The organism is Amycolatopsis sp. NPDC004169 (assembly GCF_040610315.1).
Taxonomy (GTDB): Bacteria; Actinomycetota; Actinomycetes; order Mycobacteriales; family Pseudonocardiaceae; genus Amycolatopsis.
The window spans coordinates 111,085-168,248 of the sequence record NZ_JBEXMD010000011.1 but is presented as its reverse complement, the minus strand read 5'-3'; the positions used below and the strand labels follow the sequence as shown (position 1 = coordinate 168,248).

At 71.1% G+C, this 57,164-nt stretch carries 52 protein-coding genes and 1 pseudogene (2 of these 53 only partly in view); 38 read left to right on the top strand and 15 right to left on the bottom strand.

The window, feature by feature from the left end:
• Both ABZX11_RS17685 and ABZX11_RS17680 read left to right on the top strand, forming a co-directional pair.
• A protein-coding gene (locus ABZX11_RS17685; protein WP_176175920.1) for a YdcF family protein crosses the window boundary here: on the top strand, positions 1–535 show its 3' portion. The gene continues 131 nt to the left of window position 1, outside the view; the window shows 535 of its 666 coding nt (coding positions 132–666); the start codon falls outside the window, past its left edge; the stop codon is at positions 533–535.
• Positions 536–598: 63 nt separating this feature from the next.
• A complete protein-coding gene (locus ABZX11_RS17680; protein WP_354914021.1) occupies positions 599–1,996 on the top strand; it encodes an FAD-binding oxidoreductase in 1,398 nt (465 codons plus the stop codon).
• A 4-nt stretch (positions 1,997–2,000) separates the two neighbouring features.
• On the opposite strand, the gene ABZX11_RS17675 is transcribed toward ABZX11_RS17680, so the two are convergent.
• Together ABZX11_RS17675 and ABZX11_RS17670 are read right to left on the bottom strand one after the other, a co-directional pair.
• The gene (locus ABZX11_RS17675) at positions 2,001–2,642 is read right to left on the bottom strand and encodes a response regulator transcription factor (RefSeq protein ID WP_176178266.1); all 642 of its coding nucleotides are present in this window, start codon (positions 2,640–2,642) and stop codon (positions 2,001–2,003) included.
• The gene (locus ABZX11_RS17670) at positions 2,639–3,751 is read right to left on the bottom strand and encodes a histidine kinase (protein ID WP_354914019.1); all 1,113 of its coding nucleotides are present in this window, start codon (positions 3,749–3,751) and stop codon (positions 2,639–2,641) included. Before ABZX11_RS17670 ends, ABZX11_RS17675 begins: the two co-directional genes overlap by 4 nt.
• Before the next feature lie 95 nt (positions 3,752–3,846).
• Here ABZX11_RS17670 and ABZX11_RS17665 point away from each other — a divergent pair, with 95 nt between their 5' ends.
• Both ABZX11_RS17665 and ABZX11_RS17660 read left to right on the top strand, forming a co-directional pair.
• Positions 3,847–4,701, top strand: a complete 855-nt coding sequence (locus ABZX11_RS17665) for a M23 family metallopeptidase (RefSeq protein WP_176175922.1) — start codon at positions 3,847–3,849, stop codon at positions 4,699–4,701.
• A gap of 167 nt (positions 4,702–4,868) precedes the next feature.
• Positions 4,869–5,921, top strand: a complete 1,053-nt coding sequence (locus tag ABZX11_RS17660; protein WP_354914017.1) for a DUF4192 domain-containing protein — start codon at positions 4,869–4,871, stop codon at positions 5,919–5,921.
• 157 nt (positions 5,922–6,078) lie between these two features.
• Here the strand turns inward: ABZX11_RS17660 and ABZX11_RS17655 are convergent.
• From ABZX11_RS17655 to ABZX11_RS17640, 4 genes and pseudogenes are all read right to left on the bottom strand, one after another.
• A pseudogene (locus tag ABZX11_RS17655) lies at positions 6,079–6,183 on the bottom strand (UDP-glucose 4-epimerase GalE); the annotation flags it as partial.
• A 171-nt stretch (positions 6,184–6,354) separates the two neighbouring features.
• The gene (gene galE / locus ABZX11_RS17650) at positions 6,355–7,335 is read right to left on the bottom strand and encodes a UDP-glucose 4-epimerase GalE (protein ID WP_354914015.1); all 981 of its coding nucleotides are present in this window, start codon (positions 7,333–7,335) and stop codon (positions 6,355–6,357) included.
• A gap of 99 nt (positions 7,336–7,434) precedes the next feature.
• Positions 7,435–8,619, bottom strand: a complete 1,185-nt coding sequence (gene galK / locus ABZX11_RS17645; RefSeq protein WP_176175925.1) for a galactokinase — start codon at positions 8,617–8,619, stop codon at positions 7,435–7,437.
• Complete coding sequence (locus tag ABZX11_RS17640; protein ID WP_086838114.1) at positions 8,616–9,332, bottom strand: metal-dependent transcriptional regulator; 717 nt, start codon at positions 9,330–9,332, stop codon at positions 8,616–8,618. Before ABZX11_RS17640 ends, galK begins: the two co-directional genes overlap by 4 nt.
• A gap of 113 nt (positions 9,333–9,445) precedes the next feature.
• Here ABZX11_RS17640 and ABZX11_RS17635 point away from each other — a divergent pair, with 113 nt between their 5' ends.
• From ABZX11_RS17635 to ABZX11_RS17620, 4 genes are all read left to right on the top strand, one after another.
• Entirely contained in the window at positions 9,446–10,291 is an 846-nt protein-coding gene (locus ABZX11_RS17635; protein WP_354914012.1) for a sulfurtransferase, read from the top strand.
• Positions 10,292–10,595: 304 nt separating this feature from the next.
• The gene (locus ABZX11_RS17630; RefSeq protein ID WP_176175927.1) at positions 10,596–11,765 is read left to right on the top strand and encodes an acetoin utilization protein AcuC; all 1,170 of its coding nucleotides are present in this window, start codon (positions 10,596–10,598) and stop codon (positions 11,763–11,765) included.
• Between the two features lie 2 nt (positions 11,766–11,767).
• Positions 11,768–14,449, top strand: coding sequence for a GNAT family N-acetyltransferase (locus ABZX11_RS17625; RefSeq protein ID WP_354914010.1), 2,682 nt, complete (start codon positions 11,768–11,770; stop codon positions 14,447–14,449).
• Between the two features lie 2 nt (positions 14,450–14,451).
• A complete protein-coding gene (locus tag ABZX11_RS17620; RefSeq protein WP_354914008.1) occupies positions 14,452–15,585 on the top strand; it encodes a serine hydrolase domain-containing protein in 1,134 nt (377 codons plus the stop codon).
• Here ABZX11_RS17620 and ABZX11_RS17615 read toward each other — a convergent pair.
• Together ABZX11_RS17615 and ABZX11_RS17610 are read right to left on the bottom strand one after the other, a co-directional pair.
• Complete coding sequence (locus ABZX11_RS17615; RefSeq protein ID WP_354914006.1) at positions 15,582–16,604, bottom strand: acyl-CoA dehydrogenase family protein; 1,023 nt, start codon at positions 16,602–16,604, stop codon at positions 15,582–15,584. The genes ABZX11_RS17620 and ABZX11_RS17615 overlap by 4 nt on opposite strands.
• Positions 16,605–16,613: 9 nt before the next feature.
• Positions 16,614–17,777 (bottom strand): acyl-CoA dehydrogenase family protein, encoded by a 1,164-nt coding sequence (locus ABZX11_RS17610; protein ID WP_354914004.1) that lies wholly within the window; start codon positions 17,775–17,777, stop codon positions 16,614–16,616.
• Between the two features lie 103 nt (positions 17,778–17,880).
• Between ABZX11_RS17610 and ABZX11_RS17605 the strand changes: the two genes are divergently transcribed.
• The 15 genes from ABZX11_RS17605 (at position 17,881) to ABZX11_RS17535 (ending at position 36,503) form a co-directional block, all read left to right on the top strand.
• The gene (locus ABZX11_RS17605) at positions 17,881–18,072 is read left to right on the top strand and encodes a ferredoxin (protein WP_176175932.1); all 192 of its coding nucleotides are present in this window, start codon (positions 17,881–17,883) and stop codon (positions 18,070–18,072) included.
• Positions 18,073–18,157: 85 nt separating this feature from the next.
• The gene (locus ABZX11_RS17600) at positions 18,158–19,015 is read left to right on the top strand and encodes a 3-oxoacyl-ACP reductase (RefSeq protein WP_354914002.1); all 858 of its coding nucleotides are present in this window, start codon (positions 18,158–18,160) and stop codon (positions 19,013–19,015) included.
• Positions 19,012–19,770, top strand: a complete 759-nt coding sequence (locus ABZX11_RS17595) for a glucose 1-dehydrogenase (protein ID WP_176175934.1) — start codon at positions 19,012–19,014, stop codon at positions 19,768–19,770. The genes ABZX11_RS17600 and ABZX11_RS17595 overlap by 4 nt, the downstream gene beginning before the upstream one ends.
• A gap of 90 nt (positions 19,771–19,860) precedes the next feature.
• Entirely contained in the window at positions 19,861–20,649 is a 789-nt protein-coding gene (locus ABZX11_RS17590; protein WP_176175935.1) for an ABC transporter permease, read from the top strand.
• Complete coding sequence (locus ABZX11_RS17585; RefSeq protein ID WP_176175936.1) at positions 20,649–21,491, top strand: ABC transporter permease; 843 nt, start codon at positions 20,649–20,651, stop codon at positions 21,489–21,491. The genes ABZX11_RS17590 and ABZX11_RS17585 overlap by 1 nt, the downstream gene beginning before the upstream one ends.
• Positions 21,488–22,810, top strand: a complete 1,323-nt coding sequence (locus tag ABZX11_RS17580) for an MCE family protein (protein ID WP_354913999.1) — start codon at positions 21,488–21,490, stop codon at positions 22,808–22,810. The genes ABZX11_RS17585 and ABZX11_RS17580 overlap by 4 nt, the downstream gene beginning before the upstream one ends.
• Positions 22,807–23,844: an MlaD family protein gene (locus tag ABZX11_RS17575; RefSeq protein ID WP_354913997.1), complete on the top strand. Its 1,038-nt coding sequence runs from the start codon at positions 22,807–22,809 to the stop codon at positions 23,842–23,844. Before ABZX11_RS17580 ends, ABZX11_RS17575 begins: the two co-directional genes overlap by 4 nt.
• Positions 23,841–24,872 carry an MCE family protein gene (locus tag ABZX11_RS17570; protein WP_354913995.1) on the top strand — a complete coding sequence of 344 codons (1,032 nt, stop codon included), beginning with the start codon at positions 23,841–23,843 and terminating at the stop codon, positions 24,870–24,872. Before ABZX11_RS17575 ends, ABZX11_RS17570 begins: the two co-directional genes overlap by 4 nt.
• Positions 24,869–26,062, top strand: coding sequence for an MCE family protein (locus tag ABZX11_RS17565; protein WP_354913993.1), 1,194 nt, complete (start codon positions 24,869–24,871; stop codon positions 26,060–26,062). The genes ABZX11_RS17570 and ABZX11_RS17565 overlap by 4 nt, the downstream gene beginning before the upstream one ends.
• The gene (locus ABZX11_RS17560) at positions 26,059–27,222 is read left to right on the top strand and encodes an MCE family protein (protein ID WP_354913991.1); all 1,164 of its coding nucleotides are present in this window, start codon (positions 26,059–26,061) and stop codon (positions 27,220–27,222) included. Before ABZX11_RS17565 ends, ABZX11_RS17560 begins: the two co-directional genes overlap by 4 nt.
• Positions 27,219–28,451, top strand: a complete 1,233-nt coding sequence (locus ABZX11_RS17555) for an MCE family protein (protein ID WP_354913989.1) — start codon at positions 27,219–27,221, stop codon at positions 28,449–28,451. Before ABZX11_RS17560 ends, ABZX11_RS17555 begins: the two co-directional genes overlap by 4 nt.
• The gene (locus ABZX11_RS17550; RefSeq protein WP_354913987.1) at positions 28,448–28,936 is read left to right on the top strand and encodes a hypothetical protein; all 489 of its coding nucleotides are present in this window, start codon (positions 28,448–28,450) and stop codon (positions 28,934–28,936) included. Before ABZX11_RS17555 ends, ABZX11_RS17550 begins: the two co-directional genes overlap by 4 nt.
• Complete coding sequence (locus ABZX11_RS17545) at positions 28,933–29,415, top strand: hypothetical protein (protein WP_354913985.1); 483 nt, start codon at positions 28,933–28,935, stop codon at positions 29,413–29,415. Before ABZX11_RS17550 ends, ABZX11_RS17545 begins: the two co-directional genes overlap by 4 nt.
• Before the next feature lie 390 nt (positions 29,416–29,805).
• Complete coding sequence (locus ABZX11_RS17540; protein ID WP_354913983.1) at positions 29,806–35,118, top strand: hypothetical protein; 5,313 nt, start codon at positions 29,806–29,808, stop codon at positions 35,116–35,118.
• Positions 35,115–36,503 carry a hypothetical protein gene (locus ABZX11_RS17535; protein WP_354913981.1) on the top strand — a complete coding sequence of 463 codons (1,389 nt, stop codon included), beginning with the start codon at positions 35,115–35,117 and terminating at the stop codon, positions 36,501–36,503. Before ABZX11_RS17540 ends, ABZX11_RS17535 begins: the two co-directional genes overlap by 4 nt.
• A gap of 18 nt (positions 36,504–36,521) precedes the next feature.
• Here the strand turns inward: ABZX11_RS17535 and ABZX11_RS17530 are convergent, their stop codons facing one another.
• A complete protein-coding gene (locus ABZX11_RS17530; RefSeq protein WP_176175944.1) occupies positions 36,522–37,001 on the bottom strand; it encodes a hypothetical protein in 480 nt (159 codons plus the stop codon).
• A 63-nt stretch (positions 37,002–37,064) separates the two neighbouring features.
• Here ABZX11_RS17530 and ABZX11_RS17525 point away from each other — a divergent pair, with 63 nt between their 5' ends.
• The 3 genes from ABZX11_RS17525 (at position 37,065) to ABZX11_RS17515 (ending at position 40,569) form a co-directional block, all read left to right on the top strand.
• The gene (locus ABZX11_RS17525) at positions 37,065–38,306 is read left to right on the top strand and encodes an aminotransferase class I/II-fold pyridoxal phosphate-dependent enzyme (protein ID WP_354913979.1); all 1,242 of its coding nucleotides are present in this window, start codon (positions 37,065–37,067) and stop codon (positions 38,304–38,306) included.
• Positions 38,307–38,422: 116 nt separating this feature from the next.
• Positions 38,423–39,400, top strand: coding sequence for a ferritin-like domain-containing protein (locus ABZX11_RS17520; RefSeq protein WP_176175946.1), 978 nt, complete (start codon positions 38,423–38,425; stop codon positions 39,398–39,400).
• Positions 39,401–39,462: 62 nt separating this feature from the next.
• Positions 39,463–40,569 carry an NAD(P)/FAD-dependent oxidoreductase gene (locus ABZX11_RS17515; protein WP_354913977.1) on the top strand — a complete coding sequence of 369 codons (1,107 nt, stop codon included), beginning with the start codon at positions 39,463–39,465 and terminating at the stop codon, positions 40,567–40,569.
• Here the strand turns inward: ABZX11_RS17515 and ABZX11_RS17510 are convergent.
• Complete coding sequence (locus ABZX11_RS17510) at positions 40,559–41,602, bottom strand: LacI family DNA-binding transcriptional regulator (protein ID WP_354913975.1); 1,044 nt, start codon at positions 41,600–41,602, stop codon at positions 40,559–40,561. The two genes, ABZX11_RS17515 and ABZX11_RS17510, sit on opposite strands and share 11 nt — an antisense overlap.
• Before the next feature lie 161 nt (positions 41,603–41,763).
• Between ABZX11_RS17510 and ABZX11_RS17505 the strand changes: the two genes are divergently transcribed.
• From ABZX11_RS17505 to ABZX11_RS17490, 4 genes are read left to right on the top strand one after another with little or no spacing between them, the layout of a single operon-like run.
• Positions 41,764–43,044 (top strand): ABC transporter substrate-binding protein, encoded by a 1,281-nt coding sequence (locus tag ABZX11_RS17505; protein WP_176175949.1) that lies wholly within the window; start codon positions 41,764–41,766, stop codon positions 43,042–43,044.
• Positions 43,044–43,964, top strand: a complete 921-nt coding sequence (locus tag ABZX11_RS17500) for a sugar ABC transporter permease (RefSeq protein WP_176175950.1) — start codon at positions 43,044–43,046, stop codon at positions 43,962–43,964. The genes ABZX11_RS17505 and ABZX11_RS17500 overlap by 1 nt, the downstream gene beginning before the upstream one ends.
• Positions 43,965–43,973: 9 nt before the next feature.
• The gene (locus ABZX11_RS17495; RefSeq protein ID WP_176175951.1) at positions 43,974–44,858 is read left to right on the top strand and encodes a carbohydrate ABC transporter permease; all 885 of its coding nucleotides are present in this window, start codon (positions 43,974–43,976) and stop codon (positions 44,856–44,858) included.
• A 17-nt stretch (positions 44,859–44,875) separates the two neighbouring features.
• Complete coding sequence (locus ABZX11_RS17490; protein WP_354913972.1) at positions 44,876–46,237, top strand: GH1 family beta-glucosidase; 1,362 nt, start codon at positions 44,876–44,878, stop codon at positions 46,235–46,237.
• 1 nt (position 46,238) lies between these two features.
• On the opposite strand, the gene ABZX11_RS17485 is transcribed toward ABZX11_RS17490, so the two are convergent.
• Entirely contained in the window at positions 46,239–46,676 is a 438-nt protein-coding gene (locus ABZX11_RS17485) for a hypothetical protein (protein WP_354913970.1), read from the bottom strand.
• Positions 46,677–46,770: 94 nt separating this feature from the next.
• On the bottom strand, positions 46,771–48,567 hold the full coding sequence (locus ABZX11_RS17480; RefSeq protein WP_176175954.1) for a long-chain fatty acid--CoA ligase: 1,797 nt from the start codon (positions 48,565–48,567) through the stop codon (positions 46,771–46,773).
• 129 nt (positions 48,568–48,696) lie between these two features.
• Here ABZX11_RS17480 and ABZX11_RS17475 point away from each other — a divergent pair, with 129 nt between their 5' ends.
• The 7 genes from ABZX11_RS17475 to ABZX11_RS17445 all read left to right on the top strand — a co-directional run bounded on the left by ABZX11_RS17475 (position 48,697) and on the right by ABZX11_RS17445 (position 53,875).
• A complete protein-coding gene (locus ABZX11_RS17475; protein ID WP_176175955.1) occupies positions 48,697–49,107 on the top strand; it encodes a polyketide cyclase / dehydrase and lipid transport in 411 nt (136 codons plus the stop codon).
• Between the two features lie 11 nt (positions 49,108–49,118).
• Positions 49,119–49,913: a metallophosphoesterase gene (locus tag ABZX11_RS17470; RefSeq protein WP_354913967.1), complete on the top strand. Its 795-nt coding sequence runs from the start codon at positions 49,119–49,121 to the stop codon at positions 49,911–49,913.
• A 27-nt stretch (positions 49,914–49,940) separates the two neighbouring features.
• The gene (locus ABZX11_RS17465; RefSeq protein ID WP_176175957.1) at positions 49,941–50,375 is read left to right on the top strand and encodes an SRPBCC family protein; all 435 of its coding nucleotides are present in this window, start codon (positions 49,941–49,943) and stop codon (positions 50,373–50,375) included.
• Positions 50,376–50,378: 3 nt separating this feature from the next.
• Positions 50,379–51,506 (top strand): ArsA family ATPase, encoded by a 1,128-nt coding sequence (locus ABZX11_RS17460; protein WP_354913965.1) that lies wholly within the window; start codon positions 50,379–50,381, stop codon positions 51,504–51,506.
• Positions 51,503–51,946 (top strand): hypothetical protein, encoded by a 444-nt coding sequence (locus tag ABZX11_RS17455; protein WP_354913963.1) that lies wholly within the window; start codon positions 51,503–51,505, stop codon positions 51,944–51,946. The genes ABZX11_RS17460 and ABZX11_RS17455 overlap by 4 nt, the downstream gene beginning before the upstream one ends.
• Before the next feature lie 15 nt (positions 51,947–51,961).
• On the top strand, positions 51,962–52,900 hold the full coding sequence (locus ABZX11_RS17450) for an ROK family protein (protein WP_043783421.1): 939 nt from the start codon (positions 51,962–51,964) through the stop codon (positions 52,898–52,900).
• Positions 52,901–53,032: 132 nt separating this feature from the next.
• Positions 53,033–53,875, top strand: a complete 843-nt coding sequence (locus tag ABZX11_RS17445) for an NUDIX domain-containing protein (protein WP_176175960.1) — start codon at positions 53,033–53,035, stop codon at positions 53,873–53,875.
• On the opposite strand, the gene ABZX11_RS17440 is transcribed toward ABZX11_RS17445, so the two are convergent.
• From ABZX11_RS17440 to ABZX11_RS17430, 3 genes are read right to left on the bottom strand one after another with little or no spacing between them, the layout of a single operon-like run.
• Positions 53,872–55,011, bottom strand: a complete 1,140-nt coding sequence (locus tag ABZX11_RS17440) for a glutamate--cysteine ligase (protein ID WP_176175961.1) — start codon at positions 55,009–55,011, stop codon at positions 53,872–53,874. The two genes, ABZX11_RS17445 and ABZX11_RS17440, sit on opposite strands and share 4 nt — an antisense overlap.
• A gap of 14 nt (positions 55,012–55,025) precedes the next feature.
• Positions 55,026–55,541, bottom strand: coding sequence for a hypothetical protein (locus tag ABZX11_RS17435; RefSeq protein WP_354913961.1), 516 nt, complete (start codon positions 55,539–55,541; stop codon positions 55,026–55,028).
• Positions 55,538–56,305, bottom strand: coding sequence for an alpha/beta fold hydrolase (locus tag ABZX11_RS17430; RefSeq protein ID WP_354913959.1), 768 nt, complete (start codon positions 56,303–56,305; stop codon positions 55,538–55,540). Before ABZX11_RS17430 ends, ABZX11_RS17435 begins: the two co-directional genes overlap by 4 nt.
• A gap of 212 nt (positions 56,306–56,517) precedes the next feature.
• On the opposite strand from ABZX11_RS17430, the gene ABZX11_RS17425 reads away from it, so the two are divergent.
• Positions 56,518–57,164 carry the 5' portion of a lysophospholipid acyltransferase family protein gene (locus ABZX11_RS17425; RefSeq protein ID WP_176175964.1) on the top strand. Its footprint extends 115 nt past the window's final position, so 647 of the gene's 762 nt are visible here — the first part of the coding sequence; the start codon lies at positions 56,518–56,520; the stop codon falls past the right edge of the window.

Here is a 57,164-nt window from a genome sequence, read left to right as displayed (position 1 = left end):
GGAGCTGTTCCACGCCGGACGGTTCCCGCTGCTGGTGTTCACCGGGGCCAACGCCCCGACGACGGTGGAGCGCTTCCCACGCGGCGAGGCGGTCCACTACCGCGAGATCGCCCTGGACCTCGGCGTGCCGGACGAGGCGATCCTGGTCGAGCCCGAGGCCCGGCACACCGGGGAGAACATCGTGTTCACCCGGCGGCTGCTCGCCGAGCGGGGGATCGCGGTCCGGACCGTGACGCTGGTGTCGCGGCCCTACCAGCAGCGCCGGGCGTACGCGACGGCGAAGCGGCTGTGGCCCGAAGCCGACGTCGTCTGCGCGGCGAAGGGCGTCTCGCTGGAGGACTACGTCGACGGCTGCGAGGAAGCCGAGCGGGTGATCGGCATGCTGGTCGGCGAGACGCAGCGGATCACCGAGTACGCCGAGCGGGGCTTCGCGATCCCGCAGCGCGTCCCGCCCGGCGTCGAGCGGGCGTTCGGCAGGCTGGTCGCCGCCGGGTTCACCCAGCGACTCGTCGCTTTCCGCGCCGACGATCACTGAATGTAACGATTTTCGCAGGTCAGGCGACTTACCGGCGTTCTATCCGCTGCGAGAGGACCCGCCATGACCTCGACCGCCGACCCCATCCTGGAGAGCCTGCGCACCCAGTTGTCCGGAGCCGTGCTGACCGACGGCGACGCCGGGTACGACGACGCCCGCTCGGTCTGGAACGGCGAAATCGACCGCCGTCCCGCGGTGGTGGTGCGGCCCGCCGTGCCCCAGGACGTGGCGACAGCGCTCGCGTACGCGCGCGAAGCCGGGCTCGACGTCTCGGTGCGCGGCGGCGGGCACAACTTCGGTGGCGCGGCGGTCGTGGACGGCGGTCTCTGCCTCGACCTGAGCTCGCTGGACGCGATCACGGTCGACCCGGACGCCCGGACCGCGCGCTGCGGCGGCGGGACGACCTGGGCGCAGCTCGACGCCGCGACGCAGGCGCACGCGCTCGCGGTGCCGGGCGGCACGGTCAGCCACACCGGCGTCGGCGGCCTCACCCTCGGCGGCGGGTTCGGCTGGCTCACCGGCAAGCACGGCCTGTCCTGCGACAACCTGCTCTCGGCCGAGGTCGTCACCGCCGACGGCGAGATCCTGCGCGCGTCGGCCGAGGAGCACCCCGACCTGTTCTGGGCGCTGCGCGGCGGTGGTGGCAACTTCGGCGTCGTCACCGAGTTCGAATTCCGGCTGCACCCGGTCGGCCCGATCGTGCACCTGGGACTGTTCTTCTACGGTCTCGACGACGGCGCGGCCGTGCTGCGCCACGCCCGCGAGCTGCTCCCGGCGCTGCCGGGCGCGATGGGGGTGCTCGTCGCCGGGCTCAACGCCCCGCCCGCGCCGTTCGTGCCCGAGGCGTTCCACTTCCGTCCGGGCTACGCCGTGCTGATCGCCGGCTTCGACGGGGAAGAACAGCACGCCGAAGCGGTCGAGGCGGCCCGCTCCGGGCCGGCGCCGCTGTTCGAGTTCGTCTCGCCGATCCCGTACGTCGAGCTGCAGCGGCTGATCGACGGTGCCGCTCCGTGGGGCATCCTCGGCTACGAGAAGGCCGCCTTCGCCGAGGAGTTCACCGACGACGTCATCGACGTGATCGCGGACTTCCTGCCGCGCAAGAGCTCACCGATGTCGATCATGCCGATCTTCGCGCTGCGCGGGGCGTTCGCCGAGGCCGGCGACGACGACACGGCGTTCGGCGGCAGCCGGCGGACGTGCCTGGCCGTGAACGTCGCCGCGATCTCCGCCGAGCCGGAGCCGTTCGCCACCGACCGGGCCTGGGTGCGGGAGTTCTGGGCCGCACTGGCGCCGCTGTCGGCGAACGCCGGGGGCTACGTCAACTTCATGGCCGAGTACGAGGCCGACCGCGTCCGGACGTCCTACGGCCCGGAGAAGTACGCGCGGCTGGCCCGGATCAAGGCGGTGTACGACCCGCGGAACGTCTTCCACCACAACGCGAACATCCCGCCCGCGCCGTGAGGCGTCAGCCGGCGATGCCCGCCCGGTAGGCGAACGCGACCGCCTGCGCGCGGTCGCGCAGCCCCGCCTTGGCGAACAGGTGGTTCACGTGGGTCTTCACGGTCGCCTCGCTGACCACCAGGGTGCGGGCGATCTCGGTGTTCGACAGGCCGGCCGCGATCAGCCGCAGCACGTCGAGTTCGCGGGCGGTCAGGCCCTCGACCTCCTTGACGCGCGCCGGGGTGCTGCGGGCGGCGGCTTCGACGAGCCGCCGCTGCAGCTCGCCGTCCACCGTGGACTGCCCGGCGGCGGCCGAGCGCAGCGCCCGGGCGATCGACTCGGCGTCCGCGTCCTTGGTGAGGAACCCGCGAGCGCCCGCCCGCAGCGCGGCCAGCAGCGATTCGTCGTCGGCGTAGGTCGTGAGCACGACGACCTCGGTGCCGGGGTGCTCGGCGCGGATGCGTTCGGTGGTCTCGACGCCGTCGCAGCGCGGCATCCGCAGGTCCACCAGCACGACGTCGGGGTGGTGGGCGGCGACCAGGTCGAGTGCGGCCAGGCCGTCGGCCGCGGCACCGACCACCTCGACCCCGGGCAGCAGCCCGAGCAGGGTGACCAGGCCCTCCCGGACCACGGCCTGGTCGTCGGCCAGCACGACGCGCAGCGTCACGCCGGCACCGTCAGGTGAATCCGCCATCCGTCCTCCCCCGGCCCGCTGTCGAGGCGCCCGTCGAGCAGCGCGACCCGCTCGCCCATCCCGCGCAAACCGTAGCCTGCCGCCGGCGCCTCCGGCGGGCGCCTGCCCTGCCGGTCGGCCACGGTCAGCTCGACGGACCCCTCGGTGTAGCCGAGGGTGACGTCCACCTCGGCCTGCGGCGCGTGCTTGCGCGTGTTGGCCAGCGCCTCCTGCACCGCGCGGACCAGTGCGGTGCCGACCGCCGGCGCGAGCTCGCGCGGGCGGCCTTCGACCGCGAGGTCGGCGCGGGCGCCGCTGTCCAGCCGGTACGCGGCGAGCAGGTCCGCGATCGCGCGTTCGACACCGACGGCGTCCTCGTGCAGCGCGGCCACGGCCTTGCGGGCTTCGGCGAGCCCGTCCGAGGCCAGCGCCTGCGCCCGTTCGATCTGGGCCAGTGCGTCCGGGCTCGCGCCGTCGCGCACCAGCATCAGCCGCGCGCCCTGCAGGTTCAGCGCCAGCCCGGCCAGTGAGTGCGCCAGGACGTCGTGCAGTTCGCGGGCGATCCGGGCGCGTTCGGCGAGCGCGGCGGCCCGGGCGTGCTCCTCGTTGGCGGTCTGCGCGCGGGCCAGCGCGAGCTCGGTCTGCTCGAGGCGGGCGAGGCGGGCGCGCCGGTTCAGGCCCATCAGCACGACGATCGCGAGGACCGCGTACGTCGACAGGGCGCCTTCCCAGACGTGGTAGCGGGCCGCCCCGACGGTGACCGCGGCGAGGTCGAGCCCGACCGCCAGCACGATGGGCACGGCGGTCTGCCGCAGCACGACGAAGAACGTGGTGCTGAACATCGCCACCGACGCCCAGCTGCCCGGCAGGAGCACCCAGAGCGCGCCGGTGGTGGCGATCACGGCGAGCGGCAGCGCCGCCGTCAGCGGCCGGACGCGGGTCTCGTGGATCCACAGCAGCGGGACCGACAGCACCAGGGTGAGCCCGATCAGGAACCAGGCCAGCGTGCCCGCGCGCGGCATCGCGGCGACCATCGGCACGGCGACGAGGGCCCAGCGCAGCCAGCCCTGGGCCCGGGGGAATCCGGCTGGTCGGGTCGTCATTCCGGCAGTCCTCCGCGGGTGCTTGTACGGAAAATGTACCGACGGGGACTTCCCTGCGTGGAGTCAAGTTGTCCCGTTTGTACAGGAGGTTCCCCATGTCCAGCTTGCGACGGCTCGCCCTGATCGCCGCCGCCGCGGCGCTGCCCGCGCTCGGCCTCACCCTCGCCGGCCAGACGACGGCGTCGGCCGCGCCCAACTTCCAGGTGCCGTTCAAGTGCGGTGTCACGGTGACCGCGGCGACCTTCAGCGGCCACAGCCCGGCGTACTCGGTCGACTTCCAGAAGGACGGCATCACCGGCATGCCGGTGCTCGCCTCGGCGTCGGGCACGGTGACCCGGGTGGCCGACGAAGGCAGCACGAGCTACGGCAAGTGGGTCGAGGTCGACCACGGCGGCGGCTGGCGCACCCGGTACGCGCACCTGTCGGCCCAGGAGGTCTCCGTCGGCCAGTCGGTCGCGGGCGGCAAGGAGATCGGCAAGGCGGGCTCGACCGGCGGCGTCACCGGACCGCACCTGCATTTCGAGGAGCGCCTGGACGGCGTGGTGCAGAAGGCGAAGCTGAACGGCGTCGCGGTACCGTACTACGGCCACACGAACTTCACGAGCAAGAACAACTGCGGCGGCAACCCGTATTCGGCCGAAGAGGTGTGCGGTGACGGCTTCTCCGTGGTGGACCAGCAGGCGCTGGCCAACTCGTCGGGCACGGCCTACCTGCTGTACAACGCTTCCACGAAGGCGAACTGCGTGACGACGCTGAAGGCCACGTCGCTCGGCACGGCGAGCCCGGTCGAGGCGTTCCTGGAGGTCCAGGGCGCGACCCGGGTGACCGATTCGGGCAGCTTCACGTACTACGCGGGGCCGGTGACGAAGACGGCCGACTCGACCTGCGTGAAGTGGGGCGGCTCGGTGGGCAGCAACACCTACGAGAGCGGCTTCGAGCACTGCGGCTGAGTCCGCTTGCGGGTGTCCGGCCGGTGGGCCGGGCAGCATAGCCCACCCCACCGACAGGAAAGAGCCGCCCGGCCCCGGCCGGGCGGCTTCCGTCCACATCGACCCCCGCCATCCACAGATTTCGCCCCGGCGCCCCATCCGCCCCCGTTCTGCCCCACTGTGGAGGCATGACCACAACCACCCCGCCCGACCTCCGCGACCCGGCCCAGCTGCTGGCCGCGCTCCCGTACCTGATCGGCTTCCGCCCCGAGAAATCCGTGGTGCTGCTCGGCCACTGCCACCCGGGCAACCGCCTGGGCCTGGTGCTGCGAGGCGACCTGCCCCGCCGCGAGCACCGAGCACGCCAGGCGCAGGCGCTGGCCCCCCGGTTCGCAGCGGCCGGCCACATCGGCATCACGGTGGTGATCATCGGCGGACGGCGAAGACCGGAGAAGCCACCCCCACACGCGGCTTTCGTCGGCGACCTCACGCGCGCGCTGGGGGAGTTCGGCCTCCCGGTCCTGCATGCCTTGTGGGCACCGGCGATCAGAGCAGGGGCGCCCTGGGAGTGTTACCAAGTCGAAGAATGCGCGGGAGCATTGCCGGACCCCCGAGCAACGGTCCTGGCGGCGGCCGCAACCGAGAGCGGAACGGTGGCATTCGACAGCCGCGAGGAGCTCGAGGCACTGCTGGCCCCACGATCACCGGAAGCGCTGGCCCGCCGAGCGGATCGCTTGTCCCGCATGACAGTGCCACCGTGGCCGGAGCAAACCCGAGTGAACAACGCGGCCGCGGCAGTCCGCGCGGCGTTCGAGCGCCACCGCCGCAACGAAGGCCCACCGACGGACGAGGAAGCGGTGCTGCTGGCAAGCGCGTTGAAGCTGCCGGAGATCCGCGACCTGTGCTTGGCAATGGCGGTACCCCCAGCCACGGCGTCGGCTCGCGAAGCGGAGGACGTCTGGCTGACGGCGGTCCGCGAAATCCCACCCCCGGAGAGAGCCGAACCGGCGGCATTGCTGGGTTTCTCGGCTTACCTCCGCGGCGACGGAACATTCGCGGGGATGGCCCTGGACAATGCATTGGAGGCAGCCCCGGGGCACATGCTGGCCTCGCTGCTGAGAAGGGTGCTGGACACGGGAACACCCCCGGAGGTGATCCGAGGCTTGGCCACAGCGGCAGCAGGCCCTCTGGTGGGCTTCGGCTTGGAGCCGGCGGATTTCGAGGCGGACCAGGCGGCATGAGCAGCTTCACCGTGGGCCGCGTTCGAAGGGAGTGCGCAGGCAGGCTTAATCGTCCATTATGGACGCATGGGGCGGTCAGTCGGGCCGCGGTCCGGCGTCGCCACTGGCGGCCGTACTAGAGCACAGAAGCCCAGGTCCGCCGCCGGTCGCCCAAGGGTCAGCCTCGTGGCGACTGGGTGAATTCCCAAGCGTCCAGAACAATCCCAACAAGATCAGTGCGCTCCGGCTTCCACCCGAGCTCCTCCCGAGCCGGGTCACTGGCGGGCCACAAGCACCAATGGGTCGCCGCCCCCGCCGCGTAACCAGCGCGGCAGGCGAGGTTGGCTGCCGCCGTCGCGAGCCGGACCGCGGCGGTCCCAACCCGACACGGAGCCCGTCACAGGCGTCCGGGCCAGGGCGCTCAAGCCCCAGCCCGTCGCCGGTCACCCCGGATTCAGCCTCGCCGTGACTGGGTGAATTCCCATGCGTCCCGAACAATCCCAGCAAGATCGGTCCGCTCCGGCTTCCACCCGAGCTCCTCCCGAGCCCGGTCACTGGCCGCCACGAGCACCGACGGGTCACCCGCCCGCCGCGGAGCCACCGCCGCCGGCACCGGGTGGCCGGTCACCTCGCGACAAGCCTCGATCACCTCGAGAACGGAGAACCCCGTGCCATTCCCCAGGTTGTAAATCCGGTGCTCGCCCGCCGTGGCGTGCTTCAGCGCCAGCAGGTGGGCGTCGGCGAGGTCCACGACGTGGATGTAGTCGCGCACCGCCGTGTGGTCCGGCGTCGGGTAGTCGTCGCCGTAGATCTGGATCTGCTCGCGGTCGCCCGTGGCGACCTGGAGAACGAGAGGAATGAGATGGGTTTCCGTGGTGTGGCGCTCGCCGAAGGCGCCGTACGCGCCCGCGACGTTGAAGTAGCGCAGGCTCACCGCCGCCAGGCCGTGCGCGACGGCGAAGCTGGTGATCGCCGCGTCGATGGCGAGCTTCGTGGCGCCGTAGGTGTTGGTCGGCCGGGTCGGCGCCGTCTCCGGGATCGGCGACTGCTCCGGCTCGCCGTAGGTCGCCGCCGTCGACGAGAACACCAGCCGGGGCGTGCCGTGCTCCTGCATGGCCTCCAGCAGCCGCAGGGAGGTGACGACGTTGCCTTCCCAGTACTTCGCCGGCTCCGTCATCGACTCGCCGACCAGCGACTTCGCCGCGAAGTGCAGCACACCGTCGAAGCCCTCGCGCAGCAGGCTGCCCGCCACCTCGGCGGCGTCGCCTTCGATGAACCGCGCGTCCGGGTGGACGGCGTCGGCGTGCCCGGTGGACAGGTCGTCGACGACGGTGACCTGGTGCCCGGCTTCGACCAGCCGGGCGGCGCAGACACTTCCGACGTACCCGGCTCCGCCCGTCACGACCAGCTTCAGGGCGTTGCTCTGCTCCGACACATCCAGGCCTTCCTGCCGAGGGTGACTGTGGCCCACAGTCTTCCCCCTCGACGACGCGCGGGTCCGCGCGGGGGTTGCCCCGAGCGGACCCGCGCGGTGTCAGAGCTCGTCGCGGCCGGCGCCGCGCGAAGGCACCGCCGTGAACATCCGCGGCCGCCGGTAACCGGCCTTTTCGTACGCCGCGTCGACGGCTTCCTTGACCCGCTCCAGGTCGGCGTCGCGGACCAGCGCGATCGCCGATCCGCCGAAGCCGCCGCCGGTCATCCGGGAGCCGAGCGCGCCGGCCGCCCGCGCCGAGTCGACCGCGAGGTCCAGCTCGGCCGTGGAGATCCGGTAGTCGTCGCGCATGCTGACGTGCGAAGCGTCCAGGTACGGCCCGATCTCGGCCAGCCGCCCGGCGCGCAGCAGCTCGACCGTCTCGAGCACCCGCTGGTTCTCGGTGACGACGTGCCGCACCAGCGGCACGAGGTCCTCCGGGAGCCGGTCGAGGGCGTCGGAAAGACCCTCGACGGTGACGTCACGCAGTGCCTTCACCCCGAGCAGCTCGGCCGCCCGCTCGGTGCCGCGGCGGCGCTCGCCGTAGCCGCCCTCGGCGTGGGAGTGCTTGGTGCGGGTGTCCATGATCAGCACCTGCAGCCCGGCCTCGGCGAGGCCGAACGGCACCTGCTCCTGCTCACCCGAGCGCACGTCGAGGAACAGCACGTGCGACTCGGTGCAGCAGAGGGACGCCGTCTGGTCGAGCAGGCCGGTGGGGGCGCCGACGAAGTCGTTCTCCGACCGCTGCACCCACCGCGCGATCTCGGGCCGCGACGGGACGTCGTCGCGGCTGCCGTCCAGCTCCAGGCCGGCCAGGCCCAGCAGCGCCAGCGACACCGCGCACTCGAGCGCGTGGGAGGAGGACAGCCCCGCCCCGGATGGCACATCCCCGGCGATCACCAGGTTGGCGCCGTTGGGGAAGCCCTGGTCGCGCAGCACCCAGGCGACGCCCGCCGGGTACGCGGCCCACCCCTCGACCGAGCCCGGCGCCAGGTCGGCGATCTTCAGCTCGCCGGAGCGCTGGAGCTGGCCGTCGTCGCCCAGGGTGGCCACGGACAGCACGCCGTCCTCGCGGGGCGCCGCCGCCACGGCCAGCCGGTGCGGCAGGGCGAACGGCAGCACGAAGCCGTCGTTGTAGTCGGTGTGCTCGCCGATCAGGTTGACGCGGCCGGGTGCCGACCAGACGCCGGCCGGCGCCGAGCCGTGGACCGTGCGGAACGCCGCTACGGCCTCCGAAGACGGGCTCATCGGGCCTGCGCCAGGACGGCGTGCAGCGCGGAGCTGGCGACCTGGGCGGTGGTGTCCCCGCCGGTGACCTCGATGGTGCCGCCGTTGGCCTTGCCGACGGTGACCGTGCCGCCCGGCACGATGCCGACGGACTTGAGCTCGGTCATCAGCGACTCGTCCAGCTGGACGTGCTCGGCGATGCGCCGGATCTCGACGCGGCCGCCGCCGGTGCGGGCGAACTCGTCGAGCCGGACCAGGTCGGCCTCCGCGGGCGGCGCGGGTTCGCCGTCGCCCAGCTTGTCGAGGCCGGGGATCGGGTTGCCGTAGGGCGAGGTGGTCGGGTGGTCGAGCAGCTTGACCAGCTTGCGCTCGACGGCCTCGCTCATCACGTGCTCCCAGCGGCACGCCTCGTTGTGCACGTGCTCCCACTCGAGCCCGATCACGTCGACGAGGAGGCGTTCGGCCAGGCGGTGCTTGCGCATGACGGCGATGGCCAGTTCCCGGCCGTGGTCGGTCAGCTGCAGGTGCCGGTCGTCGGCGACGACGACCAGGCCGTCGCGCTCCATCCGGGCGACCGTCTGGCTCACGGTCGGGCCGCTCTGCTGCAAGCGCTCGGCAATGCGGGCGCGCAGCGGAACGACACCTTCCTCTTCGAGCTCGTAAATGGTACGCAAGTACATCTCGGTGGTGTCGATGAGATCGTTCACGCTGTCCCCTTCGTCCGCGTTGCTCATCGTAGTCGTTGACCCCGACAGCGGCGGCGGCCCTCGGGAGTAACAACTCGCCGGTGGGGGATATGTCCGCACCCCGGCGCGGCCGGGTGGGCGGCCGCTGGAAGATGGGAGGCATGCGTCCGCTGATCAGCACCACCGACCTCGCCGCCGCGCTGGCCGGCCCGGCCGGGGACCGCCCCGTGGTCCTCGACGTCCGCTGGCGGCTCGCCGGCCCGCCCGGCGCCGACTCCTACCGCGAGGGGCACGTGCCCGGGGCGGTGTTCACCGACCTCGACCGGGTGCTCGCGGGCGAGCCGGGCGAGGGCGGCAGGCACCCCCTGCCCGACCCGGCCGACCTGCAGCGCGACCTGCGCGCGGCCGGCGTCCGCGAGGGCGTCCCGGTGGTGGCCTACGACGACGCGGACGGCTCGGTGGCGGCGCGCGCCTGGTGGCTCCTGCGCTGGGCGGGCCACGAAGAGGTGACGGTCCTCGACGGCGGTTACGCGGCGTGGTCAGCCGAGGGGCGCCCGGTGAGCACGGAGGAGGAGCACCCGGAGCCGGGCGACTTCACGGTCCACCCGGGAGGCATGCCGGTCCTGGACGCGGACGAAGCGGCTGCCTTGGCCCGCGAGGGCCTGCTGCTCGACGCCCGGGCAACGCCGAGGTACACGGGCGAGACGGAGCCGGTGGATCCCCGGGCGGGCCACATCCCGGGAGCGGTGAACGCCCCGTTCTCAGCCCACATCGGCCCGGACGGCCGCTGGCGGCCCCCGACGGAGCTGGCGGCGCACTTCGCGGACCTGGGCCTCCGCCCGGGAGAGCCGGTCGCGGCGTACTGCGGCTCGGGCGTGACGGCCAGTTCGGTGGTCTTGGCCCTGGAGCTGGCGGGCCACCCGGGAGCGGGCCTGTACGCGGGCTCGTGGTCCCACTGGTCCCGCAACCCGAACCGCCCCGCGGCGACGGGCCCCCTGCCGGGCTGACGCCCACCTGAGCAGGCCGAAGGCGACCGGGTCGCGCGGTTTCGAACTGCCCCGGCGGCAGATGCCCGGCCGGCCTGGCCACCACCTGAGCAGGCCAAGGGGGATCGGGCCGCGCGGCCCGCACTGCCCGGGCCGCGGCGGGATGCCTGCCGAGCCGATCGCCGCCCGGCGCCATAGCGGACCGGGCCGCGCGATCCCGCAGCACCGGCGACCAGCACCCCGCCGGGCCGCGCCCACCCCCGGCGCCCACCTTGCCCCGCTCGCCACTCCACGCGTCCCCGCGATCGGCACTAGAGTCGACCGCATGTCGCCTGCCGTTGTTTGGGATCGTGGGCTGCTCGGTTATGACCTGGGTGGGGATCACCCCTTCAATCCCGTGCGGCTGGAGCTCACCGTCCGGCTGGCCACCGAGCTCGGTGTCCTCCAGGACGTTCCGCTGCTCGTCCCCACCGGGGCCGGGGACGAAGAACTCCTCCGGATCCACGCCCCCGAATACCTCGCCGCCGTGCGGGAGGCGCCTCTTGTCGGGTGGGATGTCGGGCACGGGCTCGGGACCTCCGACAACCCCGTCTTCTCCGACATGCACGATGCCTCCGCGCTCGTCGTCGGGTCCACCCTGCTCGCCGCGCGGAAGGTCGCCGAAGGCGAGGCCACGCGGGCCGTCAACATCGCCGGGGGGCTGCACCACGCCATGCGGGACCGGGCCGCGGGCTTCTGCGTCTACAACGACTGCGCCGTCGCCATCTCGTGGCTGCTCGACCACGGCTTCGACCGCATCGCCTACATCGACACCGACGTCCACCACGGCGACGGCGTCCAGGCCGCCTTCTACGACGACCCGCGCGTGCTCACCATCTCGATGCACCAGCACCCGTTCACGCTCTGGCCGGGCACCGGCTACTCCGCCGAGACCGGCCGCGGGAAGGCCGACGGCACCGCCGTCAACGTCCCGCTGCCGCCGCGCACCAAAGACCCCGGCTGGCTGCGGGCCTTCCACGCCGTCGTCCCGTCGCTGCTCGCCGACTTCGAACCGCAGCTGCTGTTCACCCAGTGCGGGGTCGACTCCCACGAGGAGGACCCGCTGGCCGACCTCTCGCTGAGCGTCGACGGCCACCGCACGATCTACGCCACCCTCCGCGACCTCGCCGAGACCTACGCCGGCGGGAAGTGGATCGCCGTCGGCGGTGGGGGCTACCAGCTGATCCGGGTGGTTCCGCGCTCGTGGACGCACCTGATCGCCACCGTCCTCGACCGGGACGTCGACCCGGCGACGCCGCTGCCGCCCGGCTGGCGGGAAACCGTCACCAAGGCCGCGCCGCACGCCGAGCTCCCGCAGACCATGACCGACGACCGCGACACGGAGTTCAAGCCGTGGGGCGACGGCGAGGACGACCCGGTCGACATCGCCGTCCGGGACACCCGCCGCGCCGTCTTCCCGCTGCACGGCCTCGACCCGGACGACCCCAGGGACTGACCATGGCCGGACGGGACCCCTTCGACTACCCCCGCGACTGGGAGGCCGACGTCGTGCTGTCCGACGGCGGCACCGTCCACCTGCGCCCGATCGTGCCCACCGACGCCGACGGCCTCGTCGCCTTCCACGCGAAACTCTCCGAACGCACCCGCTACTTCCGCTACTTCGGCGCCTACCCGCGGATCCCGGAGAGGGACCTGAAACGCTTCTCGACCGTCGACCACCACGACCGGGTCGCGTTCGCCGCGTTCCTCGGCGACGACATCGTCGCGGTCGGCCGGTACGAACGGCTCGACCACTGCCCGTCGGCCGAAGTCGCCTTCGTCGTCAGCGACGCCCACCAGGGCCGCGGCCTGGGCTCGATCCTGCTCGAACACCTCGCCGCGGCCGCCTCCGAATGCGGGCTGCGCCGGTTCGTCGCCGAGGTGCTCGCCGAGAACGCCGCCATGGTGCGCGTGTTCCGCGACGCCGGCTACCAGGTCAGCCGCGAGATCGAGGAAGGCGTGCTGCACCTGGAGTTCGACATCGACCCGACCGAGGAGTCCCTCGCCGTCGCGCGCTCCCGCGAGCAGGCGGCCGAGGCGCGCAGCGTGCACAACCTGCTGCACCCGTCCTCGATCGCGGTGATCGGCGCGTCCGCCGAGCCGGGCAAGGTCGGCCACGTCGCCTTCGTGAACCTCCTCGCGGCCGCGTTCACCGGCACCGTGTACCCGGTCAACCCCGAGCACCGCGCGATCCGGGGCGTGCGCGCCTACCCGTCGGTGCTGGACATCCCGGATCCGGTCGACCTGGCCGTGGTCGCGGTGCCCGCCGAGGCCGTCGAGTCCGTTTTGGACGCCTGCCTGGCCAAGGGCGTCAAGACGCTGCTGATCCTGTCCAGCGGGTTCGCCGAGGCCGGGCCGCACGGCCTGCACGCCGAGCTGCGGCTGGTCGGCGAGGCGCGGGCGCACGGCATGCGCGTGGTGGGCCCGAACGCGCTCGGCGTGCTCAACACCGCCCCCGGCATCCGGCTGAACGCCACCCTCGCGCCCCGGCTGCCCGGCCGCGGGCGCACCGGTTTCTTCTGCCAGTCCGGCGCGCTGGGCACCGCGATCCTCGCCGACGCCGAGGCGCGCGGGCTCGGCCTGTCCACGTTCGTCTCGGCAGGCAACCGCGCCGACGTCTCGGGCAACGACCTGCTCCAGTACTGGGAAACCGACCCGGACACCGACCTCGTGCTGCTGTACCTGGAGTCCTTCGGCAACCCGCGCAAGTTCGCGCGGCTGGCCCGGCGGCTCGCCAGGACCAAGCCGATCGTCGCCGTCAAGTCGGGCCGGCACGCGGTCCGGCCACAGCTGGCGGCGACGTCGACGGAGATCGACGAAGCCAGCGTCCAGACGCTGTTCGAGCAGGCCGGCGTGGTGCGGGTGGAGTCGCTGGCGCAGCTGTTCGACACCGCGCTCGTGTTCGCCCACCAGCCGCTGCCCGCCGGGCCGCGGGTGGGGATCGTCGGCAACTCCAGCGCGATCGGGCTGCTGGCCGCCGACACCGCGCGGATGCAGGGCCTGCGGCTGGCGTCGGACCCGGTGGACGTCGGCCCGCAAGCCGGGCCGGAAGAGTTCGCCAAGGCCGTCCGCGAGGCCCTCACCTCGCCGGACACCGATGCGCTTGTCGTCGTGTTCGCCCCGCCGATCGCCATCCCCGGCACCGCGTACGCGCGGGCCCTGCGGGAGACCGTCGTCGAACTGGGGCAGCGCAAGCCGATCGTCTCGACGTTCCTCGCCGCCGAAGGCGTGCCGGACGAACTCGCGGTCCTGACCGAAGACGGTGTGCCGACGCGGGGCTCGATCCCGTCGTACCCCAGCCCAGAACGCGCGGTGAACTCCCTCGCCCGGGTTGTCCGGTACGCGGCGTGGCGGCAACGCCCGCAGGGCACGCTGGTGCGGCCCGCGGGGATCCACACCGAACAGGCGCAGGGCATCGTGCGCGAGCTCCTCGAAGCCGACAGCGGGAAGACGACGCTGCTCTCGGACGCCGAAGTCGTGCGGCTGCTGGACTGCTACGGCATCGACGTCGTGCCGTTCCGCATCGTGTCCACAGTGGACGAAGCGGTCGCGGCCGCGGCCGAGCTGGGCTACCCGGTGACGCTCAAGGCGGTCGACGAGCGGCTGCGCGGCCGGCCCGACCTGGCCGGCGTCCGGCTGGACCTGGCGTCCGAAGACTCGGTGCGCAACGCCTACGAGACGCTGCGCGAGGTCTCCGGCGACGACGAGGTCTACGTCCAGCGGATGGCACCCAAGGGCCTGTCGTGCGTGATCGGGCTGCAGGACGACCCGTCGTTCGGCACGCTCGTGTCGTTCGGGCTGTCCGGGCTGGTCAGCACGCTGCTCGGCGACCGGGCCTACCGCGCCGTGCCGCTCACCGACGTCGACGCGGCGACGCTGCTGCGCGAGCCACGGACGGCACCGCTGCTCACCGGCTACCGCGGCGACGAGCCCGCCGACCTCGCCGCACTGCAGGACATGGTGCTGCGCGTGGCCGCGCTGGCCGAGGACAACCCGGAGGTCCGGTCGCTGGTGCTGGACCCGATCCTGGCCTCGCCGGACGGCGCGTTCGTCGCCAACGCCCGCCTGGTGCTGGGGGCACCGCCCTCGCGCCCCGACACCGGCCCGCGCCGCCTGCGCGCCATCAATCCCCAGGACTGACCATGGCGGCACTGACCGAGCTGCTGTCCCGCCACCTCGGCGACCAGCCGGGCGCGGTGGCGCTGGTCGCCCGCGGCGAACAGGTCGAAGCCGCCGCCGTCGGTTCGGCCGACGTCGAGGGGACCGTCCCGATGGCGCGGGACTCGCTGTTCCGCATCGCGTCGCTCACCAAGCCGATCACCGCCGCGGCCGTGCTCCTGCTCGTCGACGACGGCGAGCTGGCCCTGGACGACCCGATCGCGCGGTGGCTGCCGGAGCTGGCCGCGCCGGTGGTCGTCCGCACCCCGGACGGCCCGGTCGACGACGTGGTCCCCGCCGTCCGCCCGGTCACGGTCGCCGACCTGCTCGCCTTCCGCTGCGGGTACGGCCTCGCCGCCGACATGACGCTGCCCGCGGTCGACCTGCTGCTGCAGGTGCTGGGGCACCCGGCCGCGTCACCGCGGGCGCTGTCGCCGGACGCGTGGCTGGCGGCGCTGGCGCAGGTGCCGATGCTGCACCAGCCGGGGGAGGCGTGGCTCTTCGAGACCGGCTCGGACCTGCAGGGCGTGCTGATCGCGCGTGCGTCCGGCCGTCCGCTGCCGGACTTCCTGGCGGAGCGGCTGTTCGAGCCGCTCGGCATGGCCGACACCGGGTTCACCGTGCCGACGGCGGCGCTCGGCCGGTTCACCAGCGCCTACCGCCGCGGCGAGGACGGCCTGCGGCTGATCGACTCGCCGGAGGGCCGGTGGAGCGCGCCACCGCCGTTCCCGTCCGGGGCGGGCGGGCTCGTCTCGACGGCCGACGACCTCCTCGCGTTCGCCCGCTTCCTGCGCGACGGCGGCACGGCGGCCGACCACCGCCTCCTGACACCGGAATCGGTGCACCGGATGACGACCGACCACCTGACGCCGGCCCAGCGCACGGCGGCCCGGCCGTTCCTGCGCGGCCAGGGCTGGGGCTACGGCGGTTCGGTCGATGTGGACCCGCAGGAGCCCTGGGAGGTCCCGGGCCGCTACGGCTGGGTCGGCGGCGCGGGAACGGCCCTGCACCTGGTCCCGTCGACGGGCACGGTCTCGGTCCTGCTCACCCAGGTCGAGCTGACCAGCCCCGAGCCGACGCCGCTGATGAAGCAGGTCTGGACCTACGCGGCGAGCTAGCGAGGGCCCGCGAGGAGGTCGCCCAGGGTCAGCAGCTGGTGGGTGGCCCCGCCGAGCTGGAACTCCAGGCGCTTCGCCGCCGCGAAGTACCGGTGGACCACGTGGTCGACGTCGATGCCGACGCCGCCGTGGACGTGCACCGCCGTGTGGGCCACCCGGTGGCCCGCCTCCGCCGCCCAGAACTTCGCCGTCGCCACCGCCGGAGCGGCCGGTACCTCCGACGTCAGCTGCCAGGCCGCCTGCAGGGTGGTCAGGCGGACCGCTTCCACGTCCAGGTAAGCGTCCGCGAGCCGCTGGCGGACCGCCTGGAAGCCGCCGATCACGTGGTCGAACTGCTTCCTCTCGGCCGCGTACGCCGTGGTCAGTTCCAAGGCCCGCTCGACCACGCCGAGCTGCTGCGCGCACACCCCGACCGTCCCGCGCAGGCGCAGCCACTCGCCGATGTCGCCCAGCGGCACCCCGGGCACTTCGGACAGCGACAGCAGCGCGGCGTCCGCGTGGTCGACCGTCTGCTGCGGCTGCACCGAGACCCCGGGCCCGGCCGCGTCGACCAGGAACACCTCGCCGGGCGTGGCCACCAGGAACCCGTGCGCGAAGGCGCCGAACGGCACCGCGGTCTGCGTGCCCGACACCCGGCCGGCCACGGCGGTGAACCCGGACAGCGCCACCGCGAGGACCCGCTCGCCGCGCAGCACCGGCAGCACCCAGCGGTCCACCAGGTCCGGCGTGCCGAACTCGGCCAGCGCCGACGCGGCCATCGTGATCGACGGCAGGTAGGGGACCGCCGCCACCGCGCGGCCGATCTCGGTCAGCACCGAGCACTGCTCCAGCAGCCCGAACCCGCCGCCGCCGAGCGACGACGGCAGCGCCGCGTCCAGCACGCCCGCCTGGCCGAGGGCCGTCCACGCGACCGTGTCGAAGCCGCCGGTGCCGTGCGGGTCGTGGGTGACCTTGTCGGCCAGCAGCCGCCGGGTCAGCGCGGCGAGATCGGCCGACGCTTCGGAAGGGGTGAAGTCCATACGTCGCTCCTAGCGCGTGACGGGCAGGCCGAGGGCGGTGGCGGCGATCATGTCCCGCTGGATCTCGTTGGTGCCGCCGCCGAAGGTGAGGATCAGCGCCGACCGGTGCAGCCGCTCGATCCGCCCGGCCAGCAGCGCGCCCGGCGAGCCGTCGCGGACGACGGCGGCCGCGCCGAGCACCTCCATCAGCAGCCGGTAGGCCTCGATCGCGAACTCCGTGCCGAACACCTTCGTCGCCGACGCCTCCGCCGGGCCGAGCTCGCTGGCCGCGGCCGCCCAGGCGATCCGCCAGTTCCGCAGCTTCAGGTACTCCGCGCCGGCGTGCACCCGCGCCAGATTCACCCGCACCCACTCCTGCTCGACGGCGCCGGTCTCCTCCGCCCACGCCAGCACGTCGGCGAGGGCCTTGCGGATCGGTGCCGACGACGTCAGCGCGACGCGTTCGTGGTTGAGCTGGTTGGTGATCAGAGGCCAGCCCGCGTTCTCTTCGGCCACGCGCGCCGACACCGGCACGCGCACGCCGTCGTAGTAGGTCGCGCTGGTCCCGGCGCCCGCGACCGTGTGCACCTTGGTCCAGGAGAACCCTTCGGCCGAGGTCGGCACGATGAGCATCGACAGCCCGCGGTGCTTCTTCGCCGCAGGATCGGTCCGGACGGCGAGCCAGACGTAGTCGGCGTACTCGATCAGGCTCGTCCACATCTTCTGCCCGGTGACGACGTACTCGTCGCCGTCGCGCTCGGCGCGGGTCCGCAGGGACGCCAGGTCGGTGCCGGCCTCCGGCTCGGAGTAGCCGATCGAGAAGTGCAGCTCGCCGGCGGCGATCTTCGGCAGGTAGAACGCCTTCTGGTCTTCGGTGCCGTGGCGCATGATCGTCGGGCCGACGGTGTTCACCGTCAGGAACGGCACCGGCACCCCCGCGACGGCCGCTTCGTCGGTGAAGATGAGCTGGTCGAGCATCGACCGGCCCTGCCCGCCGTACTCCGGCGGCCAGCCCAGCGCGAGCCAGCCGTCCTTGCCCAGCTGCCGCACAATCTCCTTGTACGCCAGGCCATCGCCGTACTCGCCCCCGCCCGAGCGGAGGCCCGCACGCCGTTCGGGCGTCATCAGCTCGGCGAAGTACTCCCGGAGCTCCGCGGCCAGCGCGTGCTGCTGGAGCGTGTAATCGATCCGCACCCGTCACCTCCACCCGGTCCGGCTCGTTGTGGTGCCGTACCGGCTCCCGGCGTTACAGTAGAACCTGTTCTAGTTGTACCAGGGCTCGAGCGGCGGAGGAAGCATGGAGATCGGCGTCGACCGGCTGCTGTGCGAGGCGAACGCGGTGTGCGTGGGGCTCGCCCCGGACGTCTTCGACCTCGACGACGAGGAAGAGCTGGTGATCCAGCCTGGTCCGGTGCCGGACGACCAGGTAGAACGCGTTACCAGTGCAGTCAAGGGCTGCCCAAAGAATGCCCTGTTCATCACGGGTTAGCACTGTTCACTCAAAGGGTTGCCTCGAACGAGAACAGATTCTACTGTAGGCCCGACATCCCGGACTCGGCGAGGAGGTCCCCGCGGTGAGCTTGACCGGCAGGACGGCGATCGTCACGGGTGCCGCGGCGGGGCTGGGGCGGGCCGAAGCGCTCGCGCTCGCGGCCGGCGGTGCGACGGTGGTCGTCAACGACATCAGCGAGCCGAAGGACGTGGTCGCCGAGATCGAAGCGGCCGGCGGCAAGGCCGTCGCGGTCGACGGCGACATCGGCGAGCGGGCCACGGCCGACGCGCTCGTCGAAGCCGCGCTCGACCTCGGCGGGTTGGACATCGTGGTGAACAACGCGGGCGTCCTGCGCGACAAGATGCTCTTCTCGATGTCCGACGACGACTGGGACACCGTGCTGCGCGTGCACCTGCGCGGCCACTTCCTGCTGTCCCGCAACGCCGCGAAGCACTGGCGCGACAAGTCCAAAGCGGACGGTGCGCCGGTGTACGGGCGGCTGGTCAACACCGCGTCCGAGGCGTTCCTCATCGGCTCGCCCGGCCAGCCGAACTACGCCGCGGCGAAAGCCGGCATCACCGCGCTCACCATGTCGGCCGCCCGCGGCCTGGCCAAGTACGGCGTCCGCGCCAACGCGATCTGCCCGCGCGCACGGACGGCGATGACCGAGGGCGTGTTCGGTGCTGCTCCCGCCGAGGGCACCGATCCGCTCTCGGTCGAGCACGTCGCCCCCTTCGTCGCCTACCTCGCTTCGCCCGCGGCTGAGCACGTGAACGGCCAGGTGTTCGTCGTCCACGGCGGCTCCGTCGCGCTGGTCGAGCCCCCGCGGATCGAACAGCGCTGGAAGCTCGACGAGCTCGAGACGTCCTTCGCCACCTTCTTCGCCGACCGCGACCCCGGCCGGATGTTCGCCGCCACCGAAATCCTGGGAGAGTCATGAGGCTGGACGGGAAGATCGCCCTGATCACCGGCGCCGCGCGCGGGCAGGGCGAGGCCGCCGCCCGCGCGTTCGTCGCCGAAGGCGCGCGCGTGGTGATCGCCGACATCCTCGACGACGAGGGCAAGCAGCTGGCCGCCGACCTCGGCGAGCGGGCCGTCTACCAGCACCTCGACGTCGGCGACGAGGACGGCTGGGCCGCCGCGGTCGAACGCGCGACCACCGAGTTCGGCCACCCGAACGTGCTGGTCAACAACGCCGGCATCCTGCACTTCTCCGAGCTCGCGCAGACGACGCTGGCCGACTACGAACGCGTCATCCGGGTGAACCAGATCGGGGCGTTTCTCGGCATGCGCTCGGTCGTTGAACCGATGACCGCCGCCGGCGGTGGCTCCATCGTCAACGTGTCCTCTGTGGAGGGTCTGGCCGGGATGCCCTACCTCGTCGCCTACACCGCGAGCAAGTTCGCGATCCGCGGGATGACCAAGGTCGCGGCGATGGAGCTCGGCAAGAAGCACATCCGCGTCAACTCGGTGCACCCCGGCGCGATCGACACGAAGATGGTCGAGACCGCGGCGGGCGGCCAGAAAGTCGACATGTCGTACGTCGGGAAGAAGGTCGCGCTGAAGCGGGTCGGGCAGCCCGAGGACATCGCCAAGCTGGTGCTGTTCCTGGCCAGCGACGAAAGCGCGTACTGCACGGGCGCGGAGTTCGTCGCGGACGGAGGGGCGACGGCGACGCACGCGCTCAACTTCTGACGGACAACGCTGAGTAAACACCGCTAACGAAAACTGTGGACCGGGTGTGGAGAAGACTCGGAGGTCAGTGACGACCTACTGGGAGGCGTAGTGAGCGAGAGCACCGGCACGCTCCCGGGAACCGCGGCCCTTACCCAGGTCGGCCGCCTGGCGACGCTGTCGTGGGAAGTCCTGCGCGCGATCTTCAAGCGCCCCTTCCAGGCCCGCGAGTGGATCCAGCAGTGCTGGTTCTTCGCCAGCGTCACGATCCTCCCGACGGCACTGGTCGCCATCCCGTTCGGCGCGGTGATCGCGCTGCAGCTCGGCTCGCTCACCGCGCAGATCGGCGCCCAGTCCTTCACCGGCGCGGCCAGCGCGCTGGCCATCGTGCAGCAGGCCAGCCCGCTGATCACCGCGCTGCTCGTCGCGGGCGCGGGCGGCAGCGCGGTCTGCGCGGACATCGGCGCCCGCAAGATCCGCGAAGAGATCGACGCCATGGAGGTCCTCGGCGTCAACCCGATCCAGCGGCTGATCGTGCCACGGGTGCTCGCCGCGATGGTCGTTTCGGTGCTGCTGAACGGCTTGGTCAGCGTGGTCGGCGTGCTCGGCGGCTACTTCTTCAACGTCGTCCTGCAGGGCGGTACGCCCGGTGCTTACCTGGCCAGCTTCAACGCCCTCGCGCAGGTGCCGGACCTGTGGATCAGCGAGATCAAGGCGCTGCTGTACGGCTTCGTCGCCGGGGTCGTCGCCGCCTTCCGCGGCTTGAACCCGGCGGGCGGCCCGAAGGGCGTCGGCGACGCGGTCAACCAGGCCGTCGTCATCACGTTCCTGCTGCTGTTCCTGATCAACGTCGTGCTCACCGCGATCTACCTGCGGATCGTCCCGCCGAAGGCGATGTGATGACGGCCGTCGACACCGACCGGACGCTCGAGTACATCGCGCGTCCCGGCCAGAGCCTGGAAGGCCTCGGCAAGCAGCTCGCGTTCGCGGCGAAGGCGCTCGCCTGGTCGCCGCGCACGATCCGCCGCTACAGCCGCGAGACCCTGCGGCTGCTCACCGAGGTCTGCTTCGGCACCGGCGGGCTCGCGGTCATCGGCGGCACGCTCGGCGTGATGATCGGGATGACCCTGTTCACCGGCCTGATCGTCGGCCTGCAGGGCTACTCCGCGCTCAACCAGCTCGGCACGGCCGCACTGACCGGCTTCATCTCCGCCTACTTCAACACCCGCGAGGTCGCGCCGCTCTCGGCCGGGCTCGCGCTGTCCGCCACCGTCGGCTGCGGCTTCACCGCCCAGCTCGGCGCGATGCGGATCTCCGAGGAGATCGACGCACTGGAAGTCATGGGCGTGCCGAGCATGCCGTACCTGGTGACGACCCGGGTGCTCGCCGGCGTCGCCGCGGTGATCCCGCTGTACGCGGTCGGCCTGCTCTCGAGCTACCTCGCGTCCCGGCAGATCACCATCTGGCTCTACGGCCAGTCCGCGGGCACCTACGACCACTACTTCACGCTCTTCCTGCCACCCGGGGACGTCCTCTGGTCGTTCGGGAAGGTGATCGTGTTCAGCGTGCTCGTCATCCTGTCCCACTGCTACTACGGCTTCAACGCCAGCGGCGGGCCGGCGGGTGTCGGCGTCGCGGTCGGCCGGGCGGTGCGGACGTCGATCGTGCTGATCTCGGTGCTGGACTTCTTCCTGTCGCTGGCGATCTGGGGCGCGAACACCACGGTGAGGATCTCGGGATGAGGCGCGAGCTCTGGCAGCGGCTCCGGTACCAGGTGCTGGGGCTCGCCTTCCTGCTCGTCGCCGCCCTGTTCATCGCGTTCACGCTCGCCGTCTACCACAAGGCGTTCACCCCGGTGACGCTCGTGAAGCTGGAGACCGACCGCGTCGGCAGCCAGCTGCGCACCGGCGGCGACGTCAAGGTCCGCGGCATGCTCGTCGGCGAGGTCCGCTCGGTGCTGGCGAAGGGCGACCACGCCGAGCTCGAACTCGCGCTGGACCCGGACAAGACCCACGTCATCCCTCGAAACGTCTCCGCGCGCTTGCTGCCGAAGACGCTCTTCGGCGAGCGGTACGTCGCCCTGCAGCTGCCGGAGAACGGAGAACGCCCGATCGAAGCGGGTGACGTCATCCCGCAGGACCGCAGCAGCGCCGCGATCGAGCTGCAGAAGGTCCTCGACGACGTGATGCCGCTGCTGCAGGCCGTCCAGCCCGAGAAGCTGTCGAGCACGCTGACCGCGGTGGCAACCGCGCTCGACGGCCGCGGCAAGCAGCTCGGCGAGACCCTCGCCGGGCTGTCGGACTACCTCGGCAAGCTCAACCCGTCGCTGCCGGACGTCAAGGCCGACATCACCGGCCTGGCGAACGTGGCGAACACCTACGACAAGGCCGCGCCCGACCTGCTGCAGGCCCTGTCCGACCTGACCACGACCAGCCGGACGATCGTCGACCAGCGCGCGCAGCTGAGCGACCTCTTCGCGACCGTCACCGCAGCTTCGGTGGACCTGACGAACTTCCTGCAGGTCAACAAGGACAACCTGATCCGGCTCACCACGGCGGTCCAGCCCACGCTGGACGTCCTCGCGAAGTACGCGCCCGAGTACCCGTGCCTGCTGCGGCAGCTCGCGGAGTCCGTGCCGCGCGCCGAGCTGGCGTTCGGCAAGGGCACCGCGCACCCCGAGGTCAGCCGGGTCACCATCGAGTTCGCGGCCAGCCGCGGCAAGTACCTCCCCGGCGTCGACGAGCCGAAGTACGAGGACAAGCGCGGCCCGCGCTGCTACCCGAGCGTCCCGAAGCCGGGCGTGTGGCCGCAGTACCCGCCGGACGGCGCCATCGAGGACGGCTCCAGCAAGCCCCCGCCGCCGAAATACCCGCCCGAGACGCTGCCGGCCGGCGGCGGCGCCGTCGGCGGCGACGGCACGATCGTCGGGTCGGCCTACGAGAACGACCTGATCGACCTGCTGGCCTCGCCCGCCCTCGGCACCTCGCCGGGGAACGTGCCGGGCTGGGCCGGCCTGCTCGTCGGGCCGCTCTACCGCGGGGCGGAGGTGGAGCTGAAGTGAGGAGTTTCGTCCCGTCGCTGATCAAGCTGGGGATCTTCGCGGTCGTCACCGTGCTGCTCACCGGGATCCTCGCGGCCACCATCGCCAACACGAACTTCGGCGAGACGTCCGGCTACCTGGCGAAGTTCACCGACGCGTCCGGGCTCAAGGAAGGCGACGACGTCCGCATCGCCGGGGTCAAGGTCGGCCAGGTCGACGCGATCGAGGTGGAAGAGGGGGAGCGGACCCTGGCGCGGGTGCGGTTCGACGTCGAGCACGCCTACCGGCTGCCGGAGACGGTGACCGCGACGATCAAGTACCGCAACCTGGTCGGCCAGCGCTACCTCGCGCTCGGCACCGACGTCCCGGGCGACCGCGCGTTGCCCGAAGGCGGCACGATCCCGCCCGAGCGCACGAAACCGGCGTTGAACCTCACCGTGCTGTTCAACGGGTTCAAGCCGCTGTTCAAGGCGCTGAGCCCGAAGGACGTCAACCAGCTCTCGGCCGAGATCATCAGCGTCTTCCAGGGCGAGGGCGGCACGATCACCAGCCTGCTGCAGCACACCGCGTCGCTGACCAGCGCGATCGCGAGCAAGGACCAGGTGATCGGCCAGGTCATCGCCAATCTGAACACCGTGCTCGGCACGGTCAACGCCCACGGCGCCCAGCTCGGTGACCTCGTCGAGCAGACCCAGAAGCTGGTGAGCGGCCTGGCCGAGCAGCGCAAGCCGATCGGCGACGCGGTCAGCGCGCTCGGCGACCTCGCCGTGTCGACCACCGGGCTGCTGGCCGACGCGCGCCCGGCGCTCAAGGACGACGTGGCGCAGCTCGGGGTGCTGTCGCAGAACCTCGGCGACTCGGGCGTGCTGCTCAACCACCTGCTCGAGGTGCTGCCGGGCAACCTGCAGAAGTTCACCCGGACGCTGAGCTACGGCAGCTGGTTCAACTACTACCTGTGCGGGATCACCGGCACCATCGGCATTTCCTCGCTCGACATCACCCTGCCGATCATCCCGATCCCCGGCACGCAGCGCGCGGAGAGGTGTGGTCCGTGAAGCCGCTGAAGGAACGCAACCAGGCGGGAGTGGGCGCGGTCGCGCTCGTGCTGATCGTGCTCGTCACGGCCACGACGTACTTCTCCGACCAGCTCCCGTTCTTCGGCAACGGTACGACGTACTCGGCCTACTTCGGCGAGTCCGCCGGGCTGGCGCCGGACAACGAGGTCGAGGTGGCCGGCGTCAAGGTCGGCACGGTGTCGTCGGTGAAGCTGGCGGGCAAGCAGGTCCTGGTCCGCTTCCGGGTCAAGGGCATCCGGGTCGGCGACGCGACGACGGCGTCCATCGAGATCAAGACGCTGCTGGGGGAGAAGTACCTCGCGCTCGACCCGAAGGGCGACGGCGCGCAGGAGCCGGACTCGACCATCCCGCAGGCCCGCACGCGCACGCCGTTCCAGCTGCAGGACGCCTTCGACCAGCTGTCGACGACGGTCGGCGACATCGACACAAAACAGCTCGCGGACAGCTTCAACGCCCTTTCCGACAGCCTCAAGGACAGCCCGCAGTACCTGAAGGACACGCTGAACGGGCTGTCCTCACTGGCTCGCACGGTCTCCTCCCGCGACGCCGACCTGCACACGCTGCTGGCCAACACCAGGAGCGTGTCGAAGACGCTCTCCGACCGCAACGCCCAGCTCCAGCGCGTGATCAGCGACGGCAACCTGCTGCTCACCGAGCTGCAGAACCGCAAAACCGCGATCAACGCCCTGCTCACCGGCACCCAGCAGCTCTCGCAGCAGCTGACCGGGCTCGTCCGGGACAACCGGGACCAGCTCAAGCCGACGCTGGACAAGCTGAGCAAGGTGACCGACATCCTGCAGCGCAACCAGGGCAACCTCGACAAGAGCCTGCAGCTGATGGCGCCGTTCGCGCGCGTCGGCGCGAACGCCACCGGCAACGGCCGCTGGTTCGAGGGCTACCTGTGCGGGCTGCTGCCGCCGACGATCACCGTGGGCGGCCTGCACATCAACCCCGAAGGCTGCACCCCGCCGATCGCGGCGCCGAACCAGGGGGTGGGCCGCCGATGACCATCCACACCGCCCGCGGCCGCAGCCTGGTGACCTGGCTGGCGTTCGCGTGCGTCCTCGCGCTGATCGTCACCGCGGCCCTGTACCCGGTGTTCCGGTCGTCGAACGGCGTCAAGCTGTCCGCGTACTTCGGCAAGACCGTCGGGCTGTACGCGGGCTCGTCGGTGCGGGTGCTCGGCGTGCCGGTCGGCCAGGTCACCGACGTCACGCCGGAAGGGGACGCGGTCCGGGTGGACATGGAGGTCGACGGTGCCCCGCTGCCGGCCGACGTCGGCGCCGTCGTCGTCGCGCCGAGCCTGGTCAGCGACCGGTACGTCCAGCTGACCCCGGCTTACGACAACGGCCCGGTGCTCGCTTCGGGCACGGTCCTGCCGCGTGAGCGCACGGCCACGCCGGTCGAACTGGACGACCTGTACTCCAGCCTGGACAAGCTTTCGACGGCGCTGGGCCCGAACGGCGCGAACTCCGGCGGCGCGTTGTCCGGCGTCCTCGACACCGCGGCGAACACGTTGAAGGGCAACGGCACTTCGCTGAATTCGACGGTCGGGCAGCTGGCGCAGCTCGCGAAGACCCTCGACGGCTCGAAGGACGACCTGTTCTCGACCGTGCAGAACCTGAACTCGTTCACCGGTGCGCTGGCCCAGAGCGACCAGCAGCTCAACGAGTTCTACGGCCGCGTCGCCGACGTCAGCCGGTTCCTCGCCGCCGACTCGAACGACGTCGGGGCCGCCCTGCAGTCCCTGGGCGGGGCGCTCGGGGACGTCCAGCAGTTCGTCAACGACAACAAGACGGCCCTGGAGTCCAATGTGGACAAGCTGGCGTCGCTGTCGAAGGTGCTGGTCGACCAGCGCGCCGCACTCGCCGAGGTGCTCGACATCGCGCCGACCGGCGCCACGAACTTCATCAACTCCTACGACGCGGCGTCGGGCACCATCGCCGTCCGCGACAACCTCAACGAGCTGACCAACCCGCCGATCCTCACCGTGTGCCGGCTGATCAGCTCGTTCACCCCCAAGGAAGTCCCCGACACCCTCGGGAACATCTGCAAGCAGCTGGCGCCGATCCTGGACGGCGCGCTGAAGCTGCCGACGATCCCGCAGGTGCTCAACTCCCTGCAGAACGGGACGCTCCCGCCGTTGCCGCTCCCGTTGGTCGACGTGATGGAACAGCTGTCCGGCGGTGCGAAGTGAAGGGGCGCAAGCGGATCGCCGGTGCGCTGGCCGGGGTGCTCGTGCTCGCGGGCTGCAGCGACGGCGGGTTCAACGGCCTCTACGGCACGCCGCTGCCGGGCGGTGCCGACGTCGGCGACCACCCGTACCACGTCACGGCGCTGTTCACCGACGTGCTGGACCTGGTGCCGCAGTCGAGCGTCAAGGTCGACGACGTCGCCGTCGGGCGGGTCGACAAGATCACGCTGACCCCGGACACGCGCTCGGCGCTGGTGGCGATGACCGTCAACGGCGACATCGCGCTGCCGGCGAACGCGCGTGCCGAGCTCAAGCAGTCTTCGCTGCTGGGCGAGAAGTTCGTCGAGCTGAGCGTGCCGACGGCCGAACCCGCTTCCGGCCGCCTGGCCGACGGCGGGCAGATCCCGCTCGGGCGGACCAACCGCAACCCCGAGGTCGAGGAGGTGCTCGGCGCGCTCTCGCTGCTGCTCAACGGCGGCGGCGTCGAGCAGATCCAGAAGATCAGCCACGAGCTCAACGACGCCCTGTCGGGCAACGAGCCGGAGATCCGCGCCCTGCTGTCCAGAGTGGACGAACTGGCCACCCAGCTCGACGGCCACAAGACCGAGATCCTGCGTGCGATCGACGGCCTGGCCAAGCTTTCGAAGACGTTGACCGGGCAGACGCAGAACCTGACGAACGCGCTGGACAACCTCGCGCCGGGCCTGAAGGTCGTCACCGACCAGCGTGACCAGCTGGTGGGCATGCTGAACGCGCTGAACACGCTGTCCGGGGTCGCGGTGGACACGGTGACGAAGAGCCGGGACCAGCTCGTGGCGAACCTCCGCGCCCTGCAGCCGACGTTGACGAAGCTCGGCGAGGCGGGCCAGAACCTGCCGAACGCGCTGCAGATCCTGCTCACCTACCCGTTCCCGGACTACGCGGGGAACGTGATCAAGGGCGACTACGCGAACGTCGAGGCGAACGTGAACCTCGACCTGGACGTGCTGATCTCGAACTTCACGAACTCGTCGCAGCCGCCGATCGCGCTGCCGTCCGGAACCGGTGGCCAGCAGACTCCGGTGGCGCCGCCGTTGCCCCTGCCCGACCTGGGGTCGGTGCCCCCGGCGGCAGGCCCGGGCCTGCTGGGCGGGCTGCTCGGCCTGATCGGGGGCGGCCGGTGACCCGCAAGATCCGGATCCAGCTGTTCGCGTTCGTCGTCATCGCCGTGGTGTCGGTGGTGTACGCCGGCGGCCGGTACGCCGGGCTGGACCGGTTGTTCGGCAACCGCGGGTACGTCGTCACCGCGCAGCTGACCGACTCCGGCGGCATCTTCGTCAACTCCGAAGTCGCCTACCGCGGCGTCACGGTCGGCCGGGTGACGTCGATGACGCTCACCGAGCACGGCGTCGACGTCGCCCTCGACATCGACGCGGGCGCGCCGGACATCCCGGCCGACGCGCACGCGCAGGTGGCGAACCGATCGGCGGTGGGGGAGCAGTTCGTGGACCTGCTGCCGTTGCACAACGGCGGCCCGTTCCTGAAGGACGGCTCGGTGATCACGGCGGACAAGACGTCGCTGCCGCCGTCGCCGGACACCGTGCTCACCCACCTCGACGACCTGGTGGCGAGCGTGCACCCGGAGTCGTTGCGGACGGTCGTCGACGAGACGTACAACGCCTTCGCGGGGGCGGGCCCGGAGCTGCAGCAGCTGCTGGACAGCACGGGCTCGCTGACGGCCGTGGCCGCGCAGTACGTGCCGCAGACGCAGGGACTGCTGGCGAACTCGCGGATCGTGCTGGGCACCCAGGAGCGGCAGGCGGCGAACATCACGGACTTCGCTGCCGGTCTTCGCACGATCGCCGGCCAGCTCAAGAAGTCCGATCCGGACCTGCGGCGGGTGATCGCGCAGGCGCCGCAGCTGAGCCGGCAGATCTCCGACGTGCTGGCCGCGTCGGGGACCGACCTGGGCGTGCTGTTCGCCAACCTGCTGACCACCGCGCAGATCACGACGTCCCGGAAAGACTCGATCGAGGAGCTGCTGGTCGCGTACCCGATCATCTCGGCGTTCTCGCCGTCGACGTCCCCGGACGGCACAGGTCATCTGGGCGTGGTGTTCAACTTCTTCGACCCGGCTTCGTGCACGAAGGGGTACGAAGGGACGAAGCAGCGTCCGGCGAACGACGAGTCGGAAGCGCCGGTCAACATGAACGCCTACTGCGCCGAGCCGCCCGGGAGCCCGACCGGGGTGCGCGGGGCGCAGAACGCGCCCTACGCGGGGAAGCCGCCCGCGATCCCGGCGGCGCCTTCGCAGACTGTTTCCGCGCCTTCGCAGGCTCAGTTGCCGGGCATGCTGAGCTTGCTCACGGGGCCGTCGTCGGGCGGGCTCGGCCGGTTGCTGGGCGCGCCGTGAAGCTGCGCCTCCTGGCGGTCTTCGCGTTCTTGTCGGTCCTGGCCGCGGCGTTCGCGGGCTGGTCATGGTGGCGCGCGGCCGCGGACGAGTCGTACGCCCGCGGCCGCGAGCGCGACGCGGTGCTCGCCGCGGCGGGGCCGTACCTGGTCACGCTGAACACGATCGACTACCGCACGGCGGCGGCGGACGTGGACCGCTGGATCGCGGCGACGACGGGGCAGTACCTCAAGGACCTTTCGGGCGACCGTCAGCTGCAGATCGACCGCGCTGCTGCGTCTCGGACGGTGTCCTCGGCCTCCCTGGTCCAGACGGCGGTGACGGAGGTCGATCCGGCCCGCGGGTCGGCACGTCTGCTGGCGGTGCTGGACGTCCGCGTGTCAACGGGCGGCGCGCCCCCTTCGGCCCGCCTCAACCGCCTGACGGTGGACGTGTCCCGCTCCCCGGACGGCTGGAAGATCTCCGGGGTCCAGGCGGCAGGCTCATGACCCGGCTGCTGGTCGTCGTGCTGGCACTGGCCCTGGGCTGCACGGCCTGGTTCGGCATCGAGGCGGCTTCACTGTCCCCTGGGGACAATCAGGCCTTGGTGGATTCTTCGGCCACGGCCGAGGTTTCGTCTTCGGTGAGTGACGCGGTGAAGGCAGTGTTTTCGTACGACTACGCGAACCTGCCCCGCACCGAACGAGCGGCCGCGGAGGTCTTGACGGGCGAGGCGGTGTGGCAGTACCAGACGCAGTTCGCTTCGGCTCGCACGCGGGCGCAGTCGGAGAAACTGACCCGCACGACGACGGTCCGGGCGATCGGGGTCCGCTCGTTGCGGGGGGATTCGGCGGAGTTGCTGCTGTTCTTGGACCAGCAGACGGTGACGCAGGGCGGAGGAGCGCCGACGTCGTCGGTCGCCCAGCTGGCGGTGACGGCGAAGCGGGTGGACGGCCGCTGGAAACTGGCCACGCTGACGGCACTCTGATCGGGAAAAACCGGCAGCGGTGCGATGGGAAGCTGCTGGTCGTCGAGCACCCGCTTCCTGAGGATTCGAACCGACACCGGGAATACGATGCTCGCCGTAACACGGTAGGTGTCCCGAACGACAGTAGTCCTGCTCGCCAATGATCGACGATAAACGGCAGGATTTATCGTGACTGATGTTCTCCGAGATCTTCGCAAGTGGCTTGTTTCTCTCGACGACACGAGTCTGGGTGTTCTGTTAGGCGCCTCCGACGTGTTGAGAGCCGGCGCCCACTTGGCCCGCCGGAAGAACTCCTCTTCTTTTCGGCGCAGAGAGGCATTGGCCACTCGGGCTTGGATACTGAAGGCATCCCCGTCGGTGCTTGCCGCCGTCGCGCGAAGCGTTGTCCCGGTGGCCGCCGACCTTCTGGTGAACTACCTCGGTTTTCCCGAGCAGGAGGTGGCGCAACCCGGAGCGGAAGAATTGCGGAAGATGCTGCTGTCACTGGGTAGGCCTCTCGGCCGGATGGTCTTTTTCGCGTTGCTGATCGGAAAGTTTCCGGCCAGTGGTCTGGCCGTCGAGTTCCGGGATCAGCTCGAAGGCGATTTGGCGGAGCTCGATCGTTCCGACGGGCCGCAGGACTTGACTGAGCTGCGGCAAGGTCGTGAGAGCCGGAAGGGGCAAGCAGTCACCGGCACGGACGACGCACTCATACGGGAAGGTGACCAGGACGTGCGAGACGCAGCGATCCCCACCGAGCTGACGGAAAGCACGGTCACCGAGTCGGAAACCCGGATGTCGAAGTTCCGCGATCGCACCGGCCGCACCGCCGGTGATCTCCGGCTGGCCGCCGACCGGGCGGAGAGCGGACTCCCGCTTGCCCCCGACCTTCGCGCGAAGATCGAGTCCTACACCGAGGAGCGCGCCGCGCTGCTTGAAGCGGTTCGTGAGTTCGCGGCGGCCGCCGAGGACGCCGGCATCGACTACTTCCATGAGGTGACCGGAGCCGCCAGGGCCACGCTGGACGAGCAACGGCTCGCCGGCGAATCGGCGGACAAGGTGGCCCGGCTCGACAGGCAGATCGCCGAACTCGAGAAGATGATGGAGTTGTCCGCCACCGGTACTCGCGCGCGCTTGCTTCGGGTGTTGGAAGAGGTCCGGACCGAACGCGACCAGCTGACCGGGGCCGCGGAGCCCGTCGACACCGAAGATGCGCCGGCGGTGCCAATGCCCGACGAGCCGGACGTACCCGACGCCGTGGACTGGGACGAGCATCCGACAGCCGGGGCAGTGGCGAACACCATCGCCGACGCGGTACCGGGTGCTGGCAATCCCGGAGCGGAAGCCGCCCGGGCGGAAGCCGAGGCGGCGGACTCCGCCCCGAGCTCGATCGAGCCGGAGCCGGAGCCGTCCGACGCCGAAGAGTTCAAGAACGGTTTCCCTTGGGACGAGGGTGAACGGCCCCTGGCCGTCCAGCTGGTTTCGGCGGGCCGGGTGGCCGAGGCCTACTGGGTGACGGCGTTGTCCGCTGAGCCGGAAATCCGGGCAGCCGTGCTTCGGGTCGCCTCGGCCTCCTACACGGTGCACGGCAGCGCGGACGCGAATGCGGTGCTCGCCGCGATCGATCTCGACCCGCGCCCGCTCAGCAAAGATCACGACGCCGCAGTACTGGCGACGACCGCGATGCTGCGGGCCGGGCTCGCCGCCGGGTGGAGCCACCGCCTGCTCGGGCAGTTGGCCGTTGAACAGGGCTTGCCCCCTCGGTGGGCGACCCTCATCCGATCGTGCGTTGCGGCACTGCAAAGCCGCTACCCGTTCGACTCGCGGGCCGGGATTCCGGACGTGGGACAAGACAGCAGTGCGGCACGTTGGGAACTCGGCCGGCGCGCCGCCGCCCTGCTCAAGGAGCTGCCGCGGCACAAGACCAGTTACCAGCGAGCGACCCGGGTACTGCAACGCATGATGGTGCCGGGGCAGCCGCTGGCCAACGGCCTCGACGCGGTGGTCGCCTGGGCGGCGGGGAACGACGACGGCGCACTGGCCTCGGCCTGCGAAGAACTCGCGGCGCCCAGCTCTCCCGACGTGTTGATCGAAAAGGCCGACCAGGAGATGCGTACGCCGAAGCAGTCCAAAGAACCGATCGTCGCCATGGCTCTTCGCGCGCTCGTCCGCGCGGTGAACGACGTGCGGACCGTGGTGCTGGAGGCTGGGGCGCTCGACAGCCGGCTGTCCGCGGCGGGCGCCGACACAGGCCCGGCCGCGGCGGACCTGGCGGACGCGCTGTCGGGGATCACCGACGCCGTGCCTCCCCCGGGAATGGCCGGTGCGGCACTCGTTCTGTTCCGCTCCTGGCTGCAGAACCCCGGTTCGGTTATCACCTCGGCCGAGTTCGCTGGCCCACCTGTTGTCGGCATTCCCGACGGCATCGCCGAGCCCACCGCCGATGTCCTGTTGAGCCTGACGGACCTCCGGTATGACGAAAGCGGGCGTCCGGACCGCACCGACCCACGCACTCCTGCCATCCTCGCCAGAGCGTGCGAGCCCGTGAACGTCGTCGAAGTGGTCCGGAAGTACTGCGAGCGAGGGGATCTCCGGCGTGCCCGGCGGGTGGTCGAACTGACCGATCGAGGGGTGTGGCCGGGAGCGGGCACGATCAGCGGCCTGGACAAAGTCATCGCCGAAGCGGCTGACAAGTGGACCAGCATGCATCGGCGTGAGGTCACCCGGGCACGCGATCTTTTCGCGCGGGTCCGGACGCAGAAGGTGCTCGAGCCGCCCGAAGAGAACGTGGTGGCCCGGCAGCTCGAGGCCATGATGATGCCGCAGGAGCCGCAGTTCGACCTCGCATCGGCCGAGCTGCGTGACTTGGTCGATACGCTGAAGAGACGGCTCCAAGACCGCGTCGACGAGCTTCGTGCCGAACTGGACGCGCTGAAAGCGCCCAAAGCAGACCACGACAGTATCGTTGCCCTCTTGACCGACGGGGACACCGTCACCGCCACGGATTTCCTCTGGTTGCTCAAAACCGGCGCCCGGCTTCCGGAGCCGGAGCGGCCGACCGCCGGTGACCTCGAGACATTCACCGGAATCCTGCAGCGCGGGGCCGGTCGGGGACTGACCACGGTCCGGGCTTGGGCCGACCTGATCGGGGATGGGCGGCCGCTGGCCGAAATCGGGGAGGCCGGTACCAAGGCTTGGGACGGTTTGAGCGACGCCTCACGGCACGCCGGCAACCAGCTCGCTTCGGCGATCAAGAGCATCCTGCGCACGTTGGGGTTGCGTTGTGAAGCCCCGCTCACCGAGATCAAGTACCGCGGAGCCCGGGGATTCCGGCGCTTCACGGTTCGGGGTGTGCCCGGTGACGGCTCCTACGTCTCGGCGCTCGGTTCCGCGGCGGCCGAGTACACGGTCACGGTCGTCATGGAGGAACGCCGGGGAGGCCGATCGGTGCTGGACGTTCTCGGACAGGAAGAAGTCGGCCGAGCCAACATCGTCCTGTACCTGTTCACCATGGATCTGCGGACCCGGCGGAGCCTGGCCGCTCAGGCGACGCGCAGTCGCGCTCAAGCCATCGTCATCGACCCGGCGGTACTGGGCTGGGTGGCCGCCACGGAGCCGGGATCCTGGCGCGCGACCCAGCGTGTCACGTTGCCTTGGACAGCCTTCAACCCCTACCGGCCGTTCGTTGCCGGGTTGGTTCCCCCCGAGGTTTTCGTCGGCCGTGACCGGGAGATCTCCGAGGTGGTCGATTCCGAAGGGGGCCTCTTCCTCTACGGAGGCCGCCAGCTGGGCAAGTCCGCGTTGCTGCGCCGGGTCGAGGCCGCCTACCGCGACGACTTCCGCCTGGCTGTCTACCTCGATCTCAAAGGACGGGGAATCGGTGAAGGCGAACCGGCCGGGCGGATCTGGCGAGAACTGGTCGTCGAGCTGAAGGAGCGCAACGTCCTGGACGCCAAGATCTCGGATGATGCGCCACCCGACGTCGTCGTGACCCAAATCCGCCGGTGGATCGGCGGCCACCCGTCGCGCAAGCTGCTCCTGCTCGCGGACGAAGCGGATGCCTTCCTCACCGCCGACTCCCGTGGCGTGCCGACGGCCGGCGGGGAAGCGCGCTTCCGGCACGTGGTCCGCCTCAAGGAGCTGATGGAGTCCACTCAGCGCCGGTTCAAGGTGGTTTTCGCGGGTCTGCACCAGGTCCGCCGGTTCGGCCACCTGCCGAATGTGCCGCTCACGCACGGTGGTCCGGACATTCTCATCGGCCCGCTCGAGCCCCGGGACGCGAGCCGGTTGGTCACGGAGCCGATGCGTGCACTCGGGTACTCGTTCGAACGGCCTGAGCTGGTGTGGCGGCTGCTGTCGGTGACCAACTACCAGGCGGGGCTCATCCAGATCTTCTGCGAGGAACTGGTGCGCACGATGCACGCCCGCCGCGAACAGGCTCGAGCGTCGTCGATTCCGGTCGAGGTGACCGAGGACGTGGTCGAGGCGGTGGCTTCGGGAAAGCGCGTCCGCAAGCAGATAGAGGAGCGGCTCCGGATCACCATCAACCTGGACGACCGCTACCGCGTCCTCATGCTCGTGATCGCCCTGCTGAGCCTGAAGGACTCCTTCGGCGCCGACTACGGCCCGGAGGAGATCCTCGAGCAGGCGCGGGAACGCTGGCCGGCCGGATTCGGCAAGCTGGACGGCAGGCAGGTCAGCATCAACCTGTCCGAAATGGTCGACCTGGGCCTGCTCATCAAGCTGTCCGAAGATCGCTATGCCGTTCGCAGCCCCAATGTCGTCACCATGCTGGGTACTGCGGCCGACCTGGACCGGGAGCTTAAGGACGCAGACTTCGACCTGCCGTACGAGTACAACCCGATGGAAGCTCGCCGTCTGCTGTTCTCCTCGCACGGACGCGAGCGCCGCAGCCCGCTGACCGATGGTCAGCTGGTGCAGCTGACCGCTACGAACGGCGTCACGGTGGTCACGGGAACCGAGGCGCTCGGAATCGCCCGAGTGCCCGACGCAGTGTCGAGGCACGCCGAACCCCGTGGTAGCAAGGTCGAGGTCCACCACACGGCGGCCGAGGTGGGGAAGGCGATATCCACCGCGGCCCGGCGCACCCGTCCCACAGTGCTGATCGCGGACCTGCTGCAGGCCACCGAAGCCGAAATCGAGATGGTCGCACACAAGCTGGCGAAGGCACCGTTGAGCGCGGTAGTGCTGGTCGCTCCGGCACAGGCCGACTTCGCGGCGGAGCTGCTGCGCTCGCCTTGGGTACGTCCCGATCGCTGGACGGCGGACAGTGTGCGCAGCTGGCCCGAGTGCCCGTTCGACGTCCTCAGTTCGCGTGCTGACCTGATCAGGGCCACGGGCGGCTGGCCCGAGCTCGTGGAGGAGGTCATGGCGATGGTCGTCACGCTCGGCCTCACCAAACAACAGGCGCTCGAGCAGATCCGGCAGTTCTTCGATGATCGCGAGAAGGCGGCCATCCAGCTGGCGGCGGCCGGACTGGACCGCAAGCTGATCGACCTGATCGGGCCGTGGTCGGAGTATTTCGAGCCGGGAGAACCGATTTCGCCGGCCGATGCCGCCGCCGCGCTGGAGCTCGACCTGCCGGACAGCAGTGACTTGCTGAAGAGACTGGCCGACCTCGGTGTCCTGGACGAGACCGGCGAGGGTGTGGTCCTGGACGTAGTGGTGCACCGCTGCCTGCAAGCCGTGCGCGGTGAGTCGTGACCGGCTTCCTTGACAGCGTTTTCGCCAATCTGCCCGGGCCGGGCCGCCACCTTTGGCGGATCACCCAGGACCTGAACGAGGGGTTCAGCTGCGTATGGCTCGTGCCCGACGATCTCGTGCAACGCGGAGACGCGGACATGCTGCTCGACCTGCTCGCGGCCCGTCCCGACAGCATCCGCGTGGCCAAGCCCGAGCGCACCGGCCGCGTCCGGGCGCCGGGGGTGGTGGAACGACCGGAGAGCGGCGATTGCAGGGAGAGCACGCCGTCCTGGGCGCAGGACCGATTCGGTTTCCTCGACGAGGACGCACTGCGGTCCGAGCCGGCCGTCGAGCCGGAGGAGATCCGGACCACCGTGGTCGAGCGGCTCGGGATCGCCCTCGAAGGTCAGTCGGCCGGCGACACTGTGCGTGACCTCGCCTTGGCCGAGTCGTTGCGAGGCCAGGTCATCGTCGTCAGCGGGTGGGACGAGCCGGATCCGACGGACGCGAGCACGTTCCTGATCCAGCTCACCGCGATGCTCAAGGAGCGGGGTGTCCCGCCCGAACTGCGGCCACGGGTCCTGTTCGCGACCCGGGAACGGGACGTATCCGGCCCCTTTCTCGACCGGATCGACCCGGTGACGACCCGGGTGCGGTGGTGGTGGGGCGCGACCGGACGGCTGGACACGGCCGTTGTCGTCGCCGCAGCCCGTGTCCACACGGACGGGCGGACCTCGACCGGCTACGCGGCGCGCGTCCGTGAGTGCACCGTCAACGAAATACTGACCGAAGTCGCGGGGCCGGACCTGTCACTGGCCGCATCACTCGCGGCTTCTTGGGACGGTGAGGTCGCGAATCTCGCACCGTTGCTCCAGAAGCTGGCGTACGACTTCGCCCGACAGCCCGAGGGCGTCGATCTCCGCCACTGGCAGGCGGCGGGTGCTCACCGGCCTCCGCTGAAGCTGCGTGAATTGTGGCGGCTCGGGGTGGCCGATGTCTGGGACGGCCACGTGCGCATCAGCCCGGCGGTGGCCGACACGGCGTCCGTGGCCGCCGAGTTGGACACCTTGGTGTGGCGTGGGCAGAACCGGGCACTCATGCCGATCATCGACGAACAACGAGCCAGGCTCGAGGTGATCGTCCGGAGCCGAGCTTCCTCCGCGTCACTTCTGCGGCTCACGACCGAAACACGAGCTAAGCGAAGGTACGCAGCCGATCCCGGCCGTGCGCAGGATCCGCTGGAGCTGGGGGCCATTTACTGGCTCGACAACACGGGCGGCGTCACGCTCGACCGGGATGACCGTGTCCTTCTCCAGCACCTGCGGAAGACCCGCAACCGGCTGGCCCACCTGCAACCGCTGACCGATGACGCGTTCACCGACCTCCTGGCGGCCCTGCCGGGGTGACTGCCGGCTTCGGCCCTGCTAACCGTCCCACACAGCTGCGCCCTGGCGGACAACCTCCACATCGGACCGTGACTCCACCGGCCACAGCTCCACCACGTACCGGTAGTGCTCCCCGAACTCGTGCTCGTTCCACGTCACCGCGGGCGGACCGGCCGGCACGTACGAAACCCGGGCCCGGTACAACCCCGGGAGCACCGAAAAGTACTTCTCCTGCGACGGGTAGTCCGCCGGCCCGGAAATCACCAACCGCCCGCTCGGAACCGGAAGATCCGCTTCCACCACGTGCTCGGCATCGGCCGCGACAGCGGGCGGGGATGGCAGCAGCGTCACCGACGACTCGACGACGTCCGACCGGGCCGTCGCGATCGCGATACCGCCCGGTTCTGCCCCGATCCGGTGAAGCTCGACCGCGGAAGCAGTCCACCCGCTGCCCGTCAACCGGGTGGAAGAATCCCGGACGGTGAACTGGCGCTGGTCGGCGTGGACGACGAGATGCACACCGAGCACCCTAGCCAGGACCCGCCCCGAAATGGTATCGACGGCGGGTTTAGCGTTGAGGCCATGACCACTGCTTCCGTCGACGTCGACACGGCCCGCAGCGACTACGCGGCCCTGGTCGGCCGAGGCCTCTCCCTGGACATCACCCGCGGCAAGCCGTCCCCCGAACAGCTCGACCTTTCGAACGCGCTGCTCTCCCTCCCGGGCGACGGCACCTTCAAGGCCGAGGACGGCACCGACGTCCGCAACTACGGCGGCCTCAACGGCCTGCCCGAGCTGCGCCGCATCTTCGCCCCCGCGCTGCAGGTGCCCGCCGGGCAGCTGCTCGCCGCCGGGAACTCGAGCCTCGAGCTGATGCACGACGCCGTCGTCCAGGCACTGCTGAGCAAGCTGCCCGGTGCCGAGCGCCGCTGGGCCGACGAGCCGCAGGTGAAGTTCCTCGCCCCCGTCCCGGGCTACGACCGCCACTTCGCGCTCACCGAGCGCTTCGGCATCGAGCTCGTCGGAGTCGCGATGACCGACGAGGGCCCGGACATGGACGTCGTCGAGACGCTGGTCGCCGAAGACCCGGCCGTCAAGGGCATCTGGTGCGTCCCCAAGTACAGCAACCCCACCGGCGTCACCTTCAGTGACGACGTCGTCAAGCGGCTCGCGACCATGCGCACCGCGGCGCCCGACTTCCGGATCTTCTGGGACAACGCCTACGCCGTGCACCACCTCACCGACGCCGAGCCGGAACTGGCCGACGTCCTCGCCCTGGCCGCCGAGGCGGGCAACGCCGACCGCGTCTTCGTCTTCGGCTCCACCTCGAAGATCACCCTCGCCGGCGCCGGCGTCGGGTTCTTCGGTGCGTCCGAGGCCAACCTCGCCTGGTGGACCGGCAACATCGGCAAGCGCACCATCGGCCCGGACAAGGTCAACCAGCTGCGCCACGCGCACTTCCTGAAGGACGAAGACGGCGTGCGCGCCCACATGCGCAAGCACGCCGAGATCATCGGCCCGAAGTTCGCGGCCGTCGACCGCATCCTCTCCGAGGAGCTGGCCGACCTGGCGTCCTGGACCAAGCCGACCGGCGGGTACTTCATCACGCTGACCGTCCCGCAGGGCACCGCGAAGGAGGTCGTGCGGCTGGCGAAGGAGGCCGGGGTCGCGCTGACCCCCGCCGGCGCGACCCACCCGCACGGGAACGACCCGGAGGACGCCGTCATCCGGATCGCGCCGACCTTCCCGAAGCTGGAAGAGGTCGAGGAGGCCGTCCGCGCGCTCGCCGTGTGCGTCCGGCTCGCCGTCGCGCAGCGCGACTGACCTGGGAAAACGCAAGTCGATCAAAATTTTTCCCGTTTTGACCGAGCCGGGGGACGCCCAGGTACGTATGACCGGTGGGTGAGGTGGACGAACTCGTCACGAGAGGACGTCCCCCGGTGTTCGGAAAACGCTACACGGAGCAGCTGATCGAGCGCAGCGCGGAGAACGCGACCGACCGCCGCCGCTTCCTCAAGGCTGCGGGAGCGGCGGGGCTCGGCGTCGCGGGTGCCGGTGCGCTCGGCACGGCGCTGTCGCTGGGCCTCGGCTCGGCCGGTGCCACTTCGCAGTACGGAGCGCAGGGAGGTGACAAGGGGAAGGAGGCGGCGAGCGACGCCGCGGTGCTGAACTTCGCACTGAACCTCGAATACCTCGAGGCGAACCTCTACTCCTTCGCCGCCTACGGCTACGGCCTGAACGAGAAGTACGTCAACGGCGTCGGCAACCTGGGCAAGGTCTCGGGTGGCCACGGCGTGAAGTTCAAGAGCGAGCACACGAAGCAGATCGTCCAGGAGATCGCCGGCGACGAGGTCGCCCACGTGAACTTCCTGCGCAAGGCCCTCGACAAGGCCGCCGTCGCGCAGCCGGAGATCGACTTCCAGAACAGCTTCACCGCCGCCATGCAGGCCGCGGGCGTGATCAAGCAGGGCCAGACGTTCGACCCGTTCGCCAGCGAGAACAACTTCCTGCTCGCCGCCTACCTGTTCGAGGACGTCGGCGTGTCCGCCTACAAGGGCGCGGCCCCGCTGGTGAACAACAAGACGTTCCTCGACGCGGCCGCGGGCATCCTGGCCGTCGAGGCCTACCACGCCGGGATCGTCCGGTCCGCCCTCTTCGAGCGCGGCCTCGGCGACATCACCAACAAGATCTCCGACGCCCGCGACAGCCTCGACGGCAAGGCCGACGACGACGAAGGCGTCCTCAAGGACGGCAAGGCGAACCTCGTCCCCGCCGACGCCAACGGCATCGCGTTCGGGCGGTCCGCGGACCGGGTGCTCAACATCGCCTACCTCAACCCGGACAAGGTGTCTTCGGGTGGCTTCTACCCGCGCGGCCTGAACGGCGAAATCGCCACCAGTGGTGCGAAGGAGAAGTAGGCACCGCGTGCCGCCGTCACGGTAACGTCTACGACGGCGGCACGCGGAGTCGAGGGGGCGAAGTGCGGGTACTGGTCGCGGGTGGCGGCATCTCGGGCACGGTGACGGCGATGGCGCTCAAGCTCGCCGGGCACGAACCGGTGGTCTACGAGGCCTACCCCGCGGGCGGGGACGACATCGGCGCGTTCCTCACCCTCATGCACAACGGCATGGACGCCCTGCGCGCGATCGGCGCCGACCGGCCGGTGATCGACAGCTCGTTCGCCGCGTACGGCGTCGAGCTGGTCGCCCCGACGGGGGAGACCGTCGGGCGGACCGGGTTCGACACCGAAAGCCTCGACGGGCCCCGCACCCTGACCCGCGCCACGCTCTACCGCGTGCTCCAGGACGAGGCCGCGCACCGCGGCGTCCCCCTGGAACGCGGCAAGCGGCTGGTGGGCGCGAAGGCGGGCGAGGGCGGGATCACGGCCGAGTTCGCCGACGGCACCACCGCGACCGGCGACGTCCTGGTGGGCGCGGACGGCCTGCGTTCGGTGGTCCGGCGGCTGATCGACCCGGCAGCGGACGAACCCCGCTACACGGGGCTGACCGTCGTGTACGGCTACACGCGGGCGGAGGGACTGCCGCCGGCGCCCGGGATCTACCGGATGGTCCGCGGCAGCCGCGCGGCGTTCGGGTTCACCACGGCCCCGGACGGCGCCACGTTCTGGTTCGCCCGCATCCCGGACCCCGAGCGGCCCCGCGAGGAGATCGCGGCGGTCACCCCGGCGGGCTGGCGCGACTTCGCCCACGCGGCCTTCGACGGCGATCCGTTGCCCTGCGCGGACATCATCGCCGCCACGGGCGACGAAGTCTTCGGCGGCCACTCCTACGACGTCCCGGAAACCCGGGTCTGGTCGACCCCCGAGATGGTCCTGACCGGGGACGCCGCCCACGCCGCGTCCCCGGCGGCGGGCCAAGGCGCGTCGATGGCGCTGGAGGACAGCGTGGTGCTGGCCCAGTGCCTGCGCGACCTCCCGGACCCGCCGTCGGCCTTCGCGGCGTACGAGGGACTGCGGCGCGAGCGGGTCGAGAAGCTGGTGAAGGCGAGCGCGGGCGGCGACGTCGGCGAGGAACGCGGCTGGGTCTACGCGCACCACATCGACTGGGACGCGAAGATCACCGCGTAGCGCCGCACGAATCGCGCACGACCAGTTTCGTGGGCAGCAGCACCGGTTCCGGTGCCGTCGACGTCTCGAGCATCGCCAGCAGCGCCCCCGCCGCCGCCGTGCCGAAGCCCGGCTTGTCCTGGGCCACCGTCGTCAGCGCCGGGTCCACCAGTGACGCCACCTCGATGTCGTCGAAGCCCACCACCGCCAGGTCCGACGGCACGCGCAGCCCGGCCGCGCGGGCCGCCAGCATGGCGCCGACCGCCATCTCGTCGCTGGCCGCGAACACCGCCGTCGGCGGGTCCTTGCGGGCCAGCAGCCGGCGCATGCCGACGAAACCGCTCTCACGGTAGAAGTCGCCACCGATCACCAGGTCCTCCGACACCGGCAGGCCGGCTTCGGCCAGGCCGCGGCGGTAGCCCTCGGTGCGGGCCGCCGCCGGGGCGTTGCCACGGGGGCCGGTGATCGTCGCGATCCGGCGGTGGCCCAGCGCCGCCAGGTGGCGGACCGCTTCCGCCGCGCCGCCCGCGTTGTCCGACGTCACGTGCGTCGCCCGCGGGCCCGACAGGGCGACGTCCAGGGCGACGCACGGCAACCCGGACTGGGCGAACGCGGTGAACGCGTCGGCGTCCGTCCCGCTGTCGATCAGCACCAGCCCGGCCAGGTGGTGGCGCCGGGTCATGCTGACGTACCCGATCGGGTCGGCCAGTGACACGCCCGGGTGGCGGTCGCGGGCGTCGTCGCTCGTCGCGAGCAGCAGCAGGTGGTAGCCGTGTGAGCTCAGCGCGGATTTGAGGCCCAGCAACAGGTCCTGCAGGAACGGGTGCCGCCAGCCGGGCCGCCGGTGGTCGGTGTCCCAGACCAGCCCGACCATCGCCGACTGCTGCCGCGACAACGCGCGGGCCGACTCGTTCGGCGAAAAATCGAGGTCGCGCGCGACGCGTTCGACGCGTTCGCGCGTCGCCGCGCTGACCGTGGCGGGCCGGTTGAACACCCGTGACACGGTGGCGACGGAAACCCCGCAGAGCTGCGCGACCTCGCGGGCGGTGACCATGGCGACCTCCGGTTCTTGTAACCGGTTACATCTGTAGCACACGATCTCTGACTGCGTAAACGTCGGACTGCTTTATCATTTCGTTACTTGACGGCACCCTGCTGGGAGCGCTCTCATGGGACCCGCGTTTTCCGACCGGCCCGCAGAACAACGGAGATCTCATGCGCCCGAAAACGAGAAACCGCCGGATCCGCCTGATCGCCGGGGTGAGTGCCACCCTGGTCGCGCTCACCGCGCTGAGCGCCTGCGGGGACAGCGGCGCCGCCGGCGGCAAGGTCAAGCTGAGCCTCGGCCTGTTCGGCAACTTCGGCTACACCGACCTGATCAAGGAGTACCAGGCGGCGCACCCGGACATCGAGATCACCGAGCGGACCGCTTCCTACTCCGACCACCACAAGAACCTCGCCGCGCACCTGGCCACCGGCGCCGGCGCCGCGGACATCGAGGCCATCGACACCGGCTACGTCGCCCAGTTCAAGGCGACGCCGGACAAGTTCGTCGACCTCAACACCGTCGGCGGCGACCAGCTCAAGGACCGCTGGCTCGGCTGGAAGTGGGCCGCGTCGGTGGGCAAGGGCGGACAGCAGATCGGCTACGGCACCGACGTCGGCGGCCTGGCCATCTGCTACCGGCGCGACATGTTCAAGACCGCCGGGCTGCCGGAGGACCGCGACGCCGTCTCCGCGCTCTGGCCCACCTGGCAGGCGTTCTTCGAGACGGGCAAGCGCTTCCAGGCCCAGGCGCCCCAGGGCGTCAAGTTCATGGACGGCGGCCCGACCGTGCTCAACGCGATCGTCGGCCAGGCCCCGCAGGGCTACTACGACCAGAACGACCAGATCATCGTGGGCAGCAACCCGGCGCTGCGCCAGGGCTGGGACCTCGTGGTCGACGCGGTCAAGGCGAACCTGAGCGCCGGCCTGCTCTACAGCACGCCGCAGTGGAACACCGGGTTCACCCAGGGCCAGTTCGCGACCGTGACCTGCCCGGCGTGGATGATGACCAAGATCAAGGACCAGGCCCCGGACACCGCGGGCAAGTGGGACGTCGCGGCCGTGCCCGGTGGCGGCGGCAACTGGGGCGGCTCGTACCTGACCGTGCCCAAGCAGGGCAAGCACACCAAGGAAGCCGCCGAGCTCGCCGCGTGGCTCACCGCGCCGGAACAGCAGGCGAAGGTGTTCACCAGCAAGGGGCTGCTGCCTTCGGTGCCGTCGCTCTACGACGACGCGAAGATCACCGGCTACACGAACCCGTTCTTCAACAACGCTCCGGTCGGCAAGGTCTTCACCGACGCGGCGAAGAAGCTGAACCCGCAGTACCAGGGCCCCAAGGCCGGCGACGTGCAGACCGAGTTCGGCAACGCGATGCAGCGCGTCGAGCAGGGCAAGCAGGACGGCGCGGCGGCGTGGGAGCAGCTGGTCGGTGACGTCGCGAAGATCAAGTAATGGCGCTCACCTTCGCCGAGCGGCGGCAGAAGTGGGACGTCAAGCTGTCGCCGTTCGGCTTCATCAGCCCGTACTTCCTGATCTTCGGCGTCTTCGGGTTGTTCCCGCTGCTGTACACGGCGTTCGTGTCGCTGCAGAAGCGGAACCTCATCGACGCCGAAGGCGCGCAGTTCATCGGCTTCGGCAACTACGAGCAGCTGCTGTTCCACGACCCGTACTTCTGGAACGCGATGGGGAACACGGTCAGCCTGTGGCTGCTGACCACGATCCCGCAGATCCTGTTCGCGCTCGGCATCGCGCACCTGCTCAACCGGCGGCTGCGCGGGCGGATGTTCTTCCGGATGGGGATGATCCTGCCGAACATCACCTCGGTGGCCGCGGTGACGATCATCTTCGCCCAGTTGTTCGGCCGGGACTTCGGCCTGGTCAACTGGGTGCTGAGCTGGTTCGGCGCCGGGCAGGTCGACTGGCAGGCCGGCACGGCCAGCTCGCACACCGCCATCGCGGCGATGGTGGTGTGGCGCTGGACCGGTTACCACGCGCTGATCTTCCTGGCGTCGATGCAGGCGATCCCGTCGAGCATGTACGAGGCCGCCACCCTCGACGGCGCCAAGGGGTGGCAGCAGTTCTGGCGGATCACCGTGCCGCTGCTGCGGCCGCAGATCATCTTCTCCACGGTGATCGCGACGACCGGGAACATGCGGCTGCTGGCCGAGCCGCTGCTGTTCAACCCGGGCACGGCGGCCGCCACCGGCGGCTCGGACCGGCAGTTCCAGACCGCCGCGCTCTACCTCTACGAACAGGGTTTCACCAAGTACGACTTCGGCTACAGCTCGGCGATCGCGCTGGTGCTGGCCGTGGCCACGATGCTCGTCGCGGGCCTGTCGTACCTGGTGACCCGGCGCATCCAAACGGACTGAGGAGCGGACATGACCACCGTGCTGACCCCGGCCGCGCCCGCGCCGCCGGCGGCACCCGGGCGGGCCCGGCGCATCGCGCGCCGGGTCGCGAGCCCGTGGACCTACGCCGCGCTGATCGCGATCCTGGCCGGCTCGGCGTTCCCGGTGTACTGGTCGTTCGTCGTCTCCTCGCAGACGACGGAGGCGGTCGGGAAGGTGCCGCCGGTGCTCGTCCCCGGCGGGCACCTGTTCGAGAACATCGCCCGCGTCTTCGACGAGACGGACTTCGCGCTGGCGCTCGGCAACTCGCTGATCGTCGCGGGCACGATCACCGTCTCGGTGGTGCTGTTCTCGACGCTGGCCGGGTTCGCCTTCGCCAAGATGCGCTTCCGCGGGCGGACGGCGCTGCTGCTGCTCGTGGTCGCCACCCAGGCGATCCCGACCGAGCTGGGCGTCGTCCCGCTGTACATGATGATGGCCGACTTCGGGTGGGCCGGGCAGCTGCAGGCGGTGATCGTGCCCGGCCTGGTCACCGCGTTCGGCGTGTTCTTCATGCGCCAGTACTTCGAGCGGGCGCTGCCGCTGGAGCTGCTGGAGGCGGGCCGGATGGACGGCTGCGGCTCGCTGCGGCTGTTCTGGCACGTGGCCCTGCCCGCCGCCCGCCCGGCCGCGGCGGTGCTCGGGCTGTTCACCTTCATGCAGGCCTGGAACGACTTCTTCTGGCCGCTGGTGGTGCTGGTGCCGGAGAACCCGACCGTCCAAACCGCACTGTCCACACTGGCCAGTGGGTACACCACCGACTACACGCTCGTGCTCACCGCCGCCACCATCGGCACCGTCCCCGTCCTGATCGTGTTCCTGCTGTTCGGCCGCCAGATCGTCGGCGGCATCATGCAGGGCGCGCTCAAGGGCTGACCCTCCCGGAGCTCACTGTGACCACCAGTTTCCCGCCCGGCTTCCGCTGGGGCGTCGCGACCTCGGCGTTCCAGATCGAAGGCGCCACCACCGCGGACGGCCGCGGACCGTCCATCTGGGACACCTTCGCCGCGGTGCCGGGCGCGGTGGCGGGCGGCGACACCGGTGAACCGGCGGCCGACCACTACCACCGCTGGCCGGACGACCTGGACCTGCTCGCCGGGCTGGGCGTCGACGCCTACCGGTTTTCGGTGTCCTGGCCCCGGATCCAGCCGGACGGGCGCAGTGTGGAGCGCCGCGGCCTCGACTTCTACCGGCGGCTGGTGGAGGGCCTGCGGGAGCGGGGGATCGAGCCGTTCCTGACGCTCTACCACTGGGACCTGCCCCAGGCACTGGAGGACGAGGGCGGCTGGCGGTCCCGCGACACGGCGTCGCGGTTCGCCGACTACGCGGCCCTGGTCCACGCGGAGCTGGGCGACCTGGTCGAGCACTGGACGACCCTGAACGAGCCGTACCCGTGCGCGGTCGCCGGGTACGGCGAAGGCCGCCACGCGCCCGGGGCACGGGAGGGCGACGGCGCGCTGGCGGCCGCCCACCACCTGCTGCTCGGCCACGGCCTGGCGGTGCGCGCGATGCGCGCGCTGGCGTTGCCGCACCACCAGTTCGGCATCGTGCTCAACCAGTCGCCGTCGGTCCCGGTGTCGGATTCGGCAGCGGACGCGGCGGCGGCCGCCCGCCAGGACACGTTGCTGCGCCGCCAGTTCACCGACCCGCTGTTCGGCGGCCGCTACGCCCCGGGCCTGCCGGCGATGTTCGACGGCGTCTCGGACTTCGCCTTCCGCCACGACGAGGACCTGTCGATCATCGGCGAGCCGCTCGACTACCTGGGCGTCAACTACTACTACCGCCTGCACGTGGCGGACGCCCCGCACCGCGAGCCGGACCCGGCCCTGCGGACGGTGACCGACATCGGGGTGGACACGACCCGCCTGCCGGACGTCCCGCGGACGGGCATGGGCTGGCCGGTGGAGCCGGAGGGCCTGACGGAAGCGTTGGTGGGCCTGCACAACCGCTACCCGGGGCTACCGCCGGTGTACATCACGGAGAACGGCTGCGTGTACGCGGACCGGAGCGATTTCGCGGACTACGAGCGCATCAACTTCCTGGGCGACCACATCGAAGCGGCCGGCGCAGCGGCGGCGGCGGGAGTGGACCTGCGGGGGTACTTCTGCTGGTCGCTGCTGGACAACTTCGAGTGGGCGCACGGGTACAAGCACCGGTTCGGGTTGGTCCACGTGGACTACGCGACCCAGAAGCGCACGCCGAGGGCGAGTTACCGCTGGTACCGCGACTTCATCACGGCCCAGCGCACTCCGTGAATCAGGATTCCGGGGAGTGTCCGCTATTCAGGGGACGACCCCGTGCATCCCGCTCCCGGCGCGACACGTCCCGGGTGAATCCCGAGACTCCCAGAATCAGTACGGGTGCTGCCAAGAACCACCACCAAGGACTGGCGGTGACTGCGGTGTAGACCAGCCAGCAACCGCCCACGATGAAGAGCAGCCCGAGGCCGATCCCTGTCGGCTCGCGCCGTTTGGTCTGTTCGTCGCTGACGAACGACGCGAGTCTGGTCTCGACGTGGCTCGTGACCGTACTCCGAGCTTCGCTGTCATCCGGTAGCAAGTTCGCGATGTCCATCAAGGACTTCAGCTCGCTCAGGCGGGCCGGCCGCGCCCGGTACATCTCCCATATCTTGAGGCCGGCGGCGACAGCGCCGAGTGCTGCGATCAGAACCTTGGACCAAGTATCCCAATCCATGGTGACATTGTGTCAGAGGAATCTGATCTTCAGATCTTCGTGCTGTGAAGGCCGCCTCGAGAAAGTTCCTCAAGGCGGCCGTCATGAACTCGGGCTACTTCTTGTAGAGGCCTTCGATGTCGTTCGCGTAGTTCTTCGAGACCACGTTCCGCTTCAGCTTCAGGCTCGGCGTGATCTCCCCACCGGCTTCGGTGAAGTCGTTGGCCAGCACGGTGAACTTCTTGATCGCCTCGGCCTTGGACACCGACTTGTTCGCCTCGTCCACCGCGGCCTGGATCTCCGCGAGGAGGTCCGGGTCCGCGGCCAGCTCCGCCACCGTCGCCGAAGACGGCTTGCCGTGCTGGGACTTCCACGACGGGAAGTACTCCTCGTCCACCGTCACCAAAGCCGCGATGAACGGGCGCTGGTCGCCCACCACCATCGCCTGGCTGACCAGCGGGGACGCCTTGATCGTGTCCTCGAGACCGGACGGGGCGACGTTCTTGCCGCCCGCGGTCACGATGATCTCTTTCTTGCGGCCGGTGATCTTCAGGAACCCGTCCGCGTCCAGCTCGCCCAGGTCGCCGGTGTGGAACCAGCCGTCCGTCAGCGCCTCGGAAGTCGCCTGCGGGTTGTTGTAGTACGCCCGGAACACGACGTCGCCCTTGAGCAGCACCTCGCCGTCGTCGGCGATGCGGACCGACGTGCCGTTGACCGGCTTGCCGACCGTGCCCACGCGGAACGCCGTCTGGGTGTTGACGTTCGCCGCCGCGGACGTCTCGGTCAGGCCGTAGCCCTCGAACACCGGGACGCCGATGCCGCGGAAGAAGTGGGCCAGCCGCGCGCCCAACGGCGCACCACCGGACACCGCGGCGACGCAGCGGCCACCGAGGGCCGCGCGCAGCTTGCCGTAGACCAGCTTGTCGAACGCCAGGTGCTTGAGCTTCAGGCCGAGCCCGGCGCCGCCGGTGTCCTGCGCCTGGCTGTACTCGACGGCCACCGCCTCGGCGGCGTCGAAGATCTTGCCCTTGCCGTCGGCGTGGGCCTTCTGCTTCGCCGAGTTGTAGACCTTCTCGAACACGCGCGGCACGGCGACGACGAACGTCGGCCGGAACGTGCCCAGGTCGGCGACCAGGTTCTTGACGTCCGGGGTGTGCCCGAGGGTGACGCGGGCGGTCAGCGCGGTGACGGCGATCGCGCGCGCCAGCACGTGGGCCAGCGGCAGGAAGCACAGCAGCGAGTTGCCCTGCTCCATCAGCTGCGGGAACGCCTCGATGTCGGCGCGGATCTCGGCCAGCAGGTTGCGGTGGGTCAGCTCGACGCCCTTGGGGCGGCCGGTGGTGCCCGAGGTGTAGACGATGGTGGCGAGCTCGTCCGCGGTCACCTCGCGGCGGCGGTCGTGCAGCTCGTCGTCCGACAGCGACGCACCCAGCGCCGACAGCTCCTCGACGGCGGGGGAGTCGCCTTCGATCTGCCAGGTGTTGGCCAGCTCGGTCAGCCGGTCGCGGACCTCGTCGAGCGCCGCGGCGTGGGCGTTCGTCTCGACGAACACGCCCTTCGCGGCCGAGTCGGAGAGGATCCAGTGCACCTGTTCGGGTGAGGACGTGTCATAGATCGGGACGGTCACCGCACCGGCCGCCCAGATCGCGAAGTCGATCAGCGTCCACTCGTAGCGCGTCTTCGACATGAGCGCGACGCGGTCGCCGCGGCCGATCCCGGCCTTGGCCAGGCCCTTGGCCACGGCCAGCACCTCGGCCGCGAACTCCTTGGCGGTCACGTCCAGCCAGCTGCCCTCGACCTGGCGGCGGAAGCTCACCACGTCGGAGAACCGCTCGGCGTTCGCCCAGACGACGTCGGACATGTTCTCGTCGTCGGCCACCGGCTTGCCGGCGGGAGCGCTGTATTCGCGCACGTGGACCTCCGTGTTCAAACGCGTGCGGCAGGTGACACCGCTGTTACCCGCCAGTCAACTTAGCGTGGTGAGCACCTTAAGACCATGCTGATCGGCGCCGCGAGGCGAGGCCGTGACATTCTTCGCACCGTGAACGCGCCACCCTCCCTCGACATCGTCGACGAGACGTTCCTCGCCGTTCCGCCCGCCACCGTGGCCGCTGTCTTCGCCGAACCGGCCTCCTGGCGGCGCTACTGGCCCGACCTGGTCCTCGAGGTCTACACCGACCGGGGGGACAAGGGCCTGCGCTGGACCGTGCGGGGCGCGCTCGTCGGTACGATGGAGGTCTGGCTCGAGCCGGTACTCGACGGCACCCTGCTGCACTACTTCCTGCGGGCGACCCCCGCCGACGCGGCCGGGGCGCCCCGTGAACTGGCGCCGCGCGACCTGCGCCGGGAGTTCGACCGGCGGGCCCGCGCGGCCAAGGCGATCGCGCTCGGGCTCAAGGAGATCCTGGAGGACGGGCGCGAGCCCGGCGTCCCTCCGCGCGGCGAGGAGTAGGGGGAGCACGGGTGCGGGTACACGTCGTCTCGGACGTGCACGGCAATGCCGATGCGCTCAAGCGCGCCGGGGACGGGGCGGACGCACTGGTCGTGCTCGGCGACCTGATCGACTTCGTCGACTACCACGACCACGAGAAGGGCATCATGGGTGCCCTGTTCGGCGCGGAGAAGGTGGCCGGGTTCGCCCGGCTGCGCCGCGAGGGCACCCGTGACGAAACCGTTGCCTATTCGCGGGAGCTCTGGGCGAGCCTCGAAGACCCGGGTGCCGCGGTCGACGAGGCCATCCGCGCCCAGTACGCGACCCTCTTCGCGGCGATGACCGCACCGACCTACGCCACGCCCGGCAACGTGGACACCCCGGCGCTCTGGCCGGAGTTCGCCGGCGAAGGCGTGCGGGTGCTCGACGGCGAAGTGGCCGAGATCGGCGGCCTGCGGTTCGGCTTCGTCGGTGGCGCGCTGCTGCCCGACGGCGTCGTCCCGCGGCCGCGCAAGGGCGCGGCCTGGCGCCCCTACCTGCGGGTTCGCGAGGACTACGACGCGAGCGTCGCCGCGTTGACCGACGTGGACGTCCTCTGCACGCACGGCCCGCCCGCCCTGCCGGAGCTGACCTACGACGTCGTCGCGCGCCGCAGCGAGATCGGCTCGACGGCGCTGCTGGAGCTGATCCGGGCGCAGCGGCCGCGCTGGTCGGTGTTCGGGCACGTGCACCAGCCCCTGTCCGCGCGCGCCCGCGTCGGCCTGACCGAATGCCGTAACGTGGGTCACTTCAAGGAGACCGGGCAGCCCTACGTGCTGCGCTGGTGACCAACCGCGGCGGCTACGCTTCGACCCATGGCCGAGCAGTCCACACAGTCCATCGAGGTCGACGCCGAGCCCAGCCGGGTGATGGCCGTGATCGCCGACTTCCCCGCGTACCCGGAATGGGCCAAGGCCGTCCGGGAGACCGAGGTCCTCGACACCGACGACCAGGGGCGGGCCAAGCAGGTCAAGCTCACCCTCGACGCGGGCCCGATCAAGGACGTCTACACCCTCGAGTACGACTGGGACGCGGACGGCCTCGGCGTCAGCTGGCACCTGGTCAAGGGCCAGATGCAGAAGGCGCAGAACGGCCGCTACGCGCTGGCCGACCTCGGCGGCCGCACCCGCGTCACCTACACGCTCTCGGTCGAGCTGGCGCTGCCGATGATCGGCCTGCTGCGCCGCAAGGCCGAGAAGATGGTCATGGACACCGCGCTGAAGGAGCTCAAGAAGCGGGCCGAGGGCTAGCCCGTGCGGATCCTGCTGTGCACCGGCAAGGGGGGTGTCGGGAAGACCACGCTGGCCGCGGCCACCGGCGCCGCCCTCGCCGCCCGCGGCAGGAAGACCCTCGTCGTGTCCACGGACCCGGCGCACTCCCTCGGCGACGCCTTCGCGCGGCCGCTCGGCACCGAACCGTCCGAAGTGGACGCCCTGCTGTCCGGCGTGCAGGTCGACTCGCGCACCCTGGTGGACGCCACCTGGGAAGGACTGCGCGGTGAGCTGCGGTCGGTCCTGGCCGGAGCCGGCTTGGACACGCTGGACGCCGAAGAACTCACCGTGCTGCCCGGCGTCGACGAGCTGCTCGCCCTCACCGAGGTCCGCCGGCTGGCCGAGGACGGGCCGTGGGAGGCCGTTGTCGTCGACTGCGGCCCGACGGCCGAGACGCTGCGGCTGCTCGCCCTGCCCGAAGCCGTCTCCGGCTACTTGACCCGCGTCTTCGGGCGCCGGGTCACCGACCCCGTGCGCCGTCTCGGCGCCCACCTCGACGGGCTGCGCGCCCTGCTCACCGACCCGGCGGTGACGACGGTCCGGCTGGTGCTGACACCGGAGCGGGTGGTCGTCGCCGAGGCGCGGCGCACGCTCAGTTCCCTGGCTCTGCGCGGCATCGCCGTCGACGGCGTGATCGCCAACCGGCTGATGCCCGCGCCCGGCATCTGGCGCGGCGGTGCCGCGTCGTGGCTGCGCACCCGCCGGACCCAGCAGGACGCCGTGCTCGCCGAGCTCGCCGCGGCCGGGATCGCGCCGGTCGCCCGCGTGGAGCACCGCGCCGTCGAGCCGGTCGGGCTGCCCGCGCTGCTGGAGATCGCCGAGGAGCTCTACCGCGGCGAAGACCCCCTCGCGGGCTACGGCTCGCCTGTCACCCCGCTGCTGCGCGTGCGGCCCGCCGCCGGCGGGTACACCCTGCGCGTCGCGATCCCGCTCGGGCGGGACGCCGAGGTCGACCTCGCCCGCGTCGACGACGACCTGGCGATCACCGTGGACGGCTTCCGCAGGCTCATCGCCCTGCCGGAGCCGCTGCGGCCGTGCCGGATCACCGGCGCGGAATCCGACGCCGAGGGCCTGGTCGTGCACCTGGCCGGGAACCGGGGACGCGGGTGAGCGAAGAGGAACACGGGCCGCGGCTGGCGGAGGAGATCCGGCTGCTCGCGGAGCTGGTCGCGGACAAGGCCGCCCCGTGGCTCGAGGGGGTGCTCGCGGCCGGGCACGGCAGCTTCTTTTCGGGGGGTCCGGGTGGCGAAGCCCCCGGCGGTCACGGTACCCCGGAGGAGGCGAAAGCGGACGGTTCGGCGTGCGGCTGGTGTCCGCTGTGTGCGATCGTCGCGGTGGTGCGCGGTGAACGGCCGGAACTGGTCGCGCGGCTGGCCGAGCAGCTCGCGCAGCTGGTCGCCCTGCTGCGCGCGGTGCTGGCGGACCGCTGGGAGCCGGAGGAGGGCGTGCACATGCCCGGGTTCCGGCCCGCGCCGCGGCCCGCGGACCCGCGGCCGTCGCCGCGGGTGCAGCACATCGCCGTCCGCCGGCGCGACGAGTGGGAGAGCTGAGTGCGGACGATAGGGGTGGACGTCGGCGGGACGAGCATCCGGGCCGGCGTGGTGGACGAGCGCGGCTCCCTGCTCGACACGGCCAGGGTGGCGACACCGACCGAAGAGGGCGCCCTCGAGGACGCGATCGCCGGGGTGGTCGAGGACCTGCGCAACCGCCACGACGTGGCCGGGGTCGGCCTGGCGGTGGCGGGTTTCGTGGCCCGCGACCGCCGGTCGGTGATGTTCGCACCCCACCTGGCCTGGCGCGGCGCCCCGGTGGCGGACCGGATCGAGAAGCGCGTCGGCCTGCCGGTGCTGCTGGAGCACGACGTCAATTCGGCAATAGTGGGCGAGCACCGCTTCGGAGCGGCCCGCGGCGCCCAGGTGGCGGCCTTGGTGGCCCTGGGCACGGGCATCGGAGCGGGCCTGCTCCTGGACGGCAAGCTCTATCGGGGCGCGTACGGCGTGGCCCCGGAGCTGGGCCATTTGACGGTGGTCCGCGGCGGCCGCCCGTGCCCGTGCGGCAAGTACGGCTGCTGGGAGCGTTATTGCAGCGGAACGGCGTTGGCGGCGACGGCGGTGGAGCTCCTGGCCCGGCACCCGGGCCGGTCGACGGTGCTGGCCCCGCAGGTGGCGGGCGACCCCGGCTCGGTGACGGGCCGCCGGGTCGCGGGCGCGGCGCGAGACGGAGACCCGATCGCCCAGCTGGCGATGGCGGAGCTGGCCAAGTGGCTGGGCGAGGGGCTGGCGCTGGTGGCGGACGTGTTCGACCCGGAGATCATCGTGATCGGGGGAGGGGTGTCGGAGTCGGCACCGCTGTTCTTGGACGAGGCCCGGGAGCACTACGCGGGAGCGATCACAGGGGCGCGCCACCGGCCGTTGGCCCGGATAAGGACGGCCCACTTGGGCGACGACACGGCAATCGTGGGCGCGGCGGCGCTGGCCCTGGAAGCGGCGAAGACGCCGGTCTGACCGGGGTGATCGGTTGTGGATGGCGGGCGGAGCAGCCGAAGCGGGCGGAGCTGCCCTGCCAAACAGACGGACCCGCAGCCGCCCCCCCGTGACGACCGGCGATCCACCACCGACCTGTGACAGGCTGACCGGGTGAGTGCCCCCACCGCGAGCGTCTTCGTCAAGTGTTCCTGCGGGCACCTGCACTGGGGCCGCTACGGCGCCGCGGGCCTGCTGCTCGTCGATCCCGCCCGCGGTGTCCTCCTGCAGCGCCGCGCCTGGTGGGTGCACCACGGCCGCACCTGGGCGCTGCCCGGCGGGGCCATCGAGGCCGGCGAGACCGCCGTGGGCGCCGCCGCCCGCGAAGCCTTCGAAGAAGCCTCCGTCCCCGCCGCGGCCTTCCGCGCGGTCTCGGCGTCCGTGGTGGACCATGGGAACTGGAGCTACACGACCGTCCTCGCCCTGGCCGCCGGCGCCGAGGCGCGGGTCGCCAACACCGAAAGTGCGGAGGTGCGCTGGGTGGACCCCGACGACGTCCCCGGTTACCCCCTCCACCGCGACTTCGCCGCCGCCTGGCCGGACCTGCGCGGTCGTCTCGGGCAGGAGCTCGTCCTCGTCGTCGACGGCGCCAACGTCGTCGGCTCGCGGCCGGACGGCTGGTGGCGGGATCGCCACGGCGCCGCCGAGCGCCTCCGCGACCAGCTCGCCAAGCTCGCCGAAGCCGGCGTGCCGGACCCGGACGACCCCGCCGTGACCTGGTGGCCGCGGATCATCCTGGTCGTCGAAGGCAAGGCCAAGCACGTCACCGGCACCGAAGGCGTCGAGGTCGTCGCCGCCGACACCGACGGTGACTCCAAGATCGTCGAGGTCGTCGCGCAGCAGCAGGCCAAAGTCCTGGTGGCGACCGCCGACCGCGAACTCCGCCGCCGCGTGGAAGCCCACGGCGCGGCGATCCTCGGCCCCGGCACCCTCCGCACGCAGCTCGACCGGCTCTAGCCGCGCGCGATCCCGTCGCGCATCTCGGCCACGAGGGACGCCATCACGGCTTTCAAGCTCCCCTTGTGCTGCTCGGCGACCGCGCGCTGCCGCCGGTAGCTCGGCCCGTACCGCAGGATCGTCTCGACGTCCCGCAGCTCGGCCACGCAGTCCAGCCGCCGAGCCACCGGCTCGAGCCGGTCCAGCAGGTCGGCCACATCGTCGGTGACCAGGCGCTCGCGCCCGGCCGCGTCCAGGATGATGATCGCGTCGGTGCCGTAGCGGGCCGCCCGCCACTTGTTCTCCTGGACGTGCCACGGCGGCAGCGTCGGCAGGATCTCGCCGTCTTCGAGCCGCTCGACGAAGTCGTCCACCAGGCACTGCGTCAGCGCCGCGATCGCGCCGACCTCCTCCAGCGTCGGCAGGCCGTCGCAGACGCGCATCTCGATCGTGCCCAGGTGCGGCGCCGGCCGGATGTCCCAGCGGATCTCCGAGAAGCTGTCGATCACGCCGGTGGTGAACATGTCCTCGACGTAGCTCTCCAGCTCCGCCCACTTCCGGAACTGGAACGGCAGCCCGGCCGTCGGCAGCTGCTGGAACATCAGCGCCCGGTTCGACGCGTACCCGGTGTCCTCGGCGCCCCAGTACGGCGAAGACGCCGAGAGCGCCTGCAGGTGCGGCGCGTAGTTGAGCAGCGCGTCCAGCACCGGCAGCACCTTGTCGCGGTGGTCGACCCCGACGTGGATGTGCACGCCGTAGATCAGCATCTGCCGCCCCCACCACTGGGTGCGGTCGATCAGCTTGGCGTAGCGCTCCTTGTCGGTGACCTTCTGCTGGTACCAGTTCGAGAACGGGTGCGTCCCGGCCGAGAACATCTCCACGCCGAGCGGGTCGGCGACGCCGTGCACGACGTCGAGCGAGTCGTTCAGGTCGGCCTTGACCTCCGCGATCGTGTCGCAGACGCCGGTGATGATCTCGATCGTGTTGAGCAGCAGCTCCTGCTTGATCTTGGGGTGCTCCGCCTGCCCGTCGGGCCGGACGGCCTCCAGGATCTGCTCCGCGACCGAGGACAGCTCGCCGCTGCGGCGGTCGACCAGGCCGAGCTCCCATTCCGCGCCGACGGTCGACCGGCGCGAGGGACTGAACTCGATGTTCATCGCCGTGCTCGGGGTCAGACCTGGGCGCCGTTGCTGGGATCCGCACCCGGCGGCGGCCCCTGGCGGACGCGGAGCAGCAGCAGCGCGATCGCCGTCGCGAGCGCGAGGATCCCCAGCGGCGTCGCCACCGTCGGGCCGACGCCGATCGCGCCCGGCAGGATCAGCAGGAACAGCCCGGCCAGGAACAGCAGCAGGATGAGGAACGCGCCCAGCTTCGGCCGGGGCAGCGGCGGCGGCTCCGGCGGGATGTAGTGCTCGTCGTCGTCCGCCGGGTCGTCGGAGAACATCGTGGTGTCCCACGACGTGCCCCCGGACCGCCAGCCGGGCTCCGGCGTCTCCACGGCAGGCGGCTCGGCGGGCCGCTCCGGCGTCTTGCGCGATTCCGGCCCGGCCGCCCCGGCCGCCCCGGCGGTGTCTTCGGTGTCCGCGGTGTCGTCTTCGGGGAGCCCGAACCCGCCGGCACGCAGGTCGGCGACGATCTCGGCGAACGTCGCGTCGACGTCCTCCGGCCCGTCCTTCCCCCGGCTCATGCGGACTCCTCCGGCTGGGCGGCGTGCGCCTTCGCGAACTCGACGCTGCGCGTGAAGATCACTTCGGCGTCGTTGTCCTGCGTCGCCACGTGGTAGCTGTTCTCCAGCACGACCTCGGTGACATCGGTGCTCGAGACGCCCTGGAGCACCAGCTGCGAGTTCACCGGCTCGACGACGTGGTCGACCGACGAGTGCAGCAGCAGCACCGGCTGCGTCACCTTCGCCAGGTCGGCGCGCACGACGGCCCACAGCTTCGCCAGGCTCGCCGCGGCCCGCACCGGCGTGCGCGGGTAGGCCAGCTCCGTCTCGCCCGGTTTCTTGATGTCGTTCGCGATCGCCGGCACCGACGGCACGATCCGGCCCAGCACCGGCAGCAGCTTCGTGTCCCACTTCAGCCGCGTCACCGACGGGTTGACCAGGACGATCCCGGCGATCCGGTCGCCGAACTCCTCGGCCAGGCGCAGGGTGAGCGTGCCGCCCATGGACAGGCCGCCGACGAAGACGGTCCGGCACGTGGCCAGCAGCGCGAGCAGGGCCTCGCGGACGGCGCCGTACCAGTCCTCCCACGTCGTGCGGTTGAGGTCCGGCCAGCGGGTGCCGTGGCCCGGCAGCAGCGGGCAGCGCACCGTGAACCCGGCCTCGGCCAGGTGGTCACCCCAGGCCCGCATGCTCGCCGGGGTACCGGTGAACCCGTGGCAGAGCAGGAACCCGGTCTCGGCCGAACCGGTGTGGCCGAACGGTTCCGCGCCGGCGAGCACGCCCATGCGATCGCCTTCCGTGTGAGCGGTGCAGTCCGTCCATGCTCTCACGCCCGGCGGACCTTGTGGGGCTCCGCCCGGGCCCGGAATTCGCTGTGAGATCGATCGCTGCCGAAGTGGTAACCGGGTGGTCTGCGTTGTGCGGCGGCCGCCGGAGTTCGTAGGCTGTTCGTCTCGGGTGACAGGGGCTGCGGCTGCGATGGAGGACTGAGGCACCGGTGCTGTACTGGCTCATGAAGTGGGTGTTCCTCGGACCGCTGCTCAAGACGCTCTGGCCGACCAAGGTCGTCGGCGCGGAGAACATCCCCGAGTCCGGCGGCGCGATCCTGGCCGGCAACCACCTGGCGGTCGCGGACTCGTTCTTCATGCCGCTGCGGGTCAAGCGCAAGGTGACCTTCCCGGCCAAGTCCGAGTACTTCACCGAGCCCGGCTTCAAGGGCACGCTCAAGAAGTGGTTCTTCACCGGCGTCGGCCAGTTCCCGATCGACCGTTCCGGCGGCAACGCCGCCCAGGCCGCGCTGGACACGGCGACCCGCCTGGTGCGCGAAGGCCACCTGCTCGGGATCTACCCGGAGGGCACCCGCTCCCCGGACGGCCGCCTGTACAAGGGCAAGACGGGCGTCGCCCGGATCGCCCTGGAGTCCGGCGGCGTGGTGGTCCCGGTGGCGATGATCGGCACGGACAAGGTCAACCCGATCGGCTCGAAGATGTGGTGGCCCCGCCGCCTCGAGGTCCGCTTCGGCAAGCCTCTCGATTTCTCGCGCTACGAGGGTCTCGCGGGTGACCGGTTCATCGAGCGGTCGATCACCGACGAGATCATGTACGCCCTGATGGAACTGTCCGGCCAGGAGTACGTGGACATCTA

Coding starts and splice junctions, on each gene's coding strand:
- ABZX11_RS17430 (WP_354913959.1), bottom strand. CDS start 56,305: ATGGGCGTGCTCGCCGGCGCGGAACCGTTCGGCCACACCGGTTCGGCC.
- ABZX11_RS17505 (WP_176175949.1), top strand. CDS start 41,764: ATGCGCCCGAAAACGAGAAACCGCCGGATCCGCCTGATCGCCGGGGTG.
- ABZX11_RS17635 (WP_354914012.1), top strand. CDS start 9,446: ATGCGTCCGCTGATCAGCACCACCGACCTCGCCGCCGCGCTGGCCGGC.
- ABZX11_RS17435 (WP_354913961.1), bottom strand. CDS start 55,541: ATGAGCCGGGGGAAGGACGGGCCGGAGGACGTCGACGCGACGTTCGCC.
- ABZX11_RS17440 (WP_176175961.1), bottom strand. CDS start 55,011: ATGAACATCGAGTTCAGTCCCTCGCGCCGGTCGACCGTCGGCGCGGAA.
- ABZX11_RS17465 (WP_176175957.1), top strand. CDS start 49,941: ATGGCCGAGCAGTCCACACAGTCCATCGAGGTCGACGCCGAGCCCAGC.
- ABZX11_RS17585 (WP_176175936.1), top strand. CDS start 20,649: ATGACGGCCGTCGACACCGACCGGACGCTCGAGTACATCGCGCGTCCC.
- ABZX11_RS17545 (WP_354913985.1), top strand. CDS start 28,933: ATGACCCGGCTGCTGGTCGTCGTGCTGGCACTGGCCCTGGGCTGCACG.
- ABZX11_RS17565 (WP_354913993.1), top strand. CDS start 24,869: ATGACCATCCACACCGCCCGCGGCCGCAGCCTGGTGACCTGGCTGGCG.
- ABZX11_RS17620 (WP_354914008.1), top strand. CDS start 14,452: ATGGCGGCACTGACCGAGCTGCTGTCCCGCCACCTCGGCGACCAGCCG.
- ABZX11_RS17510 (WP_354913975.1), bottom strand. CDS start 41,602: ATGGTCACCGCCCGCGAGGTCGCGCAGCTCTGCGGGGTTTCCGTCGCC.
- galK (WP_176175925.1), bottom strand. CDS start 8,619: ATGAGCCCGTCTTCGGAGGCCGTAGCGGCGTTCCGCACGGTCCACGGC.
- ABZX11_RS17500 (WP_176175950.1), top strand. CDS start 43,044: ATGGCGCTCACCTTCGCCGAGCGGCGGCAGAAGTGGGACGTCAAGCTG.
- ABZX11_RS17680 (WP_354914021.1), top strand. CDS start 599: ATGACCTCGACCGCCGACCCCATCCTGGAGAGCCTGCGCACCCAGTTG.
- ABZX11_RS17605 (WP_176175932.1), top strand. CDS start 17,881: ATGGAGATCGGCGTCGACCGGCTGCTGTGCGAGGCGAACGCGGTGTGC.
- ABZX11_RS17665 (WP_176175922.1), top strand. CDS start 3,847: ATGTCCAGCTTGCGACGGCTCGCCCTGATCGCCGCCGCCGCGGCGCTG.
- ABZX11_RS17630 (WP_176175927.1), top strand. CDS start 10,596: ATGTCGCCTGCCGTTGTTTGGGATCGTGGGCTGCTCGGTTATGACCTG.
- ABZX11_RS17485 (WP_354913970.1), bottom strand. CDS start 46,676: ATGGATTGGGATACTTGGTCCAAGGTTCTGATCGCAGCACTCGGCGCT.
- ABZX11_RS17615 (WP_354914006.1), bottom strand. CDS start 16,604: ATGGACTTCACCCCTTCCGAAGCGTCGGCCGATCTCGCCGCGCTGACC.
- ABZX11_RS17670 (WP_354914019.1), bottom strand. CDS start 3,751: ATGACGACCCGACCAGCCGGATTCCCCCGGGCCCAGGGCTGGCTGCGC.
- ABZX11_RS17580 (WP_354913999.1), top strand. CDS start 21,488: ATGAGGCGCGAGCTCTGGCAGCGGCTCCGGTACCAGGTGCTGGGGCTC.
- ABZX11_RS17595 (WP_176175934.1), top strand. CDS start 19,012: ATGAGGCTGGACGGGAAGATCGCCCTGATCACCGGCGCCGCGCGCGGG.
- ABZX11_RS17640 (WP_086838114.1), bottom strand. CDS start 9,332: ATGAGCAACGCGGACGAAGGGGACAGCGTGAACGATCTCATCGACACC.
- ABZX11_RS17660 (WP_354914017.1), top strand. CDS start 4,869: ATGACCACAACCACCCCGCCCGACCTCCGCGACCCGGCCCAGCTGCTG.
- ABZX11_RS17525 (WP_354913979.1), top strand. CDS start 37,065: ATGACCACTGCTTCCGTCGACGTCGACACGGCCCGCAGCGACTACGCG.
- ABZX11_RS17625 (WP_354914010.1), top strand. CDS start 11,768: ATGGCCGGACGGGACCCCTTCGACTACCCCCGCGACTGGGAGGCCGAC.
- ABZX11_RS17495 (WP_176175951.1), top strand. CDS start 43,974: ATGACCACCGTGCTGACCCCGGCCGCGCCCGCGCCGCCGGCGGCACCC.